This is a genomic window from Blautia sp. HA9023 (assembly GCF_056504095.1).
In genome coordinates this window covers 344,802-392,488 of record NZ_JBWLUR010000009.1, presented here as the reverse complement: position 1 = coordinate 392,488, position 47,687 = coordinate 344,802, and the positions used below count along the sequence as shown (strand labels likewise).

30 protein-coding genes and 3 pseudogenes (1 of these 33 only partly in view) are annotated in these 47,687 nt (G+C 42.8%); 4 read left to right on the top strand and 29 right to left on the bottom strand.

What is annotated here, in order from left to right:
- A pseudogene (locus AC04Q6_RS15580) lies at window positions 1-229 on the bottom strand (hypothetical protein); the annotation flags it as partial.
- Window positions 230-347: 118 nt separating this feature from the next.
- Between AC04Q6_RS15580 and AC04Q6_RS15575 the strand changes: the two are divergent.
- Complete coding sequence (locus tag AC04Q6_RS15575) at window positions 348-722, top strand: BlaI/MecI/CopY family transcriptional regulator (protein WP_092073165.1); 375 nt, start codon at window positions 348-350, stop codon at window positions 720-722.
- 10 nt (window positions 723-732) lie between these two features.
- On the top strand, window positions 733-2,529 hold the full coding sequence (locus tag AC04Q6_RS15570; RefSeq protein WP_118168644.1) for a BlaR1 family beta-lactam sensor/signal transducer: 1,797 nt from the start codon (window positions 733-735) through the stop codon (window positions 2,527-2,529).
- A gap of 27 nt (window positions 2,530-2,556) precedes the next feature.
- Here the strand turns inward: AC04Q6_RS15570 and AC04Q6_RS15565 are convergent, their stop codons facing one another.
- The 9 genes from AC04Q6_RS15565 to AC04Q6_RS15525 all read right to left on the bottom strand — a co-directional run bounded on the left by AC04Q6_RS15565 (window position 2,557) and on the right by AC04Q6_RS15525 (window position 13,570).
- Window positions 2,557-3,804 carry a DUF6070 family protein gene (locus tag AC04Q6_RS15565; RefSeq protein WP_118071401.1) on the bottom strand — a complete coding sequence of 416 codons (1,248 nt, stop codon included), beginning with the start codon at window positions 3,802-3,804 and terminating at the stop codon, window positions 2,557-2,559.
- Window positions 3,791-4,948 carry a DUF6070 family protein gene (locus AC04Q6_RS15560; RefSeq protein ID WP_062807810.1) on the bottom strand — a complete coding sequence of 386 codons (1,158 nt, stop codon included), beginning with the start codon at window positions 4,946-4,948 and terminating at the stop codon, window positions 3,791-3,793. Before AC04Q6_RS15560 ends, AC04Q6_RS15565 begins: the two co-directional genes overlap by 14 nt.
- Window positions 4,949-4,988: 40 nt before the next feature.
- Window positions 4,989-7,091, bottom strand: coding sequence for a penicillin-binding transpeptidase domain-containing protein (locus AC04Q6_RS15555; RefSeq protein WP_118071402.1), 2,103 nt, complete (start codon window positions 7,089-7,091; stop codon window positions 4,989-4,991).
- 652 nt (window positions 7,092-7,743) lie between these two features.
- A complete protein-coding gene (locus AC04Q6_RS15550) occupies window positions 7,744-8,163 on the bottom strand; it encodes a winged helix-turn-helix domain-containing protein (protein ID WP_015524608.1) in 420 nt (139 codons plus the stop codon).
- A gap of 221 nt (window positions 8,164-8,384) precedes the next feature.
- Window positions 8,385-10,718, bottom strand: coding sequence for an FtsX-like permease family protein (locus AC04Q6_RS15545; protein ID WP_092072818.1), 2,334 nt, complete (start codon window positions 10,716-10,718; stop codon window positions 8,385-8,387).
- Window positions 10,715-11,398 carry an ABC transporter ATP-binding protein gene (locus AC04Q6_RS15540; protein ID WP_092072821.1) on the bottom strand — a complete coding sequence of 228 codons (684 nt, stop codon included), beginning with the start codon at window positions 11,396-11,398 and terminating at the stop codon, window positions 10,715-10,717. The genes AC04Q6_RS15545 and AC04Q6_RS15540 overlap by 4 nt, the downstream gene beginning before the upstream one ends.
- A 62-nt stretch (window positions 11,399-11,460) precedes the next feature.
- The gene (locus AC04Q6_RS15535; RefSeq protein ID WP_055066044.1) at window positions 11,461-12,696 is read right to left on the bottom strand and encodes a sensor histidine kinase; all 1,236 of its coding nucleotides are present in this window, start codon (window positions 12,694-12,696) and stop codon (window positions 11,461-11,463) included.
- A gap of 9 nt (window positions 12,697-12,705) precedes the next feature.
- On the bottom strand, window positions 12,706-13,389 hold the full coding sequence (locus AC04Q6_RS15530; RefSeq protein ID WP_031476721.1) for a response regulator transcription factor: 684 nt from the start codon (window positions 13,387-13,389) through the stop codon (window positions 12,706-12,708).
- Window positions 13,367-13,570 (bottom strand): helix-turn-helix domain-containing protein, encoded by a 204-nt coding sequence (locus AC04Q6_RS15525; RefSeq protein WP_092072824.1) that lies wholly within the window; start codon window positions 13,568-13,570, stop codon window positions 13,367-13,369. The genes AC04Q6_RS15530 and AC04Q6_RS15525 overlap by 23 nt, the downstream gene beginning before the upstream one ends.
- A 171-nt stretch (window positions 13,571-13,741) precedes the next feature.
- On the opposite strand from AC04Q6_RS15525, the gene AC04Q6_RS15520 reads away from it, so the two are divergent.
- Window positions 13,742-14,098 carry a helix-turn-helix domain-containing protein gene (locus AC04Q6_RS15520; RefSeq protein WP_092072827.1) on the top strand — a complete coding sequence of 119 codons (357 nt, stop codon included), beginning with the start codon at window positions 13,742-13,744 and terminating at the stop codon, window positions 14,096-14,098.
- 176 nt (window positions 14,099-14,274) lie between these two features.
- Here AC04Q6_RS15520 and AC04Q6_RS15515 read toward each other — a convergent pair whose 3' ends face one another.
- The 6 genes from AC04Q6_RS15515 to AC04Q6_RS15490 are packed head-to-tail and all read right to left on the bottom strand — an operon-like array spanning window position 14,275 to window position 20,965.
- Complete coding sequence (locus AC04Q6_RS15515) at window positions 14,275-14,646, bottom strand: metal-dependent transcriptional regulator (RefSeq protein ID WP_055200208.1); 372 nt, start codon at window positions 14,644-14,646, stop codon at window positions 14,275-14,277.
- 11 nt (window positions 14,647-14,657) lie between these two features.
- A complete protein-coding gene (locus AC04Q6_RS15510) occupies window positions 14,658-16,394 on the bottom strand; it encodes an ABC transporter ATP-binding protein (protein WP_118071403.1) in 1,737 nt (578 codons plus the stop codon).
- 14 nt (window positions 16,395-16,408) lie between these two features.
- Complete coding sequence (locus AC04Q6_RS15505; protein ID WP_118071404.1) at window positions 16,409-18,154, bottom strand: ABC transporter ATP-binding protein; 1,746 nt, start codon at window positions 18,152-18,154, stop codon at window positions 16,409-16,411.
- Window positions 18,151-19,623, bottom strand: coding sequence for an ABC transporter ATP-binding protein (locus AC04Q6_RS15500; protein WP_118071405.1), 1,473 nt, complete (start codon window positions 19,621-19,623; stop codon window positions 18,151-18,153). The genes AC04Q6_RS15505 and AC04Q6_RS15500 overlap by 4 nt, the downstream gene beginning before the upstream one ends.
- Before the next feature lie 17 nt (window positions 19,624-19,640).
- Window positions 19,641-20,381, bottom strand: a complete 741-nt coding sequence (locus AC04Q6_RS15495; protein WP_015524598.1) for an energy-coupling factor transporter transmembrane component T — start codon at window positions 20,379-20,381, stop codon at window positions 19,641-19,643.
- Window positions 20,381-20,965, bottom strand: a complete 585-nt coding sequence (locus tag AC04Q6_RS15490; protein ID WP_015524597.1) for an MptD family putative ECF transporter S component — start codon at window positions 20,963-20,965, stop codon at window positions 20,381-20,383. Before AC04Q6_RS15490 ends, AC04Q6_RS15495 begins: the two co-directional genes overlap by 1 nt.
- Window positions 20,966-21,165: 200 nt before the next feature.
- On the opposite strand from AC04Q6_RS15490, the gene AC04Q6_RS15485 reads away from it, so the two are divergent.
- Window positions 21,166-22,158 (top strand): AraC family transcriptional regulator, encoded by a 993-nt coding sequence (locus tag AC04Q6_RS15485; RefSeq protein WP_092072845.1) that lies wholly within the window; start codon window positions 21,166-21,168, stop codon window positions 22,156-22,158.
- Between the two features lie 57 nt (window positions 22,159-22,215).
- Here the strand turns inward: AC04Q6_RS15485 and AC04Q6_RS15480 are convergent.
- The 13 genes and pseudogenes from AC04Q6_RS15480 to AC04Q6_RS15420 all read right to left on the bottom strand — a co-directional run.
- Window positions 22,216-22,350 (bottom strand): annotated as a pseudogene (locus tag AC04Q6_RS15480) (TnpV protein); the annotation flags it as partial.
- A gap of 211 nt (window positions 22,351-22,561) precedes the next feature.
- Window positions 22,562-23,974, bottom strand: coding sequence for a relaxase/mobilization nuclease domain-containing protein (locus AC04Q6_RS15475; RefSeq protein ID WP_118071407.1), 1,413 nt, complete (start codon window positions 23,972-23,974; stop codon window positions 22,562-22,564).
- A pseudogene (locus tag AC04Q6_RS15470) lies at window positions 23,907-24,341 on the bottom strand (YodL domain-containing protein). The gene AC04Q6_RS15475 and the pseudogene AC04Q6_RS15470 overlap by 68 nt, the downstream one beginning before the upstream one ends.
- Window positions 24,338-24,589, bottom strand: a complete 252-nt coding sequence (locus tag AC04Q6_RS15465; protein ID WP_055066054.1) for a transposon-transfer assisting family protein — start codon at window positions 24,587-24,589, stop codon at window positions 24,338-24,340. Before AC04Q6_RS15465 ends, AC04Q6_RS15470 begins: the two are co-directional and overlap by 4 nt.
- Window positions 24,586-29,946, bottom strand: coding sequence for a DUF3849 domain-containing protein (locus tag AC04Q6_RS15460; protein ID WP_118071408.1), 5,361 nt, complete (start codon window positions 29,944-29,946; stop codon window positions 24,586-24,588). Before AC04Q6_RS15460 ends, AC04Q6_RS15465 begins: the two co-directional genes overlap by 4 nt.
- Window positions 29,947-30,003: 57 nt before the next feature.
- Entirely contained in the window at window positions 30,004-30,945 is a 942-nt protein-coding gene (locus tag AC04Q6_RS15455; protein WP_242997067.1) for a helicase, read from the bottom strand.
- A 487-nt stretch (window positions 30,946-31,432) separates the two neighbouring features.
- A complete protein-coding gene (locus tag AC04Q6_RS15450) occupies window positions 31,433-31,603 on the bottom strand; it encodes a cysteine-rich KTR domain-containing protein (protein WP_226896997.1) in 171 nt (56 codons plus the stop codon).
- 54 nt (window positions 31,604-31,657) lie between these two features.
- Complete coding sequence (gene tet(O), locus AC04Q6_RS15445; RefSeq protein WP_118071409.1) at window positions 31,658-33,577, bottom strand: tetracycline resistance ribosomal protection protein Tet(O); 1,920 nt, start codon at window positions 33,575-33,577, stop codon at window positions 31,658-31,660.
- A 364-nt stretch (window positions 33,578-33,941) separates the two neighbouring features.
- A complete protein-coding gene (locus AC04Q6_RS15440) occupies window positions 33,942-34,316 on the bottom strand; it encodes a TnpV protein (RefSeq protein WP_118071410.1) in 375 nt (124 codons plus the stop codon).
- Window positions 34,297-41,076 carry a DEAD/DEAH box helicase family protein gene (locus AC04Q6_RS15435; protein ID WP_476389764.1) on the bottom strand — a complete coding sequence of 2,260 codons (6,780 nt, stop codon included), beginning with the start codon at window positions 41,074-41,076 and terminating at the stop codon, window positions 34,297-34,299. Before AC04Q6_RS15435 ends, AC04Q6_RS15440 begins: the two co-directional genes overlap by 20 nt.
- A gap of 199 nt (window positions 41,077-41,275) precedes the next feature.
- Complete coding sequence (locus tag AC04Q6_RS15430; RefSeq protein ID WP_015524590.1) at window positions 41,276-41,377, bottom strand: putative holin-like toxin; 102 nt, start codon at window positions 41,375-41,377, stop codon at window positions 41,276-41,278.
- 130 nt (window positions 41,378-41,507) lie between these two features.
- Window positions 41,508-41,978 carry a helix-turn-helix domain-containing protein gene (locus tag AC04Q6_RS15425; protein ID WP_117592951.1) on the bottom strand — a complete coding sequence of 157 codons (471 nt, stop codon included), beginning with the start codon at window positions 41,976-41,978 and terminating at the stop codon, window positions 41,508-41,510.
- 63 nt (window positions 41,979-42,041) lie between these two features.
- Window positions 42,042-47,687, bottom strand: partial view of a SpaA isopeptide-forming pilin-related protein gene (locus tag AC04Q6_RS15420; RefSeq protein ID WP_119248194.1) — the 3' portion only. It continues 1,086 nt past the right edge of the window; only the last 5,646 of its 6,732 coding nucleotides appear in the window; the start codon falls outside the window, past its right edge; the stop codon is at window positions 42,042-42,044.

The window sequence follows — 47,687 nt, the reverse complement described above, 5'->3', positions numbered from 1 at the left end:
TTCTACCTGGACTTTTCGCTAAAAGAAGTAAAATATCATATTCATATTTTGAAAGATGAACATCACTATCATTCTTTTTAACAATTCGTTCCTGTAGATATATTTTTAATTCTCCAAACCTTATAATTTCCGGTATGAATTGGTTTTTATGTTCCCAGCTAGTCAATATGTTTTCACTTATGCTTCCATTAGCATCTGTGATTCTCTCAATAATTTCTATCTTTTTCACCTTTATTGCCTCTACATTATTAATTTTATATTCTATATATCATCTGCCATTTGACTTTTTTCTTCTACAAGTAATATAATATATTTATTACATATGTAGGATTTAGCAGGAGGATTTTATTATGTCACTACCCCAAATTTCAGAAGCCGAATTTGAAGTTATGAAAATTGTATGGAAATATGCTCCCATCAATACAAATGAAATTACAGAAAAACTTACTCTAACTACCAGCTGGAGTCCAAAAACAATTCAAACTCTTATCAAGAGACTTGTTTCCAAAAAAGCTCTTTCCTACGAAAAACAAAGCCGGGTATTTGTCTATACTCCATTAGTCCAAGAAGATGAATATATACGCCAGGAAAGCAATTCTTTTTTAAAGCGATATTATAATGGAAATCTTTCTTCTATGCTGGCTTCTTACCTTGAAGACGATAAGCTCTCTTCAACAGAAATTGATAACTTACGCCATTTATTATCAAAACATCAGAAATAGGAGGTTTTGAATGAGCAACTGGATTATCCACTTTTTAATCAGTAATATCTTCATATGTATTTTTACACTTGTAATAATCGGAACAAAAAAACTTCTGAAAAAATATTTATCTGCGGCTACACAGTACCATCTCTGTTTTCTTTTATTTTTACTACTTGCCGTGCCATTTTTTCCTGTACAGATTCATGGCTCACAACTTTTTTCATGGTTACATTTTTTTCAAACTGACTCAGGACTTAACTCTGGTACCGACACGCTATCCGAACTTACCAGTAATACACAAAATATTTTGTTAAACCAGGTGAATGATTTTTCAGTTTCCATCAGTAGTCAATTTTCTGGAGGCTTGAATACCATACTCTTTCTAATATGGATAACGGGTGTTATGATTATGTCAGTCCTCACCCTTCATTCATTAAACTATGTACGTTCCATAAAAAGATCTGCTCTCCCGCTTCAAAATCAGCAGGTAAAAACTATTTATTACAATTGTTTAAAGGAACTTAAAATCTCTCACCCAGTATCAGTCTACAGTACTGCATTTTTAAAATCACCAGTTTTAATCGGAATAATACATCCCAGAATTTACATTCCCATCCATTTAATTTCCGAACTGAATCCTGATGATATGCGTTTTATGCTGCTACACGAATTACAGCATTACCGTCACAAAGATACATTTATTGGCTTCCTCATGGTCATAAGTAATATACTCTACTGGTTTAACCCTTTTGTTTGGTACACTTCAAAAGAAATTCTCTGTGACCGTGAAATAGCCTGTGATTCTGCTGTATTGCAGATGATTTCTGCTGATGAATACCAAGCTTATGGAACTACACTGATTAATTTTGCAGAAAAAATATCCTCTTTCTCCTCTCCACTGGCAGTTGGAATGTCCGGAAATTTCAGGCAGATGAAACGACGTATTCTCAACATCGCCGTTTTTAGGAAAGAAACTCTTTATCAAAAAATGAGAGCATTGATAATTTATCTGGTCATTAGTGCTGTTTTTATTGGATGTACACCCATTTTATCCATTGATGCCTCTACTCAAAGCGTATATCATTTTAGTGATACAGACAAAAATATCTCCCTGTTAGATATATCCGAAACATTTGGAACATATGATGGATCATTTGTTTTGTATGACAATAATTTGGATTCCTGGAAAATATACGATCTTGAAGAAGCCACCAAACGTATTCCGCCAGAGTCTACCTACAAAATATACGATGCATTATTAGGGTTGGAATCCGGAATCATCACACCAGAACACTCTTCCATGACATGGAATGGTGATGCCTTTCCTTTTCCATCCTGGGAAGCTGATCAGGATTTAAACTCTGCTATGCAAAATTCCGTTAACTGGTATTTCCAGGCAATTGACTCGCAGCTCGGAATTAACAGAGTCCAGGGATTTTTGAATAAAATAGAATATGGAAACCAGACAACCAGTTCAAATCTGGATTTATACTGGTCCGATTTTTCATTAAAAATCTCGCCTTTAGAGCAAGTAACATTATTGAAAAAATTTAACACAAATGAATTCCATCTAAATTCCCAAAATGTATTTTCTGTTAAAAATGCTATAAAAATTGCCAGTACACCTAATGGTAATTTCTACGGAAAAACTGGAACCGGTCGTGTCAACGGACAGGATATCAACGGCTGGTTTATCGGATATGTAGAAACTTCCGATAACAGCTATTATTTTGCAACCAATATCCAAAGTGATTCTAATGCAACTGGCAAAAAAGCATTTGAAATCACTTCTGATATCTTAAAAAAATTACATATATGGAATTAACAAATATGAAAGGGCTGATAGTTGTTATCAGTTCTTTCTTTTTATTCTATATTGATATTTGGGAACTTCTTTCGTACCATTATTCAGAATTTTATTCCCCATATATTTAAAACTCTTATCATCGTTGAACTTAACAGTCAGCTCACTTGTAATAACGGCATCATTACATATAAATGTATCACATACAGCATCAACAACCAACACACTGTTTCCCTCTCCGCTATCTCTTATTTCAACGACCTCCGGTAAAGATGTTCCAAAATAAGTAGGGCTATAATTTAAACAGCCTAATCGTTCCCAGTCATAAGTTTGATGTTCCGAATCAAATACTGCCCATTTTTTAATTTGATCTGCTGTTATCGGCAAAAACTCCATTATCAGATTTTCAAACTCTTCTGCCGGAATTCCACTTGAGTTACCTGAAAACTCATATCTCTCCCCGTATTTCATTCGATATAAATATTCATATAAACCATTATAATCTAACCCTTCCATATCAGATCTATCCCAATCAGAACATAAAAGATTATTCCCCTGATATCCAAGCAAATACACACACCTCTTTGAAACTTCCCTGCATTCATCACTTAAAGGTTTAATTCTTATCATAGAACTGCCATCAACCGCTTCTGATACTTCCGGATACTTTGGAACGCATAGCGTATAACCAAACCAGCCTTTTTCTGTATATTTCCATTCTTCTATCCTTGTATACGAAACATATACAATAGATGGATTGTCGTTCATACCCCAAACAGCTTTCACAGCCAGCAAATACATATCTGTCCCATCATAATTGAATTTGAGTCTTTCTATCCCACCATCCCTGTTAATCCTATATAAGACGATATCTCCTGTCAGATCCTGTTCTGCCCTGAAAAGAAATTCTTCCATTTTAGAATAATTAGCCATATTTGAATACGGTGCTGATGCAATAACGGGGACATTTTTTTCCTTTAATACTTCCTGCATTTCTTCCATTACTGTCTCAGAAACTACTATATTCGATGAAGTCCCTTTATCCGCCTTTTGATAAATGACTTTCATCTGATTCATAACATTCTTACAATCTTCAATAGCTTCTTCTTTCACGACTTCATCTACTGGCAAATCATATCCTCTTTCTTGTACAGCATAATTCGCAGTTTCCTGTGAAATATATTCTAAATCAGCCCCTTTACATTTTGTATTTCCTATGAAAAAGCATCCCGAAATAAATAAAACGCTCATCATCTTTTTCAGTTTTCTTTTTGTAATCATATCAATTATCTCCATAACATTCCTCCCACTTTTCGTCTGATAATCTTTCTGTATACCAGGTAACCTCTATTTCTGACCTTGATACATAATTGGATACATATTGAAATCTATCTTTATCTAACAGCCGAATGGTTACGCTATGACAAAACGCCTGATCTAATTCTTTTTGTGGCCATACCGCATTTACTTCCAGTGTTATTGTTCCATCTTGATTTTCTATGTAGGAAACAACTTCCGGATATGGAATATATGGTGTGGGAGCAAAATCATATACGATTCCTCTGGTTCGATACCGATATGTCTGTATTTCTGTGTGAAATACCGTTCCTGTCTGCAGTATCTCTGCGCTTATATTAAAATATTTTTGAAATATCGTTTCAAATGATTCTTTTGGGATTTCATAAGTCTTTCCTTCCTTAAATTCATCAGTTTTTTCTTCCATTGAAAGTAAACGATCAAAAACATCATAAAAATTTATTCCATCATAATTTTTTTCACTCCAATTAGAAGTAAACAATTTATTAAGTGTATATCCAAAAGGAAGTATATATTTTCGATTCAACTCCCGACATTTTTTATTTAACGGTGCTACCCGAAAGTCCCGATATCCAGACGGTCCATCATATCCTGCCGGATGATATTCTTCTATAAAGAAATGCCCGTTTTCTGTATATTTCCATGAATTAGCTCTAAACTCATGATAATATGTTTCCTGCCAAGTGTCCTCTTTCCATTTAAAAGAGCTTACTTCAACGTCTATTTTCCCCTGTTTGGTTTTCAGATCATACCGGATAAAATGATCCCCTGCTATAACTTGAAATATAGTAGTTTTTCCATTCTTCTCTTTTTCTGCTTTTTTCAAAAAATCATCTACTTTAATACTTTGAACCATATCCAGCTGATTGTAGGAATCAATTACTGCATATCCATATTTTCCAAAATAATCCATACTTTTTTGTATTGTACTCAGCTCATATAGTGCATTTTCTTTCACAGCATTCTCATATATGTTCCGATAGCCTTCTGCTAGCATTTCACACTCTCTGTAAATTTTTTCTTTCGTATCTTCAATTGTCTTTTTCTGCTCTTTCTTTATGCCACATCCACTACAGACAGCAAGAAAAATAACTCCCACAAATATTTTCCAAATTTTTTTCATATCATTTTCCTCTTACATTTGTAATATTTAAAGGTAAAAATTATTCATTACCAAGATATTCATCCAGTATCGCCTTATCCTTTTCCACCACATAACCGCTTCCTCCAATATCTTTCACATTCTCTACCATACTGATGAGCAAAATAGGATTCTTTGTATCTCTATCTGTAGTAAAAACTGTAAACCAGCCAATTTCTGTTCCAGATGTATCTTCTTTTGTAGCTTTCAGTTCCGCTGTTCCGGTTTTTCCTGCTAATCTAATGTCTTCCCGGCATGCTCCATAACCAGTTCCTTCCGGGTTATTCACTACACCCTCTAACCCCTCCATAACCTCCGAAACAATTTGTGGTGAAAAAGCATCTTTTATCCAGATTTCACTGGAAGTGCTTCCACCATCCGCGTGAAGATATGGCTTTATCATATTTCCATCATTTAGAAAAGCCGTATAAATGCTTGCAAGATGCAAAGGATTTACCAGAATCTGTCCCTGTCCATACCCACTGTCAGCAAGCTGGATTTCTGTTTCTATCTTGTCCATATTAGAATATTGGGACTCTGACATTTTAATATCAAATGGAAGTTCCTGATTAAATCCTATTTGATTTAGAGACTGCATCAGTTGATCCGCACCAATTTTTAATGCTGCTTTTGCAAAATAAATATTATCTGAATAAATAAGCGCATTTTTCAAGATCACAGGTTCATAATCATGAAGTGTAGTCACTGTATAATCTCCCCACGAGGAATCTTTCTGCCACGCCAGACCCTCATTTCCAAAATCGTCATTTGCAGTAAATGCCCCCACTTTTAATCCAATTGCAGCAATTACAGGTTTAAAAGTTGAGCCAGGACACCATGTCTGGCGAAAGCGGTTGTATAAAGGCCTGTCTTCATTTTCATTTAATGCACTCCACTGGCTGTTGTCCATTCCACGTACAAAATCATTATTATCATAAGATGGCGTACTTACCAACGCCAATACTTCCCCTGTATAAGGATTCAAAGCTACAGAACATCCTCTGTCTTCTTTAAATTGTTCATAAAGAGTACTTTGAAGATCACCATCAATCGTAGTATGGATATCTTCTCCATCTTTTCTAGGCTCATATGCAATAACACTTTTTTTATTTCCATTTGCATCTACAATACAGATTTCACACCCATCTGTTCCTTTTAGTTCTTTTTCATAAAGCGTTTCCAGTCCAGTCTTTCCAATCACACTGTTTGTACGATACCCTTCCCCTTTATGTTCCTGCAAATCTTCGGCTGTAACCGCCTGTACATACCCTACCAGATGAGAGGCAGCTTCTTTTAGATAATAAGTTCGTACTTTTACATCAGATAACATAATACCTGGAATCTTCAATAATGTGTCCTGCTTTTCTTTTTCTTCCAGAACAGTTTTATCCGGATTCACTGTCAAAAGATCGACCTCTTGTATTTTAGGAATTGTTGCTACTGGTACAAAAGAATCTGCTTTTACCCAACCGGCTTTTAACTTATCCTCAATTTCGTCTGCTCCAATTCCAAGATACTCTGCCAGTTTTTTTATTGTATCTTCTCTGTTCTCCATCCTGCCCGGAACAATTCCTACCGAAGATGCAGTTCCCTCTCCAGCCAACTGACGACCATTTCTGTCTAAAATATCTCCTCTCTCTGCCTCTTCTGACGTTACCTGAACTTTATCCGTTGCAGATAACTCTGGAAAAATCAACTGATCCTGCCAGATTAAATGATATCCTGTCCAATCATGTGAAAATACCGCATCGTTGGTAAATTCTACATTTCCTGCAGCAGTCTGCATATTTGTTGTATAGGAAACTGCCGCATTTCCGTTTTCTTGTCTTTTTACTGTAATATCGGTTATGGACAGATCAGACATCTCAATGCCTTCATATATTTTAGAATTTCGTTCTATAAATTCTTCCTTACTGTTCATGCTGCTTTTTTTCTGATCCAGCATGGCATACATTTGCTCATATTCCCCTTTTTCAATATATTTCATATATTCCATTAGTCTTTTTTCAGGAACATTACAATTCATTATTGTTACAATACCGATTTCACCACCAATCAATATACCGCTAAATAAAACTATTTTTGTAATAATCTTCGTGTGTTTTTTTCTTTTCTTTTTTCTCATATAGTTTTATTTCTCCTTTTTTCATATTTTCTTAAATATTACACTTGTAATATTTAAACGTCAAGCTTTTTCTTAGGTTTATATATGTAGACAAGAGAAAAGATTTGCATAAAAAAGAAAGGGCATCTCAAAGCCTTCTTTGATAAAGAACTTTACGACACTCTGAGGTAATGGTTTCTCCGGATGTTTCCCAAACGCTATAATCACTCTCCAGAAGAACCAAAAACGATTTTTAATTTTCTCTCAGAAAAAAAAGAACTACTCTAAATCTGCTGATCTTTGAAATAACCCTGCTCGTTTCTTATAATCACAAACATATTCAGACAACACATTCTTTGCTGGCAGATTATTATAGCAGAAAACGCAACAAATCCCTTTACTAACTTTTGTTCCATATATTTCCTGTACCAATCCTATTGTTTCATCATCTGAACAAAAGCTCTTCGGAATCTCCCTACAATCCCTGATAATAACGCAAATCTGTTTACTATCACTAAATACTCAATACGTTTCTTTTAAGCAAGAAATAAAAGAGTTGGAATTGATACATCAAAACCTGTCCAAATATCTCAAACAGGATGCTCCTGAAATACAAAGATCTTCTCATAACAAACTTCCTTCTTTGTAAAACCAATAATAATAGGCAGCGATTTCACTCGCTGCCTAAATTTCCGTTAAACCGATATCCTACACCGCGCACCGTTTGTATATATACCGGATGTCCAGGATCATCTTCTATCTTTTCTCTAATGTTGCAGATATGTCGCATAACAACATTGTAATCACCCGAATAGGGTTCATTCCAGATTATATCATATATTTGTTCTTTACTAAACACTCTTCCAGGACTTCGCATTAATAAATGCAAAATTTCAAACTCTATAAAAGATAAATCTATTTTTTCCTGCTTTCGAAATAATTCTCTTTTATCCAACAAAATAACAATATCTCCATAACTCAAATTTGTTTTTGCATTTTCAATTACTTGAAATGCTCTTGCTCCCGTATTGACACAGGATATTATATGATTCAGGATTTCTTCCTCACTATCTTCAAATGTCAGTATTAACATTTTCCCATGTAATCACCTACTTTATTTTTTATGCATAAACTTTTAACTAAAACAAATCTGCCGTACTGTGACATTTTTCTTTTACCATCACACAGCTAAAGATTATTCAATATTCAATTCAATGTTTCCAGTAAATTCCTCACACTCAATGCCGACATAATTTCCGCCATCAGGAAGTGTAATTGTGTCACTATAAGTTCCGGTTGTTTCAAGCAAAGTGACTACTTCATCAGCTCCAGAATCGACATAGCGTGTAATCTTCTTGCTGGGCCTCGTACAGCCAGCGCCGTGGTTGCGAGAATCACGCCTATGATCAAGCACAATTCCAGCCACGGAACACTCCAGGGATTTCCGAATGTGCGAGTGATAAGGCTGGAGTACAGGAACCAATGAAACAGCAATCCGAAAATACATCCCAATATGACACCACTTATGGCATACGAGGCAGCTTCCGCAGAAATCATGCGTGTAAGCTGTTGATTACTCATGCCAATGGCACGCATTACTCCATATTGGCGAGTTCGGGCGGAAACTCCCATGCTGATGGTATTCATAATATGGAAAATCGTAATGGCTACAATGATTGACAGGAAACCATATACCAATGTTGCAAAAGCATAATAAAGGCCACGTTGTTGCTGTGCTTGGATTAAGACATCAGTGAAAGTGACTCCTTCACCGAACAATGCTTCAACCTCGGCAACATCTTCTTCATCAGAACCAAAGCGGAACTGGACATCTAGGATAGTATACCCAGTCTCACCCGTCAGCTGCGAAAAAGTTTCCTCGGAGCAGATCAGTGTTTCCGTTCCCTCTGCACGAGCCAATAGGCTGTCAGACAAAACACCCCCTACCGTAACTGTTTGATCCTTCCCGTTTATTGTCAGTGTAATGGTATCTCCCACCTGCACTTCTGTTCCTGTGTTTGCCACAAACAAGACCTGTCCTGGCGTGTTCGTTACAGTATCTATAGAACCTGCAATTAGTTGATCTTGCGCCCAGCGGAACTGATTTTCTTCATAGGAGATTAGATTGCTGTTATGGATTGCGCCGCTAATTTGGGCAGGAACATCATAAGCAAACATTCTGCCAAACACTCGACTAACAGCGGAATTTTGTACTACGGCATCCCTTCGATCCGCCGGAATGGAACAAGTATTTGTGTCACTGACAATGGAAAGCTCGGGCGACCATTCTTTCGGCATAAATGCGTTTTCCATAAAGGGAACCAGCGTACAGAACCCTAAAAACAAGGTGATGCAGATTGCAAATGCACCTGTCATCAGAATATAGCTGCGCCGTTTGGCCTTGGCATGATGGATACCAAGTGCTACCTCTACATGCCACCGCCGAGTGTTTGCCGCATGGCGGAACGAGGATTCCTGCTGTGTATTGCCTGTGACAGCCTCCAATGGTGAAACCTTTGCTGCCATTTTTGCGGGGGTCCGAGCCGCCAATAGAACGGTAATAAGTCCCAATACAATGCTCACACCAATGCTTAGCCAGCTAATGCCAAAGATAGGCATATAACCAAACCATACAGTGCTGAGCTGCCGCATGACTGCACACAGTCCCCAAACCACCACGATACTTAACCCGATACCAATGGGTATGGCGGTAATGCACCACTGTAAAGCCTCACGGCGCACAAAGCGCAATACTTGGCGACGAGTGGCTCCCAAACAGCGCAGTAAACCGAAAAACTCCATGCGCTGGCTGACATTACTATTCAAACTACTGGAAATCATCATAACACAAGTTCCCATTACCACCAAAGAAAGCAGAAATGCCATTGTGTATATCTGCGACATATTGGAACCCGGCAGCTGCCCGAGCATACTGAGCAGTTCTTCATTTTGGGTGATTTGTGCATCAGATATGCCGTTTTGCTGCTGAATATCAGCAATGCTGGAACCAACATTAGTGAGCAGTGAGAACCGAACGACATACTGCCAGTTGCCGCTTAGATCCGCAGTTTGAATGCTTGACAGCCCTTCAGGTGTCAAAAGGACTGCACTGGCACTTCCCGAGATCATATTGGCGGCATCATCATCCATAATTCCCGTAATCGCCAGTTGCATTGTACTCCCATCAGGAGAGTTCAAAGTAAGAGTATCTCCCAACGAAATTCCTGCTGTTTGTGCTAATGTAGATGAAACAGCTACCTGTCCAGCTATCTCAGGGAACTCACCTGAAAGGACAGAACCTAAATAAATTTCAGAAAATATTGTCTCGTCCATCCCTGCAACAGAAACGGGCTGGTCTGCCACTGTGCAGCCGATTTCTGCGGGAATGTTGCCTTGCCAGCCAGACAAGTCTATTTCAGGGCGGGCAGCAATATATTCGGATGTTTTTTCGTCAATAGCTGTGATTTTACAATGCCAATCTCCAGTTTGATGCCGGGTTTCATCCGTCATGCTTTTCAAATACATATCGGCCAGTCCAAACATGACTGCAACCAGGAAAACCGCCAGCACAATGCAAATGCGTGTCATGCGGCTTTGCCTGCGGTGAACCTTGTTGGAGATAGAAACCAAGTCGAGGTAGTGTTTCATTTCCGGCTCACCCCCAACTCCTTCAGCACACCATCAGACATATTGAAAATGCGGTCTGCCGCACTTGCATGATTTTTGTTGTGGGTAATCATCAAAATGGTTTGCTGGTACTTGGCCGACATGGTTTGCAGGAGAGCCAAGACTTCCTGACTATTTTTACTGTCCAGATTGCCGGTCGGCTCGTCCGCCAAAATCAGTGCAGGTCGTGTAACCAAAGCCCTGCCGATAGCGACACGCTGTTGCTGGCCACCGGAGAGCTGACTGGGAAGATGATGACGGCGTTCGGTCAGTCCCAAAACATTCAGCAGCTCGTTGACAAACCTCTGGTCTGGCCGCTTGTAGTCAAGCAGCAACGGAAAAGTGATGTTCTGTTCTACATTCAGTTCCGGGATCAGATTAAATGACTGAAAGATAAAACCGATGTGTTGCCGCCGGAACACGGTCAGTTTTTTCTCCGGCATTGAGAAAATATCCTGACCGTCGATCCAGACCTTGCCGGAAGTGGCTTTGTCCAGAGCACCCACAACATTCAGCAACGTACTTTTGCCGGAGCCGGATTCACCAATAATGGCAATAAATTCACCTTTGCGAACCGAAAATGTTGCATGACGCAACGCTTGAACCGCTGCTTCACCTTTTCCATAGGTTTTGCACAAGTCCTGTACTTCAAGAATATTCATACGCAGTACCTCCTTATGGTCACATCATACCCCCTTCGGCTTACTTCCAAGTGACCTGCATCTTACTCATTTGTAAGGCTGAAAAAGTTCAATGTGAAGGTAGTTCCAACATCGAGTGTGCTGGTTACAGAAATAGTTCCCCCATGTGCCTCCACAATAGATTTAGCCAGCGGTAAGCCCAATCCTATCCCATGCACATCTGACGAAAAGCGGCTGCGGTAAAAGCGTTTGAAAATGTTGTATAAGTCCTCTTGGTGGATACCTTTGCCATCGTCTGTAATGACGATCTGAGTCAACAGGGGTGATTGTGTCCATTGCACCGAAATGTGACCGCCCGGTTGTGTGTGTTCCAAAGCATTTTTGACGATATTTCCAATCGCCTCCGACATCCATAGTGCATCGCAATTAAGAGAAATATCATCCTTACCCGAAAGGGTGATCTCTTTGTGATCCTGTTCTGCCCATGTTTCAAATCGTTCCAAAACATCTTGCATGAGAGCGGAAACATTTTCTTCTGCTTTTTCCATCTGTATAATTCCCGCATCCAGGCGCGCCAGTTTGAGCAGTGTATAAATAACGTTCTCCATTCGCTTAATCTCTCGTTGAGATTTTTCCGAAAAGTTCGCCACCGTTTCGGCTTCTCCTTTATGACTGCTTATGATTTCATGGTACATTTTCAAAGCAGATAGCGGCGTTTTAATCTGATGTGATACATCCGAAATGATGTCCTGTAAGAACTCCTTTGTCTGCTTCTGGCTCTCTGCATGGGCGGAGAGAATAGTCGCCATTTCATTGACATCATGGAAAAGGCTATACCAATCACCGGTTTGGGAACATTCAATTCTGGACATAGAATTGCCATCCAAAAATTCTCGAATCTTACTTCCTGCATCATCAATAGCTCTATGCTGGCGTCGCAGATAAAACAGCAGAACCAGATATACCATACCGAACAGAAACAACAGCAGCAAGAATAGATACAGCATCGTCTGATTGCGATATTCCCGAACAGTGGGCAATAGCTGCATAGATGTTGCTTCACTGTATCCAATAGAGGCCAGCGCTTCTTTGCCTCGTTCTATATCGCTTTCGTTGGGGTGAGCAGTAAAAGCTGAAATCTGCAATTTATCCTCATGGTTCAGCTGGTAGCCGGAAACACCATAGTCATGGAGCAACATCTCATGTTGGAAGTCCTTTGCAAGTAAAAACGAAAGTCCTGCGGCAAGTAGAAATGAAATAAGGCAGATGACGGTGATTGCCAACAGTAGATTCTTTGTTTCTTTCCCTAATTTGCCCATACCTTGTCCTCACTCAACGACCCATTTATAGCCGATACCTCGTTCCGTCAGCAAGTATTTAGGCTGATTGGGTGTGTCCTCAATTTTGTTTCTCAGCCGCCGGATATACACAGATAGAGTATTATCGTCCACAAAATTACCGTTGCCATCCCACATCCGATCCAGAATCATTTCGCGCGGCATAAGGTGATTGGGATTTTGCATGAACAGACACAGCAATTTGTATTCCACCAATGGGAGATCAAGCGGTTTTTCATTTTTCCAGACGAGCCGCTCTGCCGTATCCACACGAACGCCATTAGCTTCCAAAAAGGTATCTGCTTTGGAAAACTGCAAGGAACGGCGCAGGATTGCCTTAATTCTGGATAGAAGTTCATTCAGCTTGAACGGTTTGGTGATATAATCGTCGGCACCCATATCAAGTCCTCGGACAATGCTGATTTCCTGATCCGAAGCTGTCAAAAATATAATGGGAACGGTTGAGCTGTTCCGTACCGCTTTGCAAACATCGAAGCCTGTGCCATCTGGGAGCGTAACATCCAGCAAAAGTAAATCATAGGTGTTCTTTCGGAATAGTGCCAAAGCCTCCTTTACAGTTTTGGCATTGTCCACCATATATCCACTTGCTTCCAAAGTATATTGCAATCCATCAATCAGGCTCAAATCATCTTCAACATAAAGTATCTTTTGCATTTTTTTGCTCCTTTCCTTGCTTCGTTCTCATATCCACAGGCTTTTCCGCGTCTTTCGGAAGCAGCCAAATTGTAGCCACCTTCACAGCACCGGGAATACGGCCACCGGCGCAATAATAGTTTATCTGCCGAATTGAAACTCCCCATTTTTCACTTGCTTCTTTTAGGGTCATATAGTCCATCTCTGCACCTCCTGCAATACATTCCATTATATTTCTATTGTTCGAAGAATACAAGCCTGCAACCATGTTGCAAAAAAGAAAAATCGGTATAATCGTACTGGAAAAACCGGAATGATAAGGTTATTCCTCAAATCAAACCGGAACGATACAATATTATTGAGGTGAACGATTATGCCGATTGATGATTTAACTGCTTTAGGGCAAAAAATGCGGGAAGCCAGAAAGAAAAAAGACCTGACACAACAGGAGCTTGCGGATCTGAGCCATGTTTCTGTAAAGCAAATCGCCAATATCGAAAAGGGGAAAATGAATCCTTCTTATTTGATTTTGAGAGCATTGGCAAAGGTCCTGCACATCTCTTTAGATACGCTTATAAATCCAGATATTTCTCTGGAAGATGAAGGTGTCAATCAGATGAAAATGCTTTATTCCAGCTGTCCGCCAGAAATGCGTGACACCCTGTTGCATCACACCCAAGAAACGGTGAGGGAACTGACAGAGTTGTCCGAAAAATTTGAAACGAATTGAGCCAGTGAGTGAAATTTAACGATTCTCTCACTGGTTCTTTTCATTTTCGGAGAAAAGAGGCAAGCACAGCAAGCGAGTACCCGGAAAATCCATTTTGGGCGCACAAAGCTGCCTGCCCTGCAACGGTTTTTTTCTTTCCCCGTCTTGCGGGGCAGGATCGCTTGGCTTATTCGGTTTTAGTCTTGCTCTTGTTCGACTGCCTCTTTCAGCCGGTCAAAACTCTCATCGCTGATGATGTGTTCAATACGGCAGGCATCGGCCTCCGCAGTTTTGGGGTCAACGCCTGCGGTGATAAGCTGCTCGGTAAAGAAGCAGTGACGCTCGTAGATTTTTTCGGCTACCTCGCGGCCCACATCGGTCAGATGGAGAAAGTGATCTTCGTCCATCATAAGAAAGCCGCCGTCCCGCAAGGTAGCCACTGCATGGCACACGCTGGGCTTTGACACCTCCATGTGCCGGGCCACATCTACGGAGCGCACCATACCGCGTTTCTTTTGGAGAACAAGGATGGTTTCCAGGTAGTCCTCCCCGGACGCATGAAGTTTCATCTGAACCTCCGTTACTGAGCCAGCTTCCAGCCGATGACCTCCTGTCTGGCCGATACAAAATCGGCATACAGGCCCTTTTGCTGGATTAGCTCCGCATGAGTGCCGCGCTGGACGATATGAGCGTTGTCCAGTACAAGGATCTGATCGGCGTTGCGGACGGTTTTCAGACGGTGGGCAATCATGATGATAGTCTTGTCATGGGTCAGTGCCTCAATAGCACGCTGCAATTCATCCTCATTCTCCGGGTCAACACTGCTTGTCGCCTCGTCCAAAATGATGATGGGTGCGTCCTTCAGCATGGCGCGGGCGATGGAAATCCGCTGTTTCTCGCCGCCAGACAGAGTGCCGCCGCCCTCGCCAATCACAGTGTCATAGCCATCCGGCAGGGCAGAAATAAAGTCATGGCAGCAAGCCTTCTTCGCCGCCTCAACCACCTGCTCATGGGTGGCGTCCGGGCAGCCAAACTTGATATTGTTCTCAATCGTATCTGCAAATAGGTACACGCTCTGGAACACCATCGAGATATTCTTCATCAGGCTGTCCAGCTTGAAATCTCGTACATCCGTACCGCCTATGGTAATCTTCCCGGCATTCACATCCCAAAAACGGGCAATCAGGTTGCACATCGTTGTCTTTCCTGCCCCGGAAGGGCCGACAATGGCCGTAGTCGTTTTTTCGGGAATGGTAAAGCTGACCTGATCTAATATCTTACGGTCTGCGTAGGAAAAATCCACCTTGTTAAACACGATCTCGCTGGACTTCGGCGTAATATCAGCGCCTTTCTCGTCCATTACCGGCGTGTCATCAATGGAGTTTGCCGTATCCATCGAGGCCGCCAGCATTTGCAGCAAAGAGGCCATATTCCCGGCGTTCTCCAAATCGTTGAACACCATGAAAGAAGCAATCACCAAAATCAGACCGTAGGCCAGCGGCAGGGAGCCGTCCAGCCAGAACCAGACCGAGGCCAAAAGCAACAGGACGCTGAACACTCGGACAACAGCCTGTTTGATAGCGTCATAGGGAACGCTGGCCTTTGTCAATTTCAGGTTATCCCGGCAGCTCGCCTTAATTGCACTGCCGATAGACTGCGTGCTGTCCCGTTCCAGTCCAAATGCTTTGACAATCCCCATCCCCTGAATGTACTCCAACACAGACTCCACAAGGGACTCCTGTGTGTGCTGGCGTACCCCGCTGAGCGCGGCAGATTTGCGAAGCGCCAGTTCCGCCGCCGCAAGGTAAATCAGGACACCGGCAGCGGCCACAAGACCGATCCGCCAGTCAAATACCAACAGGACGATGACGAGGGCAACCGAGTTGAAAAAACCGCCCAGCACTGACACCAGAACACGGGCTGCTGAGTTCTCTACATCGCCCAAAGTTGTTGTGACAATGGCGGTAATATTCCCGATACTATTCTTGTTGAAGTAGCCCATCGGGATGTAGCGCAGCCGATCTCCGATGTGGATACGCTTTTCAGCCACCATGCAATAGCCGGTTTCCGTCTGCTCCATCGTGGAAAAATAGGTCGTGATGATACGCCCAATGAGGGAAACGGCCATAATTCCCAGCGAAATGCAGATAAACTTTCCGTCCCGGTTGTCAGATACTAACGCGCCGATCACTACAAAGAGGGCGGCAAACTGCATGGCTGAAAACAGCCCGGACAGGAATGAGAATAACAGGGATTTTTTTAGAAGCCCCTTCTTGCTGCCTGCAAAAGCAAAGATTTTTTTCAATGTTCCATACATCTGACAACACCCCCTTACATCTGGTCTTTCGCGCCGATGTGCGCCTGCCACATATCCCGGTAGAGGGGGCAGGTTTCCAGCAGCTTCTCATGCGTACCCTGTGCGTGGATGGTTCCATCCTTCACCACAACGATGTTATCTGCGCCAACAATGGTAGACAGCCGGTGTGCGATCACAATCAGGGTCTTGCCGACAGTTAAAGTGGAAATGGCTTTCTGCACCAGCGCCTCATTCTCTGGGTCGATATAGGCAGTTGCCTCGTCCAAAATGACAACCGGCGCATTTTTCAGCATGGCGCGGGCGATGGCAATCCGCTGGCGTTCACCGCCGGAAAGATGGGAACCGGCTCTGCCGACAACCGTATCATAGCCATTATCCAGCTTGCGGATAAAGGCGTCGCAGCCGCTTTGTTTGGCTGCCTGCTCCACCTCTGCGTCCGTGGCACTGGGTCTTCCCATGCGGATATTCTCCCGGATACTGCGGTTAAACAGGTAGTTGTCCTGAGATACATAGGAAATCTGGTCTGCAATTTCAGACAGCGGCATATCCTTCAGCTCATGGCCGCCGAGGGTAATGCTGCCGGATGTAACATCCCAATACCCGGCAATCAGCTTTGCCACCGTAGACTTGCCGGAGCCGGACGGCCCTACAAGGGCGGTCATGGTTCCGGGGTGGATGGCGAGATTCACATCATGCAAAACCTCTGTTGTCCCGTCATAGGAAAACGACACAGACCTAAGAGAAATACCGGTATCTTCCAGCTTGATCGGCGTTTCTTTATGGTTCAGTTCTTCGGCGTTCAGAAGCTGGCTGATTTCTTCCACATTTGTCCCCAGTACAGCCAAATCGTCCGTAAAGGTAAAGGCCGCAATAATCGGCCCAATCAGCCCCAGCGAGAAAATCACAATGGATAGGAAGGTGGAAAGTTCCAGGCTTCCGGAGAGCCAGAATGAAAAGCCGCAGGGCAGTACGCAGATCAGCACCGAGGGCAGGATGGCGTTATAAGCGCTCATGGTTTTCTGATTTTCCCGCATCCAGTCCACATAGTAGTTGGCGTTGTAATTCACCGCGTCAGAATATTTTTTGTAGGAACCGGCGGATTGGCTGAACGCTTTCACCACCTCAATGCCTCCGATATATTCCACGATGGCGTCTGTCATCTGCTTGCCTGCCTTGACAGCACCCTCCCACTTGACGGGATAGTTTTTCATACCGGCGGACATAACCACAAGGCCCACCACGAGAGTGACAAGGGACAAAAGCGCCATACGCCAGTCCAGAATAAGCAGGTACACGACAATCACAATGGGAACCAGCACATTTGCGGTCATTTCCGGGATCAGGTGTGCAAAGGTCGGCTCCATTCCCTCCACCCGGTCAACAATCGTCGTTTTATACTGGCCGGACGGAGTATCTAAAATCGTCCCCATCGGGACGCGAGCCAGCTTTGCGGTGATATTCTCCCGCAGATCACGCAGCGTGTAATAGGTCGCTGTGTGGGAAATGACTGTTGAAAGATTGGCGAAAACAACCTTTCCCAAATAACCGCACAATGCAACGATACAGGCCGTCATATAACTGGAAAAATTCTGCTCTCCCGACAGCATCAGTGTGACAATATGCGCCACGCAGAAATAGGGCACCATCTGGCAGGCCACGCCTAATACCGCAAGGATAATACTGCCGATGAATTTCCCGTGATAGGGCTTGCCCCATCCCCATAAGACGCCTATGGGCGACTCTTTCTTTTCTTCCTTCATTTTGTAGGCACCCCCTTTATAAAATAGTTTCGGATTTTTTCAAGACCGGCCTCATCCATTTGAAATTTGTCGATGATGGAACCGTCCTCAAAATGGACAATATCCGTACAACAATCTAAAAGCAGCTCAAGATCATGGGTAATGACATACAAGGTAATGCCTGCATCCCTGACTTGTTTCAAAACATTGGCAACCTCTTTCATGTGTTTGTAATCAAGACCGCTGGTCGGTTCGTCAAAAAATAAGATAGAACGCTTGGATGCGATTGCCGAGGCAATTGCTACCCGCTGCTTTTGGCCGCCGGAAAGGGACATAGGGTGTCTGTCTTTGAAGCCGATTAAATCTAACTCGGCAAGGATTTCCTCAGCCCACTCCTGATTTTCCTCCTCCATACTGATCAGGACTTCATCCAGCACAGTTTCCGTGAAAAGCTGGTGATTGACTTCCTGCATCACCATGTAGCAGGTATTTAGTCTGTCTTTAGGCCGATAAGTTCTGCCGTTCCAGATCACCTCACCGCAGCGCTTTTCAAGGCCGCAGAAACACCGGGAGAAGGTGGACTTTCCAGCTCCATTATTCCCGATGATCCCGACAATACGATTTGCGGGGATTTTACTTTCCCGGATGTGCAGCGTTTCCGGTTCGTTTTTGTAGGCAAAGCAGAAATTGCGAAGTTCCATTTGCTGACCGGCCTGGGGCAATGCTTTCGGCGGCAACAAATCTTCAAGAATAAAGGTACGCAGCCCCAACTTGGCTCTCTGTTGCTCCGTCAGGCTCTCAAACTCCGCTGCGGAGTAATCTTTTTCCACCTTTCCGCCGGTAATATAGATAAAACGATCCGCAAGACCGCGCAGATAGTAGAGCCGATGCTCTGACACTATAATTGTTTTCCCCTGCGACTTCCAAAACGCAAGTATTGCTCTCAGATCCAGGATAGAGGAAGCATCCAGGTTGGATGACGGCTCATCCATAACCAGCACATCCGGCTCCATGATGGAGACCCCGGCACAGGCAATTTTTTGCTTTTCCCCGCCGGAGAGATGAAAGATATTGCGTCCCATCAATTTCTCCAGGCGGAAATCCCGGATGGTCTTATCTAATCGTTGCCGAATACTTTGCTCCGGCTGGCCGAGATTTTCACACCCGAATGTGATTTCGCTGGTTGTGTCCACATTGAAAAATTGTGAGCGGGGGTTTTGAAACACGCTGCCAACCGTTTTCGCGGTATCATAAAGGGGCTGTTCCGAAACCTTTGCCCCATTTACCCACACTTCTCCATTCATTTTTCCTTCATAGTAATGGGGAATCAGACCGTTGATCAGCCTGGTAATTGTCGTTTTTCCACAGCCGCTTTCGCCACAAAGTACGACGCATTGACCGTCCTCTACGGTCAGATTTATATCATGGACTCCACCAGCGTTCTCGTTTTCTTCTCCATAAGAGAAAGTCACATGGTCAATCCGTATCATAGGTTCACCCCCTCCCGTCAAAAAGAAATCTGCTGCTGAAACAAAAACAAGGCAAAACAGATAACGCAAAACAGAATCGCAATCAAATCTTGAACATGGAAACCGATCTGACACACGTTTGTACGTTTAACGGGGGCTCCAAGCCCCCGTGTCAACGCAGCAGCAGAAAGTTCATCACCAATCTTCACAACGGACACCATCAAAGGAACAAGGCGATATTCCAACATCAGGAAAGGATTTTTCCCGCCGAATCGTATGCCCCGCATTTTCATTGCATCCCGGATGGCCTGATATTCTTCGCTGATGGTTGGGAAAAAGCGAAAAATGACAGACATTGGAATCACGATTTTTTCCGTGATGTGCATACGCTCCATTGCGCCGATAAACTCACTGATCGAAGTGGATGAGATCAGATAGGCACCTGTCATAATGCCGGGCGCAAATCGCGTCATGATAGATGTCACTGCCAGCACGATGAACGAGAGTAATCCGCTCAAACTCGTAAGGGCAATCCGTTCCAGTATAAAGCAAACCGCATATAGCACCAGATATTTTCCTGCTGTTTTGAAACGGCGTTCCGACAAAATCAGAGCAAAGGGGACAAGGCTTAGACACGGCTTGACGATGTTCATAATTCCTTCGTTACTGGTACTGAACATCAGTGTTGTAATCGTCAGCAGCAGAATGAGCTTTGTCCGGGGATCAAGCAGGATTCCTTTTCTTTTTTCGGTTGTTGCTGAAAATGATAGCCCGTTCATCACACAATGCCCGCTTTAGCAAAATGCTTTTTCAGAAGCGCCTTACCTAAAAGTCCGCCCAGGATCGCAAAAATGAAGATTCCGGCGATTACCAGAATAATGCTCCACATAGGCATAACAGCCATTACCCTGTCAGCGTATTCCTCACCAAAGCTGGCCGCAAAACTGGCCCAGGAATCCTCAACCATGAAATACATGGGGATATATGTACCAACCATCCAAAGGCTGAACACCGCATACCCGATCAGGCTCTTCTTGGCGCTTTTATAACCGCCGGATTTCAAGATCAGATCTCCCAGCAGCCCAAAAATCACGCCCATCGGTACGCCCCAAAATCCCATACCAGTCAGCCCCATCAGCAGGCCGCTTAAAATTCCCATAATTGTAACCATGCCGAATTTTTTAACTCTGGTCAAGAACAGCATGAACGGGATGCCGGTAATCAAAGACCACAATGCTCCGAGGATCGGCAAAAAGATAGGTACAAAGCCGACGGGAATGGCGACACAGCAGCCAATCACAAAGTAGAGAACGGTGAAAAGGCCGAGGTTAATCAGGTCTTTTGCTTGTAACTTGTTACTCATAACGAATACCTCCATTCATTTGCTGGTTAGCGTTTTCTAACCTCTCTATAAGATACCATAGTTAGCAGTAGCTCTCTACAACCAATCATCTTTTTGGCTCCAAACAGCAACGAGTTTTTTTATTGACTGACTTCGCTTACAATTCTATAATATGATTAAAATCAAGGGCAATGAGCCAGACAAATCGACAGGAGTTAAAAATGAAGATTGATGATATTTTTAGAAAATGTATTGAAATTCCCGGCGTTTCAATAAAACGTAGCGAGTTCAACGCAGAACTACTTATGAAAACTAAGGAGGGAAAAGGGTCTATGACGTTTTTTCAACTTTTCCCCGGACTTACTATTGCGTATATTTTTATAAATTCTCCGACATGGGCAGCTCCAAATTTGGGTGAAGATAGTTTCATTAAAAAAGGGCCTTTGCTCCTAAACTATTGCGTGACTGGTCGTTGCGAGATTATCTTGAATAACGGAAACTTTGTATATGTGAAAGATGGAGATATTTCTCTCACGGAGTGTTTTGCCCAAAAGCAATATGTCTATCCTCGCCGTATCTATGAGGGAATGGAGCTTTTTGTTGATACTAATACACTGGCAACAGAGAGTACATGGATACAAAAAGAGTTTGGCATAGACATCCCTAAAATCATTGAACTTTTTTGCCCAAACGATAACACTTATATCTCAGCAGTTACTCCTGAAGTTGAAGAAATATTGATTAAGCTCTGGGAACTTTTTGATATTGCGCCTCCGTTTTCGATTTCTCAAATGAAGATCTATGTTCTGGCTCTATTTTCATTACTACAAAATCTTAACAATATCCCCCCATCGCAAGCCTGCACATTTTTTACTGAAACACAGGTAGATATAGCAAAACGTGTTGAAAAAATTATCACTTCCGATTTGCGGCAACATCATCCTGCATGGGAATTGGCAGCTCAGTTTTCTGTCAGCGAAACCAGCTTAAAAAACTATTTTCGTGGCGTTTTTGGTCAAAATATTTCCATCTATCTACGGGAAGTCCGAATGAAAAAAGCTGCAGAGTTACTGACTTCTGCAAGATTGTCCGTTGCAGAAATAGCAGAGTTGGTCGGCTATATGAATCAAAGCAAATTTGCATCAGTTTTCAAAAAACAATTCGGCCTATCGCCATTGGAATACCGGCGGTCAAAAAAACTGGAAAATATATAAGATAAAGCCGGGATTGCTTGCTGGCTTGCAAAATCCCGGCTTCATCTATGCCCAAAATCAGATATAAACTAATTCCTGCAACAACACTTCCTCCACCTGCGCTTTCAGCGTGTTCATCAACCCCACCCAGCGCATGGGGTCACGGGCTTTCAGTTCCTCGGTAACGCCCGCCGCCTCCATCATGTGGGATAGTTAGAACGGTGGTTATTCCGAAATTATTCTGATTCAGGGATAATACCGGCAAGCAATGCCTGTGTTAATACACACAGGCTCGCAGAGAAGAAAATCCCTTTGTGATTTTCCTCTCCGCTTGCTTGTTGAGGGCAGCGCCCCCAAGCCCCTTTGAACACAGAATTTCATTCTGTGGCTGCGCGTTCTGCGAACGCTTTTGACCAGGACCAGCTTACCGCTGGCCGTGGTCTTTTTCTTTTTCAACATCCTGTTCTACCTCCATTTTCAGCACTCGATCTACATTCGCTTTTGCAGTCAAAAGCTCCCTCATTTCTTCACGGGAGCGCCGATACTCGGAATAAGTCTTTTTCTTTTCTTCCAGCAATTTTGCGTACTCTGTCTGTAACTCTTTGACCTTTGGCAGCTTCTTGACGCCCATCTCATCAAAGGCATTCTTAGCAGCCTGGTGGAGCAGAATTTCTTCCTCATGTTCCTCCCGGAATTTCTTAGAGTAACCCGCCTTGCGGTATGCCACATAGACCTCACGGGTCTTGGCATAATTTACGATGTGAGTACGCAGAACAGCGATCTCTGCCATGCGCTTTTCAGCCGCTTTGATCTGCGCCGAAAGTTCATTGTGATGTGCCGTGGCAGCCGCAGCCTTTTTTTCCAAAACCGCATACTCCAGCAGATTGTTCTCTGACAGGTAATTCATGGTCTGCGCCATTTGTTTCAGATTAAAAACTTTAACCCATCGCGTATAGCCAGCACCTTTTCCAGCCTGCAATTTTGCCTGAATGTCCACCAGCAGATTGACCTTCGGCGGCTCTGCCTGTGTGATTGTTTTCTTTCGCGGGGTATGTGCTTTCTTCCCTAAGAGAACTGCCCGCAAATCTTCCAATCCATATCCTTCGCCCAGACTGTCCATGCGGGCGGCTTTCTCCCAACCAGAGAGCTTCAGTCGATACGATTTTCCGCGCTTTGAGACTTCACAACCATACTCTTGCAACAGCTTCAGCAGTTCTTCAAAGTCAGCAGGACTTTGTGATAATGCGTTGTCAATCGCCACACGAAGCAGCTCTCGGTGAGAGGGCTTTGCCTGATCGCCCAGCCATTTGTTATAGCTCTTTCCGTGAAGTTTCGGATTCTCTACAATGGACAGTCCATTCTCAATACAGATGGTGTCACTTAGCCGACGAACCGCCTTGGTACTGCCCCAAAAATTGCGGAACTTCCGGTCATATTCTAAGCTGACCGATGACCAGATAATGTGATTATGAATGTGCGACTTGTCTATGTGAGTGCAGACCACAAAGGCATGATTGCCTTTAGTAAAACGCTTTGCAAATTCTACGCCCAGCCGGTTTGCTTCTTCCGGGGTAATCTCACCAGGGCGGAAGGACTGGCGCACATGATAGGCAATCACATCATCTGTGCCACGCACTCGTCCGGTAGCGGCAATGTACTGTCGCTTTGCCAGAAGGAACTCCGCATCCGCAGTCCGGCTATCACACGCATAGCCGGTAATGAGCCTGCCGTTATCTGTTTTCTTTGGATTGGCCACATAGTCGATGATGTCACTGATCGCCCGACTCTCTGTGCGGCCTTTGCCGACATGAAGCGGCATGATTCTTGTAGTTGCCATAAAAAGCCCTCGTATCAATGGAAAGTCTGGTATCGGAGGAACTTTTGATTGCGAGAAATTCTGGAATGATGATAAAACCATCTTTGTTGACATAGTAAGCTGTGGTTTTTCCATCGTCGGTGATGACAATCATATCACTGCAACCGATGGAATGACCTTTGAAATTCTTCGGTCATTGCTTCTGCAAGCGTGTTTTAATGTCAGCCGGAGTTTCCCCCGGCTGGATTCTTCCAATATACACCTGCTGATAGTTTTCTATCTGAACTGTTCTTCCTTCGCTTTTCAGTTTCTCGTAAGAACGAAAACGGACATCCCTATACTCTGAGGTATCTTTTACCTGATATACTGCACACTGACTTGTACTCATTCTTCTTCCTCCTCTTCCAGTTCCATTTTATAATCTTCCAGATCCATAAGAAAAATCTCATACCCTTCATCACTCATGCAGAACAGTTTTCTTATGGTATTGCAGACAAGACCAATCATATCCGCATCGCCTTTTAAAAAAGGAATGATATGGTCGATTGCCTCCATCGTGTCATTTCTGTTTCCTTTATCAAACATTGCGGTTACTAAACATTCATCCGCATCAAAATTCATCGCCAGATCCATCATAATTCCACCTCTCCTTTCTTATGTGTCTTGGATTTTTCTGTTGTCTTATTCTGCTCCTGTGCTTTTGCCTTTGCCTGAAAATCTTTTAAAGACTGCAGCACAGACTTCTTCACTTCACCTTTTGCTCTGCTTGCAGGTTCCGCCTTTTGTGTCTGGCTCTGACTTACAGATACCGGTTCCTGCTTTGCCCTTCTGTCTGCCGTAACCGCAGAAGGTTTCTGTCCACTTCCTATTACTGTTTCTGCCGTATGTTCCGTTTCCTTTACCCTTCCATGCTTTTCATCCAGATACTTTTCCATGTCTGCGATTGCTTTCTGCACCAGAGAGCTTTCTTTATAGTGAGGAATCATATCTATCAAATCACGCCGTATCCGGTCTGCACTCATCAACTCATATTCTCCGGAATAATTTTCATCACCATCTTGCAGATCAAATCCGATTCCTTTAATCCCATGCAGTCTCTCTGCTGGGATACTCTCATATATTTTAATGGCTTCTTCTAAAGTGAGGTTGTTATGGTACTCTCCCATGACCGGAAACTCCATGCACTCTGCGACATAAAAACTGATCGTGGCTTCTGGCTGTTCCTGCTCCGGCTGTTTGTCAAAAATAGAAAATCGCTCTGTATCTTCCAGACGGAAAAGTAAAGAACGGGCAGTTATAACATCGCTGTCTATATCGGATTCCTCGGATACCTCAAGCAGCCAGTCCTTGATAGTTTCTGTTTTCTTATTCAAAATATCCTCCGTGAGTTTTTCCACCTGTTCTTCTCTATTTTCAACTGTATCGTTATACTCATAGGTATCAACGTCATAGCTAAAATTATCCAGGTCCACAGCGAGCTTTTTAATCTCCTGCTGGTCAAGATATTTTTCGGATTCTTTTATATACTCTGCCAGAGTAATTCGCTCCTCTGCAATCGGGTTAATATCCACCTTAATTCCTGCCATCGCTATACCAGATTCATTTAAGGCATTGAAAAAGCTATCTTCTCGAATATCACCTTTATAGGAAAGAACCACATCAAGGTCAGAATCTTCCCGGTAAAGGTCTTGTCTGCTTCTGGAACCATACACTCTTGCAGCAAGCAGCTCTACCTCCTGTTCCATTCCCATATCTTCTAATACTGCCTGTGCATGATACAAGACACCTCTTTCAACATCTGCCCTGCTCAGACTGTTTAATGCCAGTTCATTTCTTCCAATCTCAGAAGTCGCACGAAGTTCCCCCTCCTGCAATAAATCTTTAGAGTGCTGGATCGTCATTTCTTCAAATTCTTTATAATCCACTTTGACACATTCCAGGTCATCCATTCTTTCACTTTTAAGGATTTCATAAGCAGCTTCCTGAATAGATGCGTCTGGATTATCATAATCACCACCCTGGATTTCATGCAGATCAGAGTCATAAAAAATAAACGAATATCCTTCTTCTGTTGCCTGTATGGTCAGATACCCTTTACTCCTGGTAAACTGCATTGCGATTCCTTCATAGGTTTGCATTGCTTCTTCCCTGCGAAATCCTTCAAAAATACTTGCCGGGCAGTTCTTTTCTAATTGTATCCGCTGTATCTGTTCTTCCTGAACTTCTTCCACATCTGCCATCAGATCTTCGTAATCCACTACTTTTGCATCTTCCAGTGAGTACCCTTTATCTTCTAAAATATCACTGGCAGCTTCATCTACATAGCTTGTCGGATTGTCATAGATTCCTCCATCATCCTCCTGATAATCTTCATTATAAAATGTATAGTCATAGCCATCTTCTGCGGTCTGGATTGTAAAGTATTGTTTTCCAATCTGATATGCAATCTGTACCTCATTCCAGTCCAGCATGTTTTCCATTTTATTTACCGCTTCATATATTTCTGGATTCAGCCACCCTCCGATCTGTTCATACGCATGGGTAAGCCGATCTATTCCGTTTTCACATCGGATGAAATCCATGCTTTCCTGCATTGTTTCCGTATTCTGGATACCAAGCACTTTTTCCTGATGATTGGGCAAACGTAAATACTCCTGCATCGCTTCATCCAGTGATTCATACCGGTTTACTTTTACTACACCTTCTGCATTTACATCTTCCATCACATAAAAATTATCAACGTAATGGATCTCTGGCATTTTCAACTTTATGCCTTCTGGCAGCTGCACCTCACTGACTGCATGGAAATTAAACCGGACATCCGTTCCAGATTCATTTTTTCCTTCCATCGTTTCTTCCCAGGTATCTTTCTGTACTGCCTGTATTTCTTCGATTGTAAGTGTCTGTCCACTCCGCAGGGTTACAGCAGAATCTTTCGGGAATTCCGACAAATCATAGAGTGTTGTTCCATTTTCCTGCAAATATTCTGATACAGCTTCTAACGCTCCTGCATCAAACCCATTCCACAAGTCCTCCGCTACAAGCTGTCCATTTTCCGCTACGATAATGCCTGCCACATCGGAGCCAAATTCATCATGTTCCATTAAGAAAAACTTCTCCCCGGCATATTCCTTTTCATCAACCGTATGCCATGTCCCGTTATGTCCTTCTGCTTCATACCCTCTTGTCTCTGCCGTGATCGTCACTTCGTTTTCTCCTATCGCCTGTTCTATCCTCTGCATCCGGATCTCAGCTCTTGCCATGTCGATAAACCCATCTAAAACTGCCGGGTGGCTTTCGATCACATAATCCAGGTTCAGATTTCTGCCCCGGCTGATATTTTCCGGGACTTCGATATGCTCCGCCCAGTCTTTGTTCTGTCTGGAAAATCTTCCATCATGGGAAAGTTCACGGATGGTATTTGCCATAACAAAATTCATACGTTCTTCCCCGAAGCGTTCCACGACTTCTTTTGCCGCATCCTGCTTTAAGTGCAGCCCGTCAAAATTCTCCCGGACGGCTTCTTCGATTGCTTTCTTACAGTCCAGGTTTAACTTTCTGGAATCCAGATAAGCATCCACATCCCGTTCTCCCATTGCCTGTTCCAATGTTCCTTTATAAACTGGCGGATATGCCCTGACGGAATTATGTTCCAGCATGTTCATTCTCTGCTGGACAAACTCCGGAAGTTCCTGAAATCCAAAAGAATCTACATAATAGGCTGTGATCTCTGCACCCCTGTTTATCACGATCACATCACTTACCGATAAGGAATGGCCACGGAAATCTTCCGGTCGGTCAATGTTAAAGCGTTCAAATATATTGTCTAACGTCATCGTTGGCATCCACGGTGCTGCATAAACCATCCTGTAATCCTTTCCGTCAATGGTATAGCCCAGACTCTTTGCGGATTCCATTCCCATAAACTGATAAGTATGCTCATCTCCGGTATCCATCTGATAAATGGCAAACCTTCCGCTTTCTCCATGCAGAAGAAGTGTCTCATCAATCTTTTCTGCACTCTGCTGTACCAGTGCTTCCTGTTTTGTAGCAGATATTTCTCTCTCTTTCTGCACTTCCCATTCTGTTTCTGTGATTCCAAAGATACCGTCATATCCAAGGATCTCACTTTCCGTCTCCACAAGCATCTGTTCTGCCCGTTGTGGATTCTCTGGATTTCCGTGTAAGATATAAATTTCTGCCCCTACACGGTACAGTTCATATGCCCGGTCTTTCGTAAGCGGGAGCATATGGTCTAACTGAATTCCTGCCTCGTGCATTTCCGTAAAACCGATCATGCCATCCGGGAAATTGTCAATCTGTGCCTGTGTTTCATTCATAAGGCTTCTCGTATATTCACTTCCCGGTCTGCGGATTGCGGTCATCATACGGTTCACCAGTCCAAGCACTTCGTCTTTGTCATCCATCTTATATGCAAAATTCACAATAAGATTTCTCTGGGAATCTGTGAAATTTCCTGTATTTGCAGCTTCTGCCGTTTCAATCAGACGGTGAGCATACTGCATGGCTGTTTCTTCTACAATCTCCGGTTCTTTCACTGGGAAGTTTGCCCTTGCTGCCTGGATTACTTCATACACTAGCTTTGAACCGGCTTCATCGTAAGATTCCCTCATGTCCCATACCAGGTCATTCAGTCTTTCCACCCGTCCGGGGAAAGTTTCTGCATATTCATTTACAAATGCCTTTTCTTCTTCCGAAAAAATATTTCTTGGAAACTCTGCTTTATGCACCAACATCTCTGCCTGCTCTTTCGGAGAAAGGTCAGAAAAATAAGTAACGCCTGTGTCAGCATCATATTCCACATCATAAAAATCAATCGGATAATTCTCTCCGTGTCCACTGCTGTCATAGAGTGGTGTGACGGCAGCACCTTTTTCCTCCAGAAAACTTTCCAGTGGTTTCTCATTCTCCTCTATCTCACCACTTTCCAGAAGGCGGACGTATTCCCCCACATTCTGCTCTAACTGTTCCCTGCTCATGTTTTCGATCAGGTCATAAGTAAACTCGGAACCCATGCTGCCTGAAAGATGCAGGATCAAATCTTCCTTATGGAAGGTATCCCGCACCGATCTTTCCATTTCCAGTTCGTGCATTTGTGTCTCGATATTCTCAATGACTTCTGCAGACGTTTTCCGGATGGTATCCATAGATGCCCGGAGTGCTTTCATATCCTTGCTCTCACACCAGCTGGCAATATAGGTAAAAGAGTATTCTGAAGTATCCAAACCAAAGTGATTGCAGACAATATAGGCAATACTTTCTGCTTCTACTTCTTTTGTTGTCCGGTCTTTTAAAATTCCTTCCGCATCCATTACCTCCCGGTCATGCAGCAATGCATGGCTTACTTCGTGTACTCCGGTTTTCATGGTCTGAAGATTACTCATATCTTCCTGAATTGCAATATACTTTTCTGTCTGATGATAATAGCCTTTTGCTTCCCCTTCTATTTCCATCATGCGGATTGGCACAGGAGAAATGTTCTGCAATGCTTCCATAAATGTGTCATAAAACTGTACACTCCCGGTAAGTTCCGATACTTCCAGCTCTGCAATCGGCTCTCCCTCTGTCTGGCTGACATCAAATACCGTTGTCACACGGAACCTTGGAATGACCATCTCCACGATCTCTGTTTCCGGCTGACCGTCATCCCCGATCACCGGCTCTTTTGTTACAGGGTCAATCTTTTCAATCTCCTGTTTCTCACGGATGGGTGCCGGTGCGATGATCTGGATTCCTTTTTCCCCACGTTTTACATGGCGGTTAAACTTCTTCTGCCACGCCTGATACCCTGCCACCAGAGTAGCCTCCGGTTTCTGCATGGTGATCAGAAGGGTGTTATTAAAACTGTAATTATGGAACTTGGACATGGTATTCAGATATTCCGTATACCGTTCCGAAGTAAAAATCTCTTTTACGCCCTGTTCCAGCCGTTCCGATATTTCCTTTAACTGTTTCTCTATATTATTTGCCATAAAACAAATCCTCCTTTTGGATTTCTCCCGCCAGAAAATATCCTGACGGGAAACTTTTTATAACTCCTGTTCGTGTTTCTTCTTTGCTGATTTCTGCACAGTCGGCTGCTGTGGTGCGTTTTGCTGTGCTTTTTCCTGCTTTAAGCGTTCCAGAATAGATGGCTTATGGATTCTGTCTGCTGTTTCCGGAAGTTCTTTTTCTTCTACAGCATCCCTGCTATCTGTGCTACTTCCTTCTCTGCCAATATCCTCATCTGCCATAATCGTCTCATTGCCCTTTTCATCCATGTTCAGCAGAGCATTTAACTCGGATAACCGTTCCATCTTTTCATTCAGTTCTTCTTCTTTCGGGAATGGTTTCTTTACCTCTTCCTGTGCCGTAGCAAGCTGCTGTTGTACAGTTTCCAATTTCTGCTCACTTTCCGTCAGCTTCCTGTCGATAGAAGAAAGGGTGTTATGGATACGCTGCATATTTCCTACCGGGTCTTTTCCAATCTCCAGCTTATAAGAGCATTTTCCTTTGATCGTCAATTCAAACGCATTGGAGAACATATTGTAGGAAGCAGATAACGTAAACCCATGATATTCCCCGATCTTTCCACCGGTGCTGACGGTTTTTAACCCTGCACAGGCAGCGATCAACGCTTCGCCTGCTTCTTTCTTATCTTCATAAAGGACATTCCCTACCGTCATGGCAAACGTGTCATTATCCTGTAAATCCACGCTTTTTACTACCTGGGAATCTATCTGCATCCCGGCAATCCGCTCTTTCAATGCACTGATCTGTACCGGGAAATTCTTTGCAATATCGGATTCCAAACGGTAAATCTGACTGGTGTGGTTTGCCTTTAGAAGTTTCAGCTTACTCACCTGCACATCCAGATCCATTTTTTCCTTAATGTACGGATTGCCTGTGGCAAGTGCCTTGATTTCCGCATAGGATAGTTCCTCATAGCCGCCATTCTCTTTGATATATACCTTTCTTGGTGCATATTTCACCGCATTGTCCTCCAATCTGAATTTTTGAAATGTAAAAATCCAGATGGAGTGGCGGGGAACGGCAATGCACATCAGAAGCAGCCCTGCGGCGTATTCCGATAAAAAACGACAAAAGAAAAACCGCAAAGGCTCTGTGACCTCTACGGTTATAGGAAATACTAATTCCGTTGTATGGAGATTGTACTTCTACCTTCATGGTGAGAAGTACCGCTGCACTGGCAGAGATTTTTTTAACTGGCTTCCTGCCATTCCCTGATATGCTATGTATAGATAAACTTTGCTTTATATAAGCAGATGGACAACCGCCCGAAAAAAGGAACATAAAAACCCTCCAAATTTAAAAGCAAATTCAGAGGGTAATTTAGGGTATAACAAAATAACCCACCCGAATATCGTTTTTTTTATTTGGTGAGTTTGTTCTTTCAAATACTAAACAAAAAGAGCCGATGATTTGTGAATTGTTCCACAATTTCATCGGCTCTGCGTCTTAAGCGTCTGGCTCTTTGATGACAGTTATCTTCAAGTTGTCAACTTTAATCAATCTTTCTTGTCTGCATTTTGGACAATAAAGAGGATAATTCTTCAAAACAGTGTCCTTCCTAATTTTATTACGGGTTTTGCTCCCACAAACAGGACACAATATCCATTCGCATTTCATCATAATTAGTTTCTAATCCTTTCAAATCTCATTTTATACGACTTTCGCAAGCTGTTAAGCTAACTTGTGGAACATATGCCGAACCTTATCTATACGGCTATTCGGGCGGCGAGGTTGGCAAATAAGTTTACCAATAGCTGACTGGTATCCTTTTAACTCTGTCAAGCAGACTCCCTGCCCATTTGTGAAATAAGTTAAATCGTTCCTGTATTCTTGAATACATCTGGCAGGGATTTCTCCTTTCAGAATGACCTCGTTATTCTTTAACTGAGTACTTACAATATCTGCACAATACCTTGGGGCATCATGATACGCCCGTGAGAGATATTCCTGCGGTGCATAAATTTCAAAGTGGAGATATGGCTCCAATAGTTCTGTCCCTGCTTTTTTTAAAGCCTGCTCCAATACGATAGGGGAAAGCAGCCGAAAGTCTGCGGGGGTACTTACAGGACTATAATACAATCCATATTCAAAACAGATTTTACAGTCTGTCACTTTCCATCCATACAGCCCCTGCTCGCAGCCATAGAGAACCCCCTCCATAACCGCATTTTGGAACGATTGGTTTAAATATCCAAGTGAAACTCTGCTTTCATACTGCACTCCGCTTCCAATAGGGAGCGGCTCTATGGACAACCCGATAGAAGCCCAGAAAGGATTTGGCGGGACTTCTATGTGGATGGTATATTCTGCTTTTCTAAGCGGTCTTTCCATATATATAACAGTAGGCTCTTTTATTTCTGCCTCCACATGATATTTTTCCTCAAGGATGGCACAAATGACTTCCATCTGCACATTCCCCAAAAAAGAAAGTATAATCTCATGCGTTGTAGTATCCACATAATATTTTAAAAGAGGGTCTGTATCAGCAATCTCTGCGAGGGCATTTAACAGGGCTTCCCTTTGCTCCGGCTTTTGCGGCTCTACCGTTGTCCGAAGTAATGGCATGGGATTATCAATCCGTGTTTTGTGAGGCAGGAGTTTTTCATTTCCCAGGATATCGTTCAGTTTCAAAGTATCATCAGCTAAAATAACAATTTCTCCCGGACAGGCATGGTCAGCCGGGACGATTTCACCATTTGTCGGAACACACATCTCTGTGATTTTTATTTTCTCTTTTTCAGATATTCTAATAACATCCCTCAAATGCAATGTTCCGCTATATATACGCACATAAACAAAACGCCGCCTTTTCTCTGAATATTCAATCTTAAAAACCTGCCCGCATAGTTCAGATTGACCTTCAGGCGTTGATGAATAAAATTTACTGGCAATTACTTCTATAAGCTGCCGAACCCCCAGATTGTTTTTAGCGCTTCCGTGATAAACGGGAAATAACGTTCCGTTTTGGAATCTCCTGTTTTCTTCCTGTTCCAGTTCTGACATTTTAAACGGTTTCCCTGACATATATTTCTCTAATAGTTCATCGTTTCCCATAATTACCGCATCCCACTGTTCCATATCGTCATTGTCCGTTACATTTATATGGGGATGCTGCCCAACCTTTTGCTTCACTATAATTTCCGAAGAAAGCTTTGCTTTCATTTCCCGATATACCATTGGCAAATCAATCCCCTCTTGGTCAATTTTATTGATGAAAAAGATTGTCGGAATCTTCATTGTCTGTAGTGCATGAAACAGTATACGGGTCTGTGCCTGTATGCCATCCTTTGCAGAAACTAATAATACTGCTCCGTCTAAAACGGATAAAGAACGGTATACTTCCGCCAAAAAATCCATATGACCTGGCGTATCTATAATGTTGACTTTTACATCCTCCCACTGAAAAGATGTCACTGCTGTCTGGATAGTGATTCCCCTTTGACGCTCCAAATTCATTGTATCTGTTCTTGTTGTGCCTTTATCTACACTCCCTAGTTCTGTAATCGCACCACTGGTATACAATAAACTCTCCGTTAAAGTTGTCTTTCCTGCGTCAACGTGAGCCAGAATTCCTAAGTTAATTATTTTCATGTGATTTTCCTCCTATCAACACCCAAAAAGGGCATAAAAATACCCAGTGATAAATACTCCTATCACTGGGTAAATAAATCCAATAGCCCCAAAACACTTATATGTTTTCGGGCATATAAAATTACATGATAAAAGTATTCTTAAACTGGGTACAAAAAACTAAGCCCCATATTAAAAGTTAAACAGGACTGCTACTTTTTGTTCCCACTATCAAATTGACAGTTTATTTAAGAATACCTTGCCGCATATTTATTAACTCCTTGTATAAAACTGAATCTAATTATATTCCTTAACCCTTTATTTGTCAAGCTGACAAACTAAAGCAGAAAAAGCGGCGGATTTCACCCTGCCACTAATCATCTGTTTATGCAAAAATAATTTCTTTCTCCACAATCTCCCTCGCACAAGCCCCTATATTATTAAGCCGCCTAACCCATTCTAAAGCGTTTTCTTCCTTTAGGCGTTCTGTTATGCCCTGCGCCTGTTTCATGCCTTCTATGAGCCGCTCAAAGCGTTCCTGCGCCTGCCTGTCGATGTCGGCAAGGTAGGTGTTGAGCCTGCCACTTGTAAGAAGATTGGTGTATGTAACTTTGCGGTACTGCTTCAGATAGTCTAAATGCTGCTGTCCCCATATGCCTATTGGCTGTTCTTCTTCGGCGGGTACAGTTAAGCATGGGATTAAATAATCGCCTTGCCTTTCGTATCTGCCGCCCATTTCCTCAAATAATGATGTTGCCATTGTCTGTTACCTCCACATTCTTTTTTATTTTGAATGTCCGCAAAATCCGTCCTACATCAGACGGCTTCCACGGACAGTCAAGGTGATGGAGGGCAATGAGCCTGTCCTGTACGTTGGTACCAGCACCGAGTTTTGGAGTGGAACCCATAAGGATTCTCACCTGTCCGGCCCGCACCTTTGCAAACAGCTCCGCTTTCTTTGCCTCCGTGTTGTATTCATGGATAAAAGCAATCTCTTCTTTCGGGATTCCTCTGGCAGCCAGTTTGTTTCGGACATCATCATATACATTGAATGTCCCGTCTCCTTTTGGTGTAGATAAATCACAGAAGATCAGCTGGGTTGTCCGGTCTGCTTTTCCTTCCTCCCATACCTGAAAAGCATTTTCCACACAGGTATTGACCTTGCTTTTTTCTGCATCCGGAAGAAGCTCATTCAATAATCTCTGGTCAAGGGCACATTTTCTTCCGTCATTGGTAATCTTGAGCATGTTATCCTCTGTCGGATTCACAAGACCGCCTCTTACACTTTCGGCACGTTCTGAAAAAGCACTGACCATTTCCTGCTGTTCTTCACTTGGCTTCAAGACCTCATTGATAAACTCTGCTTCCGGTACAGGAAGATTCAGCATATCCGAAGTCTGAATATCCGCAGCTTCCTTAAAAATGGATATCAGCTCCGGAAGATTGAAAAAACGGGCAAATCGTGTTTTCGCACGATAGCCCGTTCCTTCCGGTGATAATTCGATTGCGGTTACTGTCTCCCCGAACGTTGCCGCCCAGGAATCAAAGTGTCCCATACCCATACGCATGAGTGTGTCATACTGGAGATAACGCATGATAGTGTAAAGCTCCGTCATACTGTTCGATACGGGAGTACCTGTAGCAAAGGTGATCCCTCTGCCGCCGGTCAGTTCATCCATGTACCGACATTTCATAAACATATCCGAACTTTTCTGTGCATCCGTCTGTGAGATACCCGCCACATTCCGCATTTTTGTATACAAAAAAAGGTTCTTAAAACTATGACTTTCATCCACAAACAGCCGGTCTACGCCCAACTGCTCAAAAGTTACTACATCATCCTTTCTGGTCTGGTCATTGAGTTTCTTCATCCTCGCCTGCAGACTCTTCTTTGTTTTTTCCAACTGCTTGATGGTATAATTCTGTCCTGCCTGATGTGCCGCTTCTTCAATGGAAAACGTAATATCTGCGATCTGATCTTCCAGCATGGCAATCTGCCGTTCCCTTGAAAGGGGGATTTTCTCAAACTGTGTATGTCCAATGATCACGGCATCATAATCTCCTGTCGCAATACGGGAACAGAAACGTTTTCGGTTTGCCGGCTCAAAGTCCTTCTTTGTTGCCACCAGGATATTTGCTCCCGGATAGAGACGTAGGAAATCACTGCCCCACTGCTCGGTCAGATGGTTTGGCACAACATAAAGATTCTTCTGTGAGAGTCCCAGCCGTTTTGATTCCATACCGGCTGCGATCATCTGGAACGTCTTCCCTGCTCCTACGCAATGAGCCAGAAGGGTGTTATTTCCATACAGCACATGAGCCACTGCGTTTTTCTGGTGCGGCATCAGGGTGATCTCCGGATTCATGCCGACAAACTGAATATGGCTTCCATCATATTCCCGTGGACGGATGCTGTTAAATCGTTCATTATAAATCTTACAGAGATCTTCCCGTCGGTGCAGGTCTTTAAATATCCACTCTTTAAATTCCTCTTTGATCAGCTCCTGCTTCTGCTGTGCCAGCATTGTTTCCTTCCGGTTTAATTCCCGGTGTTCCCCCTCGGCATCCTGTACCGTGTCATAAATCTTGGTATCTCTAAGGTTTAAGGCATCTTCCAAAAGACGGTAGGCATTGGCTCTCTGTGTTCCATAAGTGGAAGTGACAAGGGCATTTCCGTAGCTGTCCACATTCTTTCCCATAACATTCCATTGTCCGGTCACTTCGGCATACTGGACTTTAACCTTGCTCCCTATATAATATCTTGGTGTATGGAATGTCTCTGCCATGAACTGTGTGATATAGTTCTCTGAAATCCAGGTTGCTCCAAGTCTTGCCTCAATCTCTGACGCATCCAGGTCTTTTGGCTGTACCTGCTCTAAATACTGCACGTTGACCATATATTCTGGATGATTCCCAGCAAATTGTTTGGCGATCTGCAGTTTTTCCCTCACATTTCCAGAAAGATATTCGTCCGATGGCTCCCATTTTTCACTAATCGGGTTCTTAAAGATTACCCCTGCCAGTTCTTCGGTAAGCTCCTCTTCTGTTTTCCCGGAAAGCTGTGCCATATAGGAAAGGTCAACGCCTGCCCTCTCACCAATAGAAACCGCAAGTGCTTCACTGGCAGTATCTACAGAAGTTACCGTTTCTGCCCTGCGGATTGTCCTTTTGGTAAAAATATCCGCTTTCCGTTTCAGTTCTCCCTTATCATCCAGAAATTCCAGAGAAGTCAAAAGACAATAACTACTGTCCTGACTAAATGCCCTCTTATTGGCATTGCTGCTGATAAGACCATATTTTGCTGTAAAGGTATCGTATTCTTCATTGAGTTTTTCCTGCAGCTTTGTGATCTGCTCATCGCTTCCCTCTTCCATCTGACACCGGATCAGTTCATTCGTAACATCACGGATCTTCACCATCCCTTTGACACGTTCCGCTGTCATTGCCGGAAGCTCCATGCGGTTCATCACAGAATTTTCCCGGTAATAGACTTCCTCATTCACTACGGTAAAACTGAAATTCTTTACATCCGGGTCTGCCGGGATAGAGACAACATCCTCTTCTAACTCTGTATCCGAAAGTTCCAGTTCCGTAATCGTGCCATGGATATTCCTAATAGCTTCTTTTAACTGTTCTTCTAAGGTAATGCCTTCTTTTGGTTTTACGGTCACTTCCTGCTTTCCGTACTGGGTACTTTCTGTAGTAAACTCACCAAGCACCATTTCCGGATGCTCTGCAAAATAAGCATTGACCGAATAGCCTTCCGGTATTTCCTTTAAATTTAACCATTCCGGTTCCTCAATGGATGCCCTGTCCCTTTTCTGGAAAAACAAAATATCAGAAACAACACTGGTATTGGCATTTCTCTGGAACGCATTATTCGGTAATCGGATGGCTCCAAGCAGTTCTGCCCGGTTTGCGATATACTGTCTCACTGCCGGATTCTGCTTATCCATCGTTCCACTGGAAGTTACCACAGCCACTACGCCACCGGGACGCACCAGATCAAGGGATTTTGCAATAAAATAATCATGGATCATAAAATGATGCCGGTCATATCTGCGGTCACTGACCTGATACGCCCCAAATGGAACATTGCCTATCACACAGTCGAAAAAGCTGTCCGGATAACTGGTTTCCTCAAATCCCTGTACGGCAATCTTATTTTTCTGGTAAAGCTGTTTTGCAATCCTGCCTGAAACCGGGTCAAGTTCCACACCGTACATATTGGTTTTGCCCATACTCTCCGGGATCAGTCCCATAAAGTTACCGACACCACAGGACGGTTCCAGAATATTTCCCTGTTTCAGTCCCATATTTTCCAGTGCTTCATACATACTTCGGATTACTATCGGGGACGTATAAAAAGCATTTAAGGTCGATGCCCTTGCTGCATTGTATTCTTCCAGTGATAAGGTATTCTTTAACTCCAGATACTCATCTGCCCAGCTGCTGTTATTTTCCTCAAATGCCTGTGGGATGCCACCCCATCCAACATATCGGGATAAGATTTCCTGTTCTTCGGGTGTTGCCAGACGTTCTTCTTTCTCCAAAGTCTGTAACAAATGGATGGCTTCCATATTTGCCTTATACTTTGCCTTCGGACCGCCTGCACCAAGGTCATTATCCTGGATACGGAAGTTGTGTGGTTCTAACACAGCTTTTTCCTGTTCCTGACTTTCCGGAATATCTTCTTCGGCAGTAACCTCTTCCTCTTCTATTTCCTCCACATCTGACATATCTACTACGGTCGGTTCTGCCACTGCCTTCGTATCCAAGAAATCAAACATGGTCATCTGGTGTCCGGATGGTTCCGCAAAAGACGGTTCTGCTTCCGGTGTCGGGAAAATCGTATAGGTTCCTTCTGCATACTGGTGAAGTTCTGAAAGAAGTTCTGTTTTCTGCTGGTAATTTGTCCCATACGCTTCAAAATCCAATGGAAGAGCTGCAAATGCTGCATCCATCTTCTGTAACAGTTCTTCTGTCTGCTCTGGATTCTCTAATACTGCCACCATTTCTTTTCCTGGTTTTTCCCAGAAGAAATCATCCGTAAATGGTCTGTCTATCTCTTCCGGAAGACGGTCATAAAAGCGGAGTACCTTATTCGCCATCTGCTCCCGTTCATATTCCGGCATACGAGCATAATCTTCCGCCTGCAGGAACTGGTCATTCTTTATCAGATAATCTACTCTGTTTGCAACTTTATTCCAGGATAATAAAATTGACGTATATGGATTCCCATAAGCACCTCTTGCAAGAAACAATCCTTTTCCATCATAGTTTGCGTGTGAATCATCGGCACCAGACAGTGCATGACTGCTTCCACCGATCCCATACTGTTCCTTGATAAAACCTGTCCTCGATCTTTCATCTTCATGCAGCAGATAAAAGGAATACGTCCTAAGCCTGCCCTGCGAATACGCTCCACCTCCTGCAAGATAAGCATCAATCTCATCCTGTGTAATGAACATCGGATGTTCTTTCCAGGCAAAGCCATCCCTAGCCTGATAAGGAATCACCTCATCCGCAAACTTCTGAAACTGCTTTGAGATATTTATAGGATTATAATGATGGAAACGCATAATAAAATGATTTTCTTCATAGGCTTCTGCCAATGCATCCAGTCTTTCATTCAGTTCCGAAAGCCACTGGGGATCCTCCAGCTTTTCTTCCAGATAATCCGTGATCTCCGGATAGATACTGCGAAGATGTGGTAAATCCTCCTCATCGAAAACAATCTCCGCTACTCCTTCTGCCATATCCCCTTTCATATAGGCAAGAGCCTGGGCGTGTTCTTTTACTGCATTACTTCTTGCCGCATCCAATACAGACTGCGGTGCATATTCACCCTGGTCTAAAAGCTGATGGATACGTCCGCTGACATCTTCCCATGATAAAAATGCCTTATCTAAAATCTGGTCTGTGACCGTATGCCCCACTGCGATCTGCATCCCGATTTCATCAAACCAGACCGAATATTCATTTCCATCAATCTGAAAACCTTTTCCCCCTTTGCGGTATTCACGCTTCACAAACTCCGTATATTCCTCCGGTGTCTGTTCACTCATGAAATTATAGATGATCCGGAGCTGGCTTGCTTTCCGGTTTCCTCCTGTCCGTAAGATCTCATCGACAACTTCCTCTGGAATCGGGATTTCTCCGGCATAAAGGGCAGCTGCTCTTTCCTCGATCTGCCGCCTTTGTTCATCTGCGGTGGGATATTCGGGCAAAGATAAAGCAGAGGCGATCTCTTCCTCTGCTTTACTCAATCCATCTTCTCTTGTATCTTCGACTAACTGTATACCAATTCCGTCAAGATGCTCTCTTCCGCTGTTGCCATCAGTACGTTCATGTGTGCTGTCCATGCCATCGGATCTGCTTCCTTGTCCGGTGCCGGATTCTTCTCCAGCAGTTTCTCCATCTGGCTGTCCATTCTCTCCTGTGCTGCTTTCTCGATCTGTTCCAGATGGCTGTTCAGCTTCCCGGTCAGGAACAGGCTCTGATAAAGGCTGTTCTTGTGTTCTTTCAGAAATGTCCTCCGCAGCATCCCGTATTTCCCGATCGTTACTTCTTCCTCTTCGACGGTCAGATTCGGAAACAGGTAATCTCCCTTGCGATGATATGTCAGTTCCATAATCGGTTCCTCCTTCATTTTCAATATTTTCTTCTTTTTTCGTTTCTGCATCCTGGTTTTTAATTTCGCGCATTAACGTGGTAAAGTTATTATAATTCCTTTCATTGGAATTTTCAACCTCTTTTCTCGCTTCTTCCAGAGAAATTTTATGTACGGTCTTTCCAATATCAATCAGAATACTCTCACTGAGCTGGCTTGCCGCATTTCCAAGGAAGGTGAGAACTGACAGATGGTTATAATCTGTAATATGCATGAAGTCCTCTTCTTCCAGAAGTTCCATCGGGTCAAGCCCGCATCGCCTGGAAAGCAGATAGTAAACACTGTCTGTTGCCAGCTGACGGAAATCACTGCGAATCGTCACCTCATCCAGATCTTCCAGATAAGTACCTTCTACAGCATATTCCAATCCATCCAGGTATTCCTCCAGATTGTCATTGACCATTTCCCTTGCGACCGCCATCAATGCGTCCTGCAAAGTTGCCGCATCCTTTTCTTCCAGAGCATAGACCTCTGCCAGATGGGTGAGGATCTCTTCTCTCTGGTGTTCCTGCATCTGCCACAGATACGGGCTTCTGCCCCCGGCTACCATATGGGTATCCGAAATATCAAACACATAACGAAGTTTGGTATTCTGCCAGGTTTCATCAAACAGGGCAATTCCTCTTGCACCACGATTTACCCAGCGTAACATCTTTTCATTCCATAGTTCCAGTGATGCACAGGCTGTTGCGTCTGGACGCTGTGCATGGATCAGAAGCTGGTCTGAAAAAGAATAACGATATAACCTTGATGCTGTGTCCATATAATCCATCCAATCCCCTGGCGAACTACTCACCAATACGGCATGTTCCTGCACCAAGTTTCGGATGTCCTGTAGTTTAGACATTTAACTTCCCTCCTGTCAATAAAAAAACAGCCCACTCTTTTTAGAATTGGCTGCATAAAATGTACTTTACTTTTCGGAGAGAAAATGCTATATTCTAATTGAAAAGAGTAACCGCCCACAAGGTGGATGCTCCTGGATTAGGTTTTAATTTATTTTGCTCTCAAAGAGAGCTGCCTATCCTGTTGGCAGACAGGGTAGGCTATTTTTTTCGCTTGTTGTCCCTATTATCCAAATAGGCAAGCAAAGCAATCAGAAACGTACCGCCTAAGAACAATAAGCTCAAGACTTCGTATGTATCCATTCGCTCCACCTCCCTTCTTCTGTATCCCTTAACGGAATCTGAAAATCCAGGAGGTTTTTACCAACCCTGTACACGGTTGCTCCAGTAATATTCTAACAGGTAACTCTCCGCAAAGCAATTCCTTTTTACTTCATACGGTTTTATATTCTGTTTTTCTCTTATCCTCTGGCCAATGCAGTTTCCATTCCAGATATTCCTCTTCTGTAATTCTTCCATCGCCCAGTTTCTGCTTTTTCCCCATCCATTCCTGCAGATAAGACATTGTTTTTTTATCCCTCATTGTGATTCCAACTATTTCACTTTCTGAATCATTTAGCAGGAACAGATGAAAAAGCCCTCTATTTTCTTCATCCATCCAGAATAAAGTTTCCATTAATTCGTCCATTGTCGCAATTCCAGGACTTAAAAAATTTCGGACATCAACTTCCAATATTTCTGCTATCCGGATAAGCGTTTCCTGCTTCGGTGTACGCTGTCCGCTTTCATATTGGGCGATTCTCACATCTGCACTATTTTCTCCATACCCTAACCTGCGCCCCAGTTCTTTTTGAGTTATATTGCGAAACATACGGATTTTTCTTATTCTTGCTCCTAATTTCAATTTCTTCTCCTTTTCAAAATGGGGCTGTGCAGTAACCACAGCCCCAGAACACTATTTATATTATCATTTGCGTTTTCTCTTAACTGTCACTACAGTTCCCAGACATCCTGCTGATACTGCAAGCGCCAGCACAAAAATAGCAATATTTGTATTATCTCCTGTTTTTGGTGAATTGGATACAGAAGTCGCATCAGAACCATGGGAAACAGGAGTGCTGACTCCCTGGTTTTCTGATGTTTCCGGAGTGTCTTTTTCCGGAGCTTTCTTATTTGTCAGATCCAGAGTATATTCAATCACAGGAGTACGGTCATTGACATATTCAAACTGAATCTTATGCTCGGTTTCATCAAGCTGATAGCCATCCAGTGTTTTTGTTTCTTTCAGGATATATGTGATTGCTTTTTTATACTGCCCATTCTTAAAAGTCGCAATCGGATAATTCTTTGATTCTGCATGGCCGGCACTGTCTGTTACCAGAGTTTCCAGAACTTTACCTTTACTGTCACAAAGGGCAAATTCTACACCTTTCATTGGCTTCTTGGTGTCTTTATCTGTTTTATTTAAGATTACCTTGCCCATTGCCTGTTCATCTTCCATTTTGGCTCCCTGAACATCTCCGGTGTCCTTAACCTCAAATGTCACTTTATTTGCCACAATATAGCCTTTCGGTGCTGTTTCCTCCAATAATGTATAAGTACCGATTGGAAGTTTCTCTACATAATGGGGCTGATCACCAGATGTCCAGCTTTCCATAACTTCCTGGTTTTCATTAAGAATATACAGTTTAGCACCTTTGACCTCGCTGCTTCCATCTGTCATATCAACTTTACTGATCAGAATTTTTGTTGTATCGTCCTGCATTTCTACTTTCTGTATATCTGCAGTATTTTCTACTACAAACGTAATGGATTCTGCAGTTGCATAGCCATCAGCAGGAATTGTCTCTGTTAATGTATATTTCTTTCCAACTTCCAGTTCCTTAATGATGTGTGGTGTGCTTCCGGATGTCCACTCATCCACAACGTTTCCCTCTGAATCGGATACTTTCAGTTTTGCACCTGGTAATTCTTCCCCGGTTGTAATATCTGATTTTGTGATTTCAAAAGTAGTTGGCTCATCTTCATAAGTGAACTCAAAGGATACTTCTGCAACCTCTTCTCCCGCATAAGCAAAATCAAATTCCTTGATTTCTTCTGTTGTCACAAATCCAGCAGGAGCCTGCACTTCTTTTACATAGTAGCTGCCATTGATTGGAAGATCTGCCGTAAATACAATCCTTCCATCCTGATCCGTAGCTTTCTGCTCGATCATGGTATCTGCTTTCAGGATTACTTCGCCTTCTGCATTTAAAATATCATTCTTTGTATAAAGTGCAAATACTCCGCCTTCCAGAACACGGTCTGTATTTTTTTCTTTCTTAACTACAGTTACTTTTGCTTTCTGGCGGTTATTCTGCCAGTCCTCATCATAAGTCACAACCGGAGTATTCTGATCACGATAAGTCAGATCAACCTCTCTGATTTCTCCATCCAGAACATATCCATCCGCCGTCTCTTTTTCCTTTACATAATATTTGCCTAAAGGAAGATCTTCTGATCTTGCATATCCAAGAGCATCTGTCGTAATTGTTGCTACCAGTTCGTCCTTTTTATAATAATCACTGCTTTCCCCATCTGCAGCCTTGATATCCTCCGCTGCATAAATTTCAAAAGTAACATCTTTCAAAGAACCTGTAACATAGCCAAATGCTGCGTCCATGCCGCCTGCCAGCATATCTTTCCAGGTAACTTCTTTGACAAATTCACCTTTTTTATTGATGATGATTCGTCCAACCGGAACAGCATCCTTCATTTCTACTTTTTGAACATCTGCAGTATCAGAAACTGTAAATTTCACTTCCTCCGCCTGCAGATAACCATATGGTGCAAACTCTTCCCGAAGTGTGTAGGTTTTTCCCACATGGAGTCTTTTTATTACATGAGCTTTTCCTTTTACAGAAGTCCATTTTTCTACTTCTTTTCCGTCTGAATCCAAAACCGTCAGTGTTGCTCCGTCAAGTTCCACACCTGTTGTAATATCTGATTTCGTAAATTCAGTTGTTGTCGGCTCATTCTTAAAAACGGTTTCCAGTTTTACTGTTTTTACTTCCTGTCCCTGATATTTCGCAGTCACCTCAATCTGCTCATCTGAAGATACAAAACCATCTGGTGCTGCCAGTTCTTTTATATAATAAGTTCCAAATGGCAGATCCTGCTCAAAAACAGTTTTTCCATCTTCACCTGTTACCGCTTTTGTAAGCAGTTCGTCTGCTTTTACCAGTACCTTATCCCCTGCTTTTATATCCTCTTTTGCGTAAAGACCAAACTCTGCTCCAGAAAGCCCTTTCTCATTTTCAGCATCTTTTTTCACAACTGACACTTCTACTTTCTGGCGGTCATTTATAAACTCTGCACTCTGTGAGATCACTGGTGTATCCTGGTCTGCATAGACGAAAGAAATCTTCTGTTCTTCTTCATTTAATACAAATCCCTCCGGTGCAGTCTTTTCTACAACTTTGTATTCTCCTAGAGGCAGATTATCAAGCTCTGCTTTTCCGGATTCATCCGTTGTCAGTTCTGCAACTTTTTCACCCTTTGCATATTTCAGGATTCTTTTTCCTGTGTCATCTTTCTGGAAATCAGCTGTATAAATATCCTCTGCAGCATACACTTCATATACTGCACCGGAAAGATTCTGAACTTCATACTTAAAATCATTCTTATAGGTCGAAAGAACCTCTCCTTTTTTCTGTACAGTGAGTTTTCCTTTCACCGGATGATTCTCATATACAACTTCAATGATTGCATCACCTGATATCGGATCAGTCTGATACAGGGTATTGGTGTCCACCTGTATTTCGACATAATTTTTGTTAATGGTATAACCGTCCGGTGCTGTTACCTCTTCGATTCTATAATGACCGATTTTTAAATTCTGCGGCAGGATCAGATATCCATCTGTATCTGTGAAATAAGAGATATGTGTAACGGTTGTCGGATATGTAGTTACCTGCTCTACATATTTTTCATGATCCATATCATAAATTTTAAACTCTGTTCCCGGAATTAGAACAGATTTTTTAGTCTCATCATCCTGTTTGATAATTTTCAGTTTTGCAGAAAATTCTTTATCCAAAAGAACTCTCCATGTCTGCGGCTCTGTTGGTTTATTCTCTGTAATCCGGATAATAAAATCATCTACAGGTTTGTAATTATGGGGTGTTGTAGTTTCTCTCACCAGATATGTTCCATATGGAATTGCAATGGATTTTACATAGCCTTTTTCATTTGTAAAAATTTCCGTTGCTCCATTTTCACCGATCACAACCGGCTCTGCAGAGGAAAAATCATAATTTTCATCCTCTTTTACCACCAAAGAAGATACCAGATATGCACTAAATCCAGCTCCGGATAGTAATGCAGCATCTGTGTCTCCATTATTGGCAGCTTTAATAAGTTCAAACGGCTGTTTCTTCACCGTTTCCAGTGAGGTACACTCTTTTTCTACAACCGCTGTCAGATCACCTTCATCACTGCATACAAGATCATATTCATGCTCGTCTGCCAGATATCCTACGGATGGGGTAATTTCCTTGATGTAATACTCTCCAAGATAAAGATTCTCTATCCTTGCTTTTCCTTCTTTATCGGTAGTTAGCGTACAAATCTGGCTTCCGGCTTTATAAATAACGCCTGTCTTTCCATCCGGATGGGTAATGTCGTTTCTTGCATAAAGTCCATACACCGCATTTTCCAGGGAAGCATCTCCCTGTGCCTTATTTTCTTTTGTCTCGGCATCTTTTTTATTCAAAGAGATTGCAGCACTGACCCTGTCATTCACAAAAGTATGACTGAAAGAAATTTTTGCCTGTTCATCATTGGTATAACTGAACTGGAAAGAATAAGTATCTTTCTCATTTCTGACATAACCAGCCGGAGCCTGGACTTCTTTTACATAATAAGAAAATCCCACTGGAAGATCTGCTTTAAATGCTGCTTTTCCATCAGTACCAGTAATTGCAGTCTCAATCAGAGCATCTTTTTTTACTGCTACTTTTCCATCCACAGTTTTCATATCCTGCGCTGCAAACAGAGCAAAATGCCCTCCGGATAGTGTATTTTCAGTATCTTTGTCTTTCTTTATCACCTGCACCACTGCTTTCTGACGGTCATTTGTAAAGGTAGTCTCTGAGAAAGCCGCTTCTGCAGTTTGCCCTGCATAAGAAATGGTTACTTTTTTTGTTTCTTTTGCATTATAAAAATTTTCCGGGGCCTGTGCTTCTGTTACATTATAGCTTCCAAGCGGAAGATTCTTTACCGTTACAGAACCGTTCTCACCTGTGATCAGATTTTTCGCTACTTCTGCGCCTTTTTTGTAAACTGTTTTTCCACCTGCTGTTACAATATCCTCGGCAGCATATACGTTATAAACGGCTCCTTTCTGACGGCGTTTCTCATACTGGAATAAAGTTCCATTTTCATCAGATACAGCTCCTACGAAAACCTCACCCTCTTTATAAACGGTCAGATTTCCTTTCTGCTCTTTGTCCGTTACAGTCTGTTTGGTCGTACTGCCAACTACTAATTTCACTCCATAAGAGGAAGCCTGGACAACATAACCTTCTGGTGCTGTAATTTCCTTTAAGTAAACTGTATCCTGTGTCTTAGTAAGAGTTACACGTGAAGAACCATTGCTGTCTGTTGGCGGCATTTTAGCAATCAGCTTTGTGCAGGCGTTATCACTATATACCCCATACACGGCTCCAGCTAGATTTTTTCCAGTATCTCCATCTTTCTTTGTAATTTCAATAACTGCTTCTTCCGGCCAGTCAACTGTAATCTGCAGGTCAGAGGAATCTGTATAGTAGCCAAAACCAATGTCCTGTGAACTCTCCAATTTTAAGAGCATTGCATGGAAATCCAAAGGGAAATTAGATGTAATCGCATACTTTCCTTTCAGGCTACCCATATTGGCTGTTGTAGCTACAAGATGGAATTTCTCTCCACCCTTTACAGTGACATTTCCAGATGCCGTTTTTCCTGTGGTTTCATTAACAAGGCTTACTCCGTTCTCCAGATGAATGGTAATGGTAAATGCTTCATTTGCCTTCCAGGTAAAACTTTCTGTTTCCTTTCCCGTTGCATTAACGGAAAGTCCTGGAAGAAGTTTCATTGCTGTCGGATCAGGCATTTTAGCAAGAGCTGCTTTAATCTCTTTCAGCATATTTTTAGCGGTTGTAGAAAGCGCACCTCCAAATCCGGATTCGCCATCATATAAATAGTCAACCAGGTAATGCTGCATGGCTCTTGTCTCAGAACTGCATCCATATTTTTCCATAATGGATTTTACATTATATCCATTGAATGTATGTCCCCATCCTGGACCGCCATATCCATAGAATAAGGCTTTTCTCAAATATTTATCATCTCCGCCTTCATCCAGTTCAACCATATTTTTATATGTTGTCCCACTTGGAGGTGACTGCATGGAGTGCTGCATACAATACGCATTTACTGTATAAGTCTTTCCGTCTGCTTTGTAACGAACATATTTGTAGCTGTCATTTCCACCCTGTCCCATAACTGTATCAAACGGATGAAGCTGGCCATCTGAATAATAGTAATATTTATTTGCTTCAATATTTGTTGCATCATCCCATGGAGTATCGGT

Coding starts and splice junctions, on each gene's coding strand:
- AC04Q6_RS15515 (WP_055200208.1), bottom strand. CDS start 14,646: ATGAAACTTCATGCGTCCGGGGAGGACTACCTGGAAACCATCCTTGTT.
- AC04Q6_RS15485 (WP_092072845.1), top strand. CDS start 21,166: ATGAAGATTGATGATATTTTTAGAAAATGTATTGAAATTCCCGGCGTT.
- AC04Q6_RS15460 (WP_118071408.1), bottom strand. CDS start 29,946: ATGGCAAATAATATAGAGAAACAGTTAAAGGAAATATCGGAACGGCTG.
- AC04Q6_RS15500 (WP_118071405.1), bottom strand. CDS start 19,623: ATGATACGGATTGACCATGTGACTTTCTCTTATGGAGAAGAAAACGAG.
- AC04Q6_RS15450 (WP_226896997.1), bottom strand. CDS start 31,603: ATGAAATGCGAATGGATATTGTGTCCTGTTTGTGGGAGCAAAACCCGT.
- AC04Q6_RS15545 (WP_092072818.1), bottom strand. CDS start 10,718: ATGAAACACTACCTCGACTTGGTTTCTATCTCCAACAAGGTTCACCGC.
- AC04Q6_RS15430 (WP_015524590.1), bottom strand. CDS start 41,377: ATGGATACATACGAAGTCTTGAGCTTATTGTTCTTAGGCGGTACGTTT.
- AC04Q6_RS15535 (WP_055066044.1), bottom strand. CDS start 12,696: ATGGGCAAATTAGGGAAAGAAACAAAGAATCTACTGTTGGCAATCACC.
- AC04Q6_RS15505 (WP_118071404.1), bottom strand. CDS start 18,154: ATGAAGGAAGAAAAGAAAGAGTCGCCCATAGGCGTCTTATGGGGATGG.
- AC04Q6_RS15555 (WP_118071402.1), bottom strand. CDS start 7,091: ATGAGAAAAAAGAAAAGAAAAAAACACACGAAGATTATTACAAAAATA.
- AC04Q6_RS15530 (WP_031476721.1), bottom strand. CDS start 13,389: ATGCAAAAGATACTTTATGTTGAAGATGATTTGAGCCTGATTGATGGA.
- AC04Q6_RS15440 (WP_118071410.1), bottom strand. CDS start 34,316: ATGGCAACATCATTATTTGAGGAAATGGGCGGCAGATACGAAAGGCAA.
- AC04Q6_RS15475 (WP_118071407.1), bottom strand. CDS start 23,974: ATGGCAACTACAAGAATCATGCCGCTTCATGTCGGCAAAGGCCGCACA.
- AC04Q6_RS15520 (WP_092072827.1), top strand. CDS start 13,742: ATGCCGATTGATGATTTAACTGCTTTAGGGCAAAAAATGCGGGAAGCC.
- AC04Q6_RS15525 (WP_092072824.1), bottom strand. CDS start 13,570: ATGGACTATATGACCCTAAAAGAAGCAAGTGAAAAATGGGGAGTTTCA.
- AC04Q6_RS15495 (WP_015524598.1), bottom strand. CDS start 20,381: ATGAACGGGCTATCATTTTCAGCAACAACCGAAAAAAGAAAAGGAATC.
- AC04Q6_RS15565 (WP_118071401.1), bottom strand. CDS start 3,804: ATGGAGATAATTGATATGATTACAAAAAGAAAACTGAAAAAGATGATG.
- AC04Q6_RS15550 (WP_015524608.1), bottom strand. CDS start 8,163: ATGTTAATACTGACATTTGAAGATAGTGAGGAAGAAATCCTGAATCAT.
- AC04Q6_RS15465 (WP_055066054.1), bottom strand. CDS start 24,589: ATGATGGATCTGGCGATGAATTTTGATGCGGATGAATGTTTAGTAACC.
- AC04Q6_RS15510 (WP_118071403.1), bottom strand. CDS start 16,394: ATGTATGGAACATTGAAAAAAATCTTTGCTTTTGCAGGCAGCAAGAAG.
- AC04Q6_RS15490 (WP_015524597.1), bottom strand. CDS start 20,965: ATGAGTAACAAGTTACAAGCAAAAGACCTGATTAACCTCGGCCTTTTC.
- AC04Q6_RS15435 (WP_476389764.1), bottom strand. CDS start 41,076: ATGTCTAAACTACAGGACATCCGAAACTTGGTGCAGGAACATGCCGTA.
- AC04Q6_RS15560 (WP_062807810.1), bottom strand. CDS start 4,948: ATGAAAAAAATTTGGAAAATATTTGTGGGAGTTATTTTTCTTGCTGTC.
- AC04Q6_RS15540 (WP_092072821.1), bottom strand. CDS start 11,398: ATGAATATTCTTGAAGTACAGGACTTGTGCAAAACCTATGGAAAAGGT.
- AC04Q6_RS15570 (WP_118168644.1), top strand. CDS start 733: ATGAGCAACTGGATTATCCACTTTTTAATCAGTAATATCTTCATATGT.